A 41,248-nucleotide genomic window follows, 5' to 3' on the forward strand; every position below is an offset into this window, starting at 1 on the left:
CAGCTGGATCGTGCTGGCCATGCCGGTGCCGCAGCTGCGCGCCGCGCTGCTGGCATTGCGCCCGCTGCTGCACGCCGGGCAGACCGTGTTCGACGTGGGCAGCGTCAAGCTGCATCCCTGCGCGCTGATGGACGAGCTGCTCGGCACGGACATCCCGCACCTCGGCACGCATCCCCTGTTCGGTCCGATCAGCCTGGCCCGTGGCGACCACCCGCGCCGCGTGGTGCTGTGCCCCGCCGTGGCGCATCCGCATGCAGCCGCGCGCGCCGGCGACCTGTTCCGGGCGCTGGACTGCGAGGTCATCGTGCAGGAGCCGGCAAGCCACGATCGCGCCATGGCCAGCACGCACGCGCTGGCGTTCTTCATCGCCAAGGGGCTGATCGACCTGGGCGTGGACGAGGGCATGCCGATGGCACCGCCGTCGTTCCAGGGCCTGCAGCGTATGCTGGAGGCGGTGCGCGGCGATGCCGGCCATCTGTTCGGCGCGATCCAGCGCGAAAATCCGTATGCCGCCGAAGCGCGCGAAAGCCTGCTGCGGGAGTTGGAACGTATCCACCGGCAGTTGCTGGTCGATCCGGACGACGGCATGGCGATCGCGGCGCGGCCCGGGTGCGAATGAGGGCGATACGCCCACCTGACGGCAGTAACGGTTAATCTGGGCCATCCGTCGATGGACGCCGCGCGGCAGGTTCGGCCCTGCGGCCACGTGCACCGCCGGGTGAGCCATTGAAGGCAGCGAGGGCGTCGAACGGCATGACATCAGATCTCGATCTTGACGAGCTCAGGCGCAGCTGCGGCTACTGCGCCATCCACGATTTCCGCCTGCCGGCCGGCCTCAGCGCGGACGACCTGCACACGCTCAACGCCACCGCGCGCGACATGCTGCCGCTCGATCGCGGGCAGACGCTGTTCCCGCAGGGCCGCAAGTTCGGCGCGTTGTACGTGGTGCGTGCCGGCGCGCTGAAGACCTTCGTGGAAGGTTCCGAAGGCGACGTGCAGATCCTCGGTTTCCACCTGCCCGGCGACATCATGGGCATCGGCGGCCTCATCAACGAACACTACCCGTGCACCGCCCAGACGCTGGAGCGCTCCAGCGTGTGCGAACTGCGCTACGCGCAGTTGCAGGAGGCCACCGCCAACCTGCCGGCGCTGAACCACCAGCTGATGCGGGTGATCAGCGGCGCGCTGGTCGACGAGCAGAGCCACCTGGTGCTGATGGGCAAGCAGCAGGCGCAGCGGCGGCTGGCATTCTTCATCCGGCGCATGTCCGACCGCTATGCGCGATTGTCACGCGACCCGCTGGCGCTGATCCTGCCGATGTCGCGCGAAGACATCGCCAACTATCTGGGGCTGGCGCTGGAGACGGTCAGCCGGCTGTTCGGCAGGATGGAATCGGCCGGCGTCCTGTCGGTGAATCGCAAATCGGTGCGGATCCTGCGTCGCGACCTGCTCGACGAGCTGTGCGGCGGCGACATCGACATGGCGTAGGCCGTCGGTTCCCGCAGCGTGCCACCGGCCCGGTCACGTCGCTTTCGTGCCGGGGTTTGACCACGGTCAAAACCGCGCGGCGCGATCGGCCAGAGCATGCCAGCGTGCCCGGCCATCGCGGCTGGCGCGGGAGACATCGTGCTGGACATCATCGTCAACGTCGGCGGGACCTCGGACAACCCGTCGTGGCCGGGCGCGGCGCTGGCGCTGGCCAGGCGCCACGGCGCCTTCGTCACCGGGCTGCAGGTGGTCGCGGTGTGTCCTTCGCTGATGGCGATACCCGACGTGATCGACGTGCTGGCCGCCGAGGAACAGGCGGCGCTGGCTCGACGCGACTGGTGGCTGCAGCAGTGCCGAAGCGCGGGCGTCGAGGGCGAATGGGAGGTGATGCGCGGTATCTCCGGGCAGGCGCTGGGCAAGCGCTCGCGACTGGCCGATTTCATGATCGGCGAACTGAAGGTCAGCGATCCGGATGCCGCGCCCGGTGTCGACGATGTCACGCGCGCGCTGTTCGCCCGCGCCTCGCCGATGCTGCTGATGCCCGACATCGGCGGCGACACGCTGCAGGCCCGGCGCATCGTCATCGCATGGAACGGCTCCGGCGAAGCCGCGCAGGCGGTGAAGGCTGCGCTGCCGCTGCTGGCGCAGGCGTCCGTCGTGCGGGTGCTCGATGGCGAGCGTGGCGGCCTGCCCGGCATCAGTCCGCCGCCGCTGCCGCTGCGCGGCTGGTTCGCGCGCCACGGCATCGAGGCGCAATGGCAGCCGTTCCCGGCCGAACACGACGAAGGCCCCGCGCTGCTGGCCGCCGCCCGGGCGTTCGACGCCGACCTGCTGGTGATGGGCGCCTGGGGCCGCTCGCGCCTCAGCGAGCTGACCATGGGAGGCGTCACGCGCTGGATGCTCAGGAACGCGAGCCTGCCGCTGTTTCTCGCGCACTGAGACCTGCCCGGACCACGCGCGGAGAAACCACCATGCAACCGACGCCGATGGTTTGCCCGGACCCGCTTGCGGACCGCACGGGCCTGCCACGCGACTGTTCCGGCCCGGGCGGGGCGGCTGCAGCCGCCATCGGCTCGCCGCTGTCGCGCTGACGGTACCGTCGGCGGGTAGGCAGAGGCGAAATGGGCACGCGCCATTCCGATGCACCCGTCCGCGACGCGACGGCGACTTCCGCACGAACGGCAGCGGCCGGTGCGGCGATGATCCGCGCGGCCACGCTGCCGCTGGACGATCTCTTCCGCTCACTGGGTTCCGCCGACGGCGGGCTGGACGCGGCCACCGCCGCGGCCAGGCTCGCCACCGCCGGACCGAACCGCATCGACACCGCCGCGCCGAGGCGGCTGTGGTCGGCCGTCTCGGCGCGCTTCCGCAACCCGCTCGTCCTGGTCCTGCTCGGCGCGGCCACCGTGTCGGCGTTCACCGGCGACGTCGCCAGTTTCGTCGTGATCACCCTCGTCGTGGCCATGTCGATGGCGCTGGACGTGGCCCAGGAGCATCGCGCGCAGAACGCCGCGGAAAGCCTGCGCAGCCAGGTCTCGCTGTCGGCAAGCGTGCTGCGCGGGGGCAGCCCGGAGCAGGTCGCCGCCGTCGACCTCGTTCCCGGCGACGTGATCCTCCTCGCTGCGGGCGATCTGGTTCCGGCCGACTGCCGGTTGATCGGGGCGCGAGACCTCTACGTCGACGATGCCCTGCTCACCGGCGAACCGTATCCGACCGAGAAACGAGCGGACCTGGCCATGCCCATCCCGGCACAGGAAGACTTCCCGGGAAATCTCGTCTTCACCGGGAGCTCCGTGGTCAGCGGCACGGCCAGGGCGCTGGTGGTGGCCACCGGACGCGACACCCAGTTGGGTTCGATTGCCCGATCATTGCAGAAGACGCCGCCACCCACCGTGTTTGCCAGCGGCATCCGTGATTTCGGCATGATGATCGTGCGCCTGACCGTTCTGCTGGTGCTGTTCGCACTGCTGGTCAACCTGCTGCTCCATCGACCGGCGCTCGAATCGTTCCTGTTCGCGCTGGCGCTCGCCGTCGGTCTCACGCCGGAACTGCTGCCGATGGTGGTGTCGGTGACGCTCGCCCACGGCGCGCTGCGCATGGCGCGCAAGAACGTGATCGTGAAGCGCCTGACCGCCATCCACGACCTCGGCGGCATGGACGTGTTGTGCAGCGACAAGACCGGCACGCTCACCGAAGCTCGTATCCGGCTGGTGCGCGAGGTCGACCTGGGCGGAGGGGCAAGCGCCTCGGTGCTGCGCATGGCGCAGGTCAATGCGGCATTCGAAACCGGCCTCAAGAGTCCGCTGGACGACGCCATCCTCGAAGCCGCCGCATTCGATCCGGCGGCATGGCGGAAGATCGACGAGGTGCCATTCGACTTCCAGCGCCGCCGGGTCTCGATCCTGGTGGAAAACGATGGCCAGCGCCTGCTCGTGGTCAAGGGCGCACCGGAAGACGTGCTGCGCCTGACCACGGCGTACGAGCGGCCCGGGCTGCCGTCGGCACCGCTGGACGACGCTTCGCGTGCCATCGCGGCCGGGACTCTCGATGCCCTCGGCAGCGAAGGCTATCGCGTACTGGGGGTCGCGTGGAAAACCGTCGAACAGGACCGGCAGCATGCCGGGGTCATCGATGAAACCGGCCTGACCCTCGCCGGCTTCCTCGCCTTCCTCGACCCGCCGAAAACCGGCGCGCGGGAAGCGCTGGTGGCGCTGGCCGGACTGGGCGTCGCCGTGAAAGTCGTCACCGGCGACCACGAGCAGGTGACCCGGCACGTCTGCCGCGAGCTCGGCCTCGCGGTGGGCGACACGCTGACCGGCCCGGTGCTCGATTCCCTGGACGATGACGCACTGGCGGCCCGGCTCGACGCCACCACGCTGTTCTGCCGCATGACGCCCGTGCAGAAGTCCCGCGTCATCCGCGCGCTGCGCCGCAAGGGCCACGTGGTCGGCTACCTCGGCGACGGCATCAACGATGCGCCGCCGCTGCATGCCGCCGACGTCGGGTTCTCCGTGGATACCGCCGTCGACGTGGCCAGGGAGGCCGCCTGCATGATCCTGCTGCGCAAGGACCTCGGCGTGCTGGCGGAAGGCGTCCGCGAAGGCCGCCGCACCTTCGCCAATATCCTCAAGTACATCATGATGGGCACCAGCTCGAACTTCGGGAACATGTTCTCGATGGCCGGCGGCGTGCTGCTGTTGCCCTACCTGCCGATGCTGCCGATCCAGATCCTGCTCAACAACCTGCTGTACGACCTGTCCGAAATGGCCATCCCGCTGGACCGCGTCGACGAGGCGATGGTGGCCCGGCCGCGTCATTGGGATCTGGGCGTCGTGCGCCGATTCATGTTCACCTTCGGACCGATCAGCTCCGCGTTCGACTTCATGGTGTTCGGGCTCCTGCTGTGGGTCTTCCAGGCCGACGAAGGGCTTTTCCACACCAGCTGGTTCGTCGAATCGCTCGCCACCCAGGTGCTGGTGATCTTCATCATCCGGAGCAGAAACCCCTTCCGCGACCACCCGCATCCCCTGCTGGTGGCGGGCGCCCTGTTTGCCATCGCGGTGGCGGTGGGCCTGCCTTATTCGCCACTCGCCCACTGGCTGGGGTTCGTGCCGCTGCCCGCTCCGGTGTTGGCCGCACTCGCGCTCGTCGCGACGGCCTATCTGGGTGTGGTCCACCTGGCGAACCGCTGGTTCTTCACGCGCTACCAGCGCGGATCACGCTGAGCATGCGTGAAGCTCGACCGAGCCCGACGCGAACGATGAGCGTTGTTGATCGCCGTCAAATGACCGGCACGGGAAACATTCCAGAATGAAACAAGCGATACGCCGTCGTCACGCCGGGCAGTCGCATGCTCCGGCACTGAACGGGTGTCCCCCACCACCGTAGCCGACGCCGACATCGGGGGATTTGCCCGCCACGGGAGTCACTGCCGATGAAATCCCCCAGCCTCACCCCCGACCTGCTGCGACGCATGGACGCCTACTGGCGCGCCGCCAACTATCTGGCGGTCGGCCAGCTCTACCTGCGCAGCAACCCGTTGCTGAAGCGCCCACTGACGCTCGCCGACGTGAAGCCCATGCTGTTGGGGCACTGGGGTACCACGCCGGGACAGAACTTCATCTACGTGCATCTGAACCGGATCATCAGGCAGCACGACCTCGACATGATCTATGTCTCCGGCCCCGGCCACGGCGGCCCGGCCGTGGTCGGCAACACCTATCTGGAAGGCAGCTACAGCGAGATCTACCCCGAAATCAGCCAGGACGAGGCGGGGTTGCAGAAACTGTTCCTGCAGTTCTCCTTTCCCGGCGGCATTTCCAGCCATGCCTCGCCGGAATGCCCCGGCTCGATCCATGAGGGCGGTGAACTGGGCTATTCGCTGAGCCACGCGTTCGGCGCCGTTTTCGACAACCCCGAACTGGTCGTCGCCTGCGTGGTCGGCGACGGCGAGGCCGAGACCGGGCCGCTGGCCACCGCCTGGCATTCCAACAAGTTTCTCGACCCGGCCACGGACGGCGCGGTACTGCCGATCCTGCACCTCAACGGTTACAAGATCGCGAACCCGACCGTGCTGGCGCGCATCAGCCATGAGGAACTCGAGCAGTTGCTGCGCGGCTACGGCTGGTCGCCATTCTTCGTCGAGGGCAACGAACCGGCCGCGATGCATGAAGCGATGGCCAGCGCGCTGGATCAGGCGGTGGAGCAGATCAAGGCGATTCGGCGCGAGGCACGCGAGCACGGCCGGCGCGAACGACCGCGCTGGCCGATGATCGTGCTGCGCTCGCCCAAGGGCTGGACCGGCCCGCAAGTCGTCGATGGCTTGCCGGTGGAAGGTACCTTTCGCGCGCACCAGATACCGATCGCCGTCTCCGCCTCGACTCCTGTCGAACACCTGCGGCAGCTCGAAGCGTGGCTGAAGAGTTACCGGCCCGAGGAACTGTTCGACGCCGCGGGCCGGCTGCTGCCGGAGCTGGCCGCGCTGGCGCCGGTGGGCCCGCGCCGGATGGGCGCCAATCCCCACGCCAACGGCGGCAGCCTGCTGCGTGAACTGCGCGTGCCGGACTTTCGCGATTACGCCTGTACCGTGGCGGAGCCCGGCGTCCGCGGCATCGGCGATACCCGGGTGCTGGCGCCGTTCCTGCGCGACGTCACCGCGCTCAACCAGAGCCAGCGCAACTTCCGCGTGTTCGGCCCGGACGAGACCATCTCCAACGGACTGGAGGCCGTGTTCGACGTCACCGACCGGCAGTGGAACGCCGGCACCCAGGCGACCGACCAGCACCTTGCCGCCACTGGCCGGGTACTGGAGATGCTCAGCGAACACCAGTGCGAAGGCTGGCTGGAAGGTTATCTGCTGACCGGGCGACACGGTCTGTTCAACTGCTACGAGGCGTTCATCCACATCATCGATTCGATGTTCAACCAGCACGCCAAGTGGCTCAAGGTCACCGCATCCCTGCCGTGGCGACGCAAGATCGCCTCGCTGAACTACCTGCTGGCCTCGCATGTGTGGCGGCAGGACCACAACGGCTTCAGCCACCAGGATCCCGGCTTCATCGATCACGTGGTCAACAAGAAGGCCGGCGTGGTGCGGGTCTACCTGCCACCGGACGCGAACTGCCTGCTGTCGGTGATGGATCACTGCCTGCGCAGCCTGCATTACGTCAACGTGGTGATCGCCGGCAAGCATCCCGCACCGCAGTGGCTGACCATGGAGCAGGCGGTCAGGCACTGCAGCGAAGGCATCGGCATCTGGTCGTGGGCCAGCAACGACCAGGAGGTCGATGCGCCGGATCTGGTGATGGCCTGCTGCGGCGACGTGCCGACGCTGGAGACCCTCGCCGCCGTGTCGATCCTGCGCGAGCATCTGCCCGAGCTGAAGATCCGCGTGGTCAACGTGGTCGACCTGATGCGCCTGCAACCTCGCGCGGAGCACCCGCACGGCCTGGACGACACCGACTTCGACGCCCTGTTCACGCGGGACAGGCCGGTGATCTTCGCCTTCCATGCCTACCCGTACCTGATCCACCGGCTCACCTACCGGCGCACCAATCACGACAACATCCACGTGCGCGGCTACCGGGAGGAAGGCACCGTCACCACGCCGTTCGACATGACCGTGCTGAACGAACTCGACCGCTTCCACCTGGTGATCAGCGCGATCGACCGCCTGCCGCAGACCGGCAATCAGGGCACCTACCTGAAGCAGCAGCTGCGCGACAAGCTGGTCGAACACCGCCAGTACATCAACCGGCACGGCCAGGACCTGCCCGAAGTGCGCAACTGGACGTGGCAGGGCTCGATCCGGGACCGCAAGCCATCGTGATCATGCCGGAAGTCCGGCGGCAGGCCGCCTGATCCGTCGACGACGAGCCCATGCGACACTTGCCGGGCGCGCGCCCGGCGTGCGCACGCAGGAGTGACCCCAGCGGGCGGTCACCGGCACAACGAGGAAAACACCATGAGCCGCAGCCAGCCTGCCAGCACCGTTCGCGCGCCATCGGCGCCACCCGTGCTGCGCGGGGTCGAACGCCTGATCGCGCACGTGCGCTCGATGGAGCCGGTGCGCATGGCGGTGGTCCATCCCTGCGACGCGCTCAGCCTTGCCGGCGCCATCGACGCGCGCGATGCCGGCATCATCCGGCCGGTGCTGGTCGCCCCGCGCGCCCGGCTGCAGGCCGCTGCTGCGGAAGCGGGGATCGACCTGGACGGCATCCCGTGCATCGACGTGCCGCACAGCCACGCCGCCGCCGAGGAAGCCGCGGCGATGGCCAGTCGCGGCGAGGTGGATGCGCTGATGAAAGGCAGCCTGCATTCGGACGAGCTGATGGGCGCGATCGTGCCGACCGCGGCCGGGCTGCGCACCAGGCGGCGCATCACGCACTGCTTCGTGATGGAAACGGCCGCGTATCCGCGCCCGTTCATCATCACCGACGCCGCCATCAACATCGCGCCGACGCTGGAGGACAAGGCCGACATCGTGCGCAACGCGATCGACCTCGCCCACGTCCTCGGCGTGGCCGAGCCGAAGGTGGCGATCCTGGCCGCGGTGGAAACCGTCAACTCGCGCATGCCCTCCACGCTGGACGCGGCGGCGCTATGCAAGATGGCCGACCGCGGCCAGATCACCGGCGGGTTGCTGGACGGGCCGTTGGCGTTCGACAACGCGGTCTCGCCCGAAGCCGCGCGCGTCAAGGGCATCGTCTCGGCCGTGGCCGGGCAGGCCGACATCCTGGTGGTGCCCGATCTCGAAAGCGGCAACATGCTGGCCAAGCAGCTGGAATACATGGGCCATGCCGACAGCGCCGGCATCGTGCTGGGCGCGCGCGTGCCGGTGGTGCTCACCAGCCGCTCCGATTCGCGCCGCTCGCGGCTCGCCTCGTGCGCCATCGCGCTGATGCTGGCGCACCACTACCGCACCAGCCCGCCCTGAGCCGACCGTCGCCATGACGCCCCTGATCCTGGTCCTCAACTGCGGCTCGTCGAGCATCAAGTTCGCGCTGTTCGATGCAGCCGCCGTGCCGCTGCCGCGCAAGCCATTGTGGAACGGCAAGGTGCAGGGCATCGGTGGCCCGACGCCCGACTTCGGTGAGACCGGGGTCGCGCCGTTCACGATCTCGCTCGACCCGGCACAGCCCTACCGCGCGGCGCTGACGCTGATCCTGCAGCGCGTGCGCGCACGGCTCGATGGCCGGCGCCTCGCCGTGGTCGCGCATCGCGTGGTGCACGGCGGCAGCCGCTATTTCCAGCCCACGCGCATCGATGCGGGCGTGCTGGCCGACCTGACGAGCTACGTGCCGCTGGCGCCGCTGCACCAGCCGTTCGCGCTGGAGGCGATCGAGATCCTGCTGCGGGAGTCGCCCGAGCTGCCGCAGGTGGCCTGTTTCGACACCGGCTTTCATCACACCATGCCGACGGTCGAGCAGATCCTGCCGCTGCCGTGGGATGCCTGGCAGCGCGGCCTGCGCCGCTACGGTTTCCACGGCCTGTCGTATGCCTTCATGGCAACCGCGCTGGCCGAACGCCACGGCGAGGCGGCACGCGGACGCAGCATCGTCGCGCACCTGGGCAGCGGCGCCAGCCTGTGCGCGATGAACAAGCTCGAAAGCGTCGCCACCACGATGGGCTTCTCCGCGCTCGACGGCCTGATGATGGGCACGCGCACCGGCGCGCTCGACCCCGGCGCGCTGCTGTACCTGATGGAGATCGAGAAGCTCTCGCTCGAAGAGGTGGGCCACCTGCTCTACCACCGCAGCGGCCTGCTCGGCGTCTCCGGCGTGTCGTCCGAACCGCGCGTGATCGTGCAGCACGAAGCTGACGACGGCGAGCCCGGCGAACGCGCGCGCCTGGCGCTCGCACTCTACGTGCGTCGGATCGTCCGCGAGATCGGCGCATTGGCAGCCGTGCTGGGCGGGCTCGAGCTGCTGGTGTTCACCGCCGGCGTGGGCGAGCACAACGCCTTCGTGCGCGAGCGCGTGTGCCGCGATCTCGCCTTCCTCGGCGTCGCGCTGGACGAGGGCCGCAACGCGGCGCACGCGCCGATCATCTCCGCCGACGGCAGCCGCGTGATCGTCGGCGTCGAGCCGACCAACGAGGAATGGATCGCCGCGCGCGATGCCGCCGCGGTACTGGGCGGCGTCGGCTGATTTGGAGAGGACAACCTGGCGGTCGCTGCGGCGCCATGCCACAACGCCTTCCGCGTCGATGCATGGCAGCATGGACTGGCTGAAGGTTCCTCGCAGGTTGTCGGGAAAACCCTTGCGCCATACGCGTAAAATCCGCGTCCTGTTTGCCTGGCTGGCCCTGTTCGCCCTCGGCCTGACCATCGTTGCGCCGGTGGTTTCGCGCACCCTGGCAAGCGTCGCCGCCAGCTCCGTGCACGACGCACGCCACACCATGGACATGGCGGCGCCGATACCCGCCGGGCATGCCGACTCGCACCCATCCGACCACGCACACGTCGATCATGACGACATGCTGATGGAGCAGTGCGGCTACTGCGGCCTGCTCGGCCACAGTCCACTGCTGCTCGTCATCGCCTGGCTGCCCGGACTGCTGCCGCAAGCCGCACCGCGCCAACCGGTGCCGACCGCGCCGCAACGCGGCCCCGAACGTTCCACGCTGACCGCGGTGCCGCGCGGCCCGCCGGCATTCCCGCCCGGCTGATCTGCATCGACCCGCGGCCGGGGCGCACCTCCCGCGCCCGCCGCCCTGCCAGAACATCGAGGAACGCCATGTCTGCCCGTATTTTTTGCGCGCACGCCCGTGCGGCTGCGCCATCGTCACTGCACGCCACCAGCGTGCCCCGTCCCGCCCGCCGCGCGCTGGCGCGCACGATCGGACTTGCCCTGCTGCTGGGACCACCGCTGGCCGCGACCGCCACCGAGCCGTCCATCACGGTGTTCGCGCCCATCGTGGTCACCGCGGTGATGCAGGACGGCCCGCTCACCGTCACCACCGACCCGAAGGCACCGCGCCAACCCGTGCCGGCCAGCGACGGCGCGGATTTCCTGAAAACCATTCCCGGCTTCGCGGTGATCCGCAAGGGCGGCAGCAATGGCGACCCGGTGCTGCGCGGCATGACCGGCTCGCGCCTGAACATCCTGATCGACGGTGGCCAGATCGGCGGCGGCTGTCCGTCGCGGATGGACCCGCCCACCGCCTACATCTCGCCGCAGCTGTACGACCGCGTCACCGTGATCAAGGGTCCGCAGACCGTGCAGTACGGCCCCGGCAATTCGGCCGGGACGGTGCTGTTCGAGCGCGATTTCAAGCGCTACACGGAACCGGGCCACGCATTCGAGGGCAGCCTGCTCGGCGGCTCGAACGGGCGCAACGACCAGATGGTCGACCTGCGCACCGGCACGCCGGATGTCTACCTTGGCGTCAGCGCCAACCACACCCATGCCCAGGACTACGCGGACGGCGATGGCCGCCGCGTGCATTCCTCCTACGACCGCTGGAACACCGACCTGACCCTGGGCTGGACGCCGGACGACGACACCCGCGTCGAGCTGACCACCGGCAAGGGCGACGGCAAGGCGGCCTACGCCTTCAGCGGCATGGATGGCGTGCAGTTCCTGCGCGAGAGCGTGGGGTTGAAGTTCGAACAGCGCCGCGCCGACGGCCCGCTGGAAAAGCTGGAGGCACAGCTCTACTACAACTACGCCGACCACGTGATGGACAACTACACCCTGCGCCAGCCGGACCCCAGCAGCGTGATGCCGATGGCGATGGCCAGCGACGTGGCGCGCACCACCGTCGGTGGCCGCGCCGCCGCCAGCTTCCGGTGGGGCGAATCGCTGGAACTGGCGGCCGGCGTCGACGGCTCGGCCAACACGCACACCGCACGCATGGGCGGACCGGCCGGCGGGATGCTGCCGGACTATCACGATCAACCGCGCCTGCGCGACGCACGCATCGGCACGCTCGGCGCCTTCGGCGAACTGCGCTGGACGCTGGCCGAGCGCGACCTGCTCATTGGCGGTGCACGCCTCGACCGCGCGCACGCGCGCGGCTACCAGTTGGCCGCATCCGGCATGGGCGGCACGGCAAAGCTCCCCGCGAGCCGCTCGTCCACCCTGCCCGCCGGCTTCGTGCGCTACGAGCATGATCTGGCCGCGGCACCAGCCACGTTCTACGCCGGCATCGGCCACGTCGAGCGCTTCCCCGATTACTGGGAACTGTTCGGCCGGCATGTCGACAAGAGCGTCGCCGCGTTCCGCCGACTGAATCCGGAGCGCACCACCCAGCTCGATGTCGGCCTGCAGTACAACGACGGCAAGCGGCTGAGGGGCTGGGTGTCCGGCTACCTCGGCGTGGTCGACGACTTCATCCTGCTCGACTATGGCAGCGGCATGATGGGCAAGAGCCAGGCGCGCAATGTCCGGGCACGCATCGCCGGTACCGAGGCCGGCCTGGTCTACGCCTTCGACGACCGCTGGAAGGGCGACGCCACACTGGCCTGGGCCTGGGGCGAAAACCGCAGCGACCACCGCCCGCTGCCGCAGATGCCGCCGCTGGAGGCGCGTTTCGGGCTCACCTACGACAGCGGCGTCTGGTCGGCGGGCGCCCTGTGGCGGGTGGCCGCGGCGCAGCACCGGGCCGCGCCGGGCAGCGGCAACATCGTCGGCCAGGATCTCGGGCCGAGTGCCGGCTTCGGCGTGTTCTCGCTCAACAGTGGCTATCGTCTCAGCCGCACGCTCACGCTCAGCGCGGGGATCGACAACCTGCTGGACAAGACCTACGCCGAGCACGTCAACGCGGCGAACGCAGGACTGGTCGGCTACGTCAACACGCTGCGGGTGAACGAGCCGGGCCGCACCGGCTGGCTGAAGCTCGACGTGAAACTCTGAGAGGTTGTGCTTTCTTGCTCTTGCTTCCCCCGCTTGCGGGGGAAGGTACCCGCAGGGCGGAAGGGGGGCTTTTCGCTTTGCAAAAGCCAAGATCAAGATCGCCTCCATCCGCCTTCGGCACCTTCCCCCGCTTCGCGAGGGAAGGAAAAACCGGGTGCGACGCCGCCGTCGAATCTTTCACAGGCTCTGAGAGGTTGTGCTTTCTTGCTCTTGCTTCCCCCGCGCAGCGGGGGAAGGTGCCCGAAGGGCGGAAGGGGGAGCTTTTCGCTTTGCAAAAGCCAAGATCAAGAGCGCCCCCATCCGCCTTCGGCACCCCGGATCAAGTCCGGGGCAGGCTCTTCCCCCGCTTCGCGAGGGAAGGAAAAACCGGGTGCGACGCCGCCGTCGAATTTTTCACAGGCTCTGAGAGGTTGTGCTTTCTTGCTCTTGCTTCCCCCGCTTCGCGAGGGAAGGAAAAACCAGGTGCACCGCGTCGCGCACGCGTTGCGGGCGGCGCTTCACGGGCCACCCGCAACGCGCCGCCTCACGGCTCGTCGTGCATCACGTGTTCGACCGGCACCGGCTTGTCCCAGCCGGGATCGTCGAAATACTGCGGGTAATGCGCGATCGCCGCGCGCATGTCGGCCACCGCGGACACCTTCGCCGGATCGGCCTTCAACGCCTGCGCGGCCGTGAGCAGCGGCACCAGGATGCCGTGCAGCGCGGCATCGGGCTCGGCCGACAGCTTGCAGTTGGCGAACATGTAGGTCACCGCACTTTCCACCTCGGTGGCGCGGTCGACCGCCATCGGCGCGCTCATGTGACCCATCTCGTAGTGGGCCAGCTCGGCCACCGCGGTGTGCGCGCGGCGCATGCCCGCGCGCAGCGGGGCATCCGGCGTCCAGCGCTGTGCCGGCACCTGCGTGGCGGCGCTGGCGGCGTGTGCCGCGTGGCTGTCGTGCTCGGCGTGGGCGTGTTGGGGACCGGCCTGGGCCGCAGTGGCGAGGCCGAGCGCGCAGGCGCTGGCGAGAAGAATGCGTACAGCTTTCATGCGGATCACTCCGGCAGGCGGCGCGGACGCCGCGGATGAAGGCATGCTAGCGCGCGGTGCCGGCGAGCCGGCCTGACCGGGGTCAAGCCGGCGGCGCCTGCGACAATCGGCCATCCGGCCCCGTGCGCCGCTGCAGCCAGGCGTAGTAGAGCAGCGGGATCACCAGCAGGGTCAGCGCGGTGGAGACCAGGATGCCGAAGATCAGCGACACCGCCAGGCCCTGGAAGATCGGGTCGTCGATGATGAAGAAGCCGCCGATCATAGCCGCCAGCCCGGTCAACACGATCGGCTTGGCGCGCACCGCCGCGGCCTCGACCACCGCCTCGCGCAGCGGACTGCCGGCGGCCAGCGCGTGGTTGATGAAGTCGATCAGCAGGATCGAGTTGCGCACGATGATGCCGGCCAGCGCGATCATGCCGATCATCGAGGTGGCGGTGTACTGCGCGCCGACCAGCGCATGCCCGGGCATCACGCCGATCACGGTCAGCGGGATCGGCGCCATGATGATCAGCGGCACCACGTAGCTCTTGAACTGGCCGACCACCAGCAGATAGATCAGCAGCAGGCCCGCCGAGTAGGCCAGGCCCATGTCGCGGAACGTCTCGTAGGTGATCTGCCACTCGCCGTCCCACTTCACCGCGGCGTCGGTGGTGTCGGTCGGCTGCGCGATGAAGTGCTGCTGCAGCAGCTGCCCCGCCACCTTGTCGTGGCCGAGCTTGCCGACCAGCGAGAACATGCCGTACAGCGGGCTGTCGGTGCTGCCGGCGTCGTCGCCGGTGACGGTGGCATAGGGCAGCAGGTCCTTGTGCCAGATCGCCTGCTCGCGCTGCGCCGACTGCACGCGGACCACCTCGGACAACGGCACCAGCGCGCCCCCGGCCGCACGCACGCGCAGCGCCAGCAGCTGCTCCATCGACGCCTGGTCGCCCGCGCCCAGGCGCAGGCGGATCGGCACCGCGTACTTCGCCTGGCCGTCCATCAGCCAGGTGGCATCGTCGCCGGACAAGGCGGTGCGCAGCGCCTGCGCGATGCTCGCCTGATCCAGCCCCAGTCGCGCCGCGCGGGCGCGATCGACCACCAGCACGTCGCGCGGCGCATCCGCTTCCACGCTGGTGTCGACGTCGACGATGTCCGGGTTGGCCCTGAAATCCTGTTCCAGCCCCAGCGCCACCTTGCGCACGGTGGCGTAGTCCGGGCCGTAGACCTCGGCCACGATCGGCGCCAGCACCGGCGGCCCCGGCGGCACCTCGACCACCTTCACCGAGGCGCCGTAGCGCGCGCCGATCTGCGCCAGCGCCGGGCGCACCGCCAGCGCGATGGCGTGGCTCTGCCGCGAGCGCTCGTGCTTGTCGACCAGGTTCACCTGCAGGTCGCCCACGATCGGGCCGCTGCGCAGGTAGTACTGGCGCACCAGTCCGTTGAAGGTGATCGGCGACGCGGTGCCGGCATAGCCCTGCCAGTCCTTCACCTCGGGCAGTTTGGCCACCGCCTGCGCCAGCTCGCCGAGCAGGCGGTTGGTGCGCTCCAGCGTGCTGCCCTCGGGCATGTCCACCACCACCTGGAACTCGGACTTGTTGTCGAACGGCAGCATTTTCAGCACCACCGCCTTGACCACCACCAGGCCCACCGCCCCCAGCACCAGCGCGCCCATCGCGGCGAACAGCAGGTGCCGGTGGCGCGGCGCGCGGGGGCCATCGAGGAAGGGCAGCATCAGGCGACGGAACGTGCGGTGCAGGCGGCTGTCATTCGCACCGTCGGCGTTCCCCGGCGCAGCTTCGGCGTGGCTGTGGTGGCCGAGCAGTTTCAGCGCCAGCCACGGCGTCACCACCAGCGCGACGGCCAGCGACAGCAGCATGCCGGCCGAGGCGTTGATCGGGATCGGCCGCATGTACGGCCCCATCAGGCCGGACACGAAGGCCATCGGCAGCAGCGCGGCGATCACCGTGAAGGTGGCCAGGATGGTCGGCCCGCCGACCTCGCCGACCGCCTCGGGGATCGCCTCGCGCAGCGTGCGACCGCCCAGCGCCATGTGCCGGTGGATGTTCTCCACCACCACGATGGCATCGTCGACCAGGATACCGATGGAGAAGATCAGCGCGAACAGCGAGACGCGGTTGATGGTGAAACCCATTGCCCACGACGCGAACAGGGTCAGCGCCAGGGTGATGATCACCGCGCTGCCGACCACGATCGCCGCGCGCCAGCTCAGCGCCAGCAGCACCAGCAGCACCACCGAGAAGGTGGCGAAGATCAGCTTGTGGATCAGCTTGTTCGCCTTGTCGGTGGCGGTCTGGCCGTAGTCGCGGGTGACCACCACGTGCACGTCGGCGGGAATCGCCACGTTGCGCAGTGCGGCCAGCCGCTCGCGGATCGCGCCGGTGATGTCGGCGGCGTTGGTGCCGGGCTTCTTCGCCACCGCGATGGTCACGGCCGGCGCGTGGCCGGTGGCCGGCCCGGCCTTGCCCGCCGGTGCGCCGAACCAGGCGTAGCTGTCGGGCAGGTCCGCACCCGGGCGGATCGTGGCCACGTCGGAGAGGAATACCGGCTGGCCGTTCTTCAGGCCGATCACCAGTTGCGACACTTCCGCCGCATCGGCGAGGAAACGCCCGGCGGTCACCGGCACGTCGCGGTCGCCGCTCACCCGGTCGCCGGCCTGGGCGACCGTGTTGGCCGCCTTCAGCACGCCGGAGAGGTCACCCGGGGTCATGCCGTAGGCGGCCAGTTTCGCCGCGTCCAGCTGCACCACCACCGCGCGGGTCGGCGCGCCGAGGGTGTAGACGTCGCGCGTGCCGGGCACGCGCTTCAATTCGGTCTCCAGCGTGTGCGCCACCTCGGCCAGTTGCACCGGGCCCTGCGCGGGATCGTCGCTCCACAGCGTCAGCGCCATCACCGGCACGTCGTCGATGCCCATCGGCCGCACCAGCGGCGGACCGACGCCGAGGCCGGGCGGCACGAAGCCCTGGTTCTGGAACACCTGGTTGTACAGCCGCACGATCGCCGTCTGCCGCGGCACGCCGACCTGGAACTCCACCGTCATCACCGCCATGCCGGGCCGGCTCACCGAGTAGACGTGCTTGACGCCCTCGATCTCGGCCAGCTTCTGCTCCAGCGGGAACGCCACCAGGTTTTCCACGTCGCGCACGTCGGCGCCCGGGAACGGCACCATCACGTTGGCCATGGTCACGTCGATCTGCGGCTCTTCCTCGCGCGGCGTGATCATCACCGCGACCAGCCCCAGCAACAGCGCCGCGATCGCCAGGATCGGGGTCAGCGGCGAAGCCTGGAATGCGCGCGCGATGCGGCCGGAAAAGCCGAGCCGTGGCCCGCTCACGGCGCATCCCCGCGCCGCTGCGCGACCAGCCAGCGCGCCGCGGCGGCCGGATCGGTGGCGACGCGCTCGCCGTCGTCCAGCCCGGCCAGCACCTCGACGCGATCGCCGTGGCGATGGCCCAGGCGCAGCTGGCGCAGCGTCACGTCATGCTGACCCAGCACGTAGGCGCCGACCAGCTCGCCGCGCTGCACCAGCGCGCTCGTCGGCAGCAGCAGGCGCTTCGCCTCGCCGCTGGCGAAGGCGACCTTGACCGTCATGCCCGGCACCAGGCCGGCACCGTCGCCGGGCAGTTCCAGCCGCACGCGGAAGCTGTGCGTCTGCGGATCGGCATAGGGGAACACGGTGAGCTTGCCGGCCGCCACGCGGCGGCCGTCGTCGAGCACCACCTCGGCGGCGTGGTAGCGGCGGATCGCAGCGATCGCGCTCTGCGGCACCTGCACGCCGACCCGCAGATCCTGCAGCGACGCCAGCGCGATCAGCGGCTGCGGTGCCGGCGGCCCCGACTGCACCGCCTCGCCCACCTGCACGTAACGGCGGGTGACGATGCCGTCGTACGGCGCGCGCAGCACGGTGTAATCGAGCTGCTGGCCGACCTGGCTGGACTGCGCGCGAGCCGACTGCAGCGCTGCCAGCGCGGCGTCGCGACGGGCGCGCTCGGCGTCGAGCTGCGCCTTGGAGACGAAGCCTTTCCCGAATATCTCGGCGAAGCGCCGGTAGGACGTATCCGCCTCGGTGTACGCCGCCTGCGCCGCGGCGATCTGCGCCTGCGCGGCGTGCCGCGCAGATTTCTGCTCGACGTCGCTGAAACGCACCAGCACGTCGCCCTTGCGCACGGCATCGCCGACGTCATGCGGCAGCTCGACCACCCGCGCGTTGGTCTGCGCCGAGATCACCGCCTCGTGCACCGCCTCGACCACGCCATCCCAGGCCTGCTCGTCGTGCGCCGGTTCGAGGTGCACGGTCAGCGCGGCCAGCGGCGGCGGCGCCGTGGCCGCCGGCGGCGCTGGCGTGCGTCCGCACGCGGCCAGCGCGGCCAGCACGAGTGCGAGCATGGCCGGGCGCAGCGAGCGCGTCATGACGCGCCCGCGCAGCGCCGGGTGTGGCTGCGCGTGGTGCGCCTGGCGGGAGGGTCCGGTTGTACTCATTCGTCACCTGTGCCGGGCCGGATGCGCGCGATGCCCAGCGCCTTCATCACGTACTTTTCGTAGACCGGCGTGGTGTTGCCGGTGCGGATCTTGTGCATGAAGTATTTCTCGAACGCCACCTTGGCCAGATGCACCCACTTGCCCTCCTTCGCCCAGGTCAGGTTGCGCGGCGGGATCTGCGGCAGCGCCACGAACGCCGCGCCGCTGTCGCCCATGTCGGCCAGGCACACCGCGTTCCATGTCGCTTCGGCCGTGGCCGGCCGGTTCTCGATGTCCGCCTTGATGTTCGCGGTCAGGGTGCTGACCATCGACTCGATCATGAAACCGGTCTTGGGCGCGCCGGTGGGCACCGGGGTGGCCTCCACCGGCGGGATCGCCACGCACACGCCGGCGGAGAATACGTTGCGGAAGGTCGGGTTGCGCTGGTGCTTGTCGATCAGCACGAAGCCGCGCGGATTGACCAGGCCCTCGATGCCCCGCACGGCGGCCACGCCGGTGAAGGCGGGGATCACCATCGCATAGCGGAACGCCAGCGCGTGCTGCTCCTGCGGCTGGCCATGCGCGTCGGCTTCGGTGACGTGCATGCTGCCGTCCTCGACCTTGTCGATCCGCGCATTGCAGATCCACTTGATGTGGCGCTGGCGCAACTGGCGCTCCAGCAGCCCGCGCGAATCGCCGATCCCGCCCAGGCCCATGTGGCCGATGTACGGCTCGCTGGTGACGAAGGTCATCGGCACGCGGTCGCGCAGCTTGCGCCGGCGCAGGTCGGTGTCGAGGATCAGCGCGAACTCGTAGGCCGGGCCGAAGCAGCTGGCGCCCTGCGCCGCGCCGACCACCACCGGGCCGGGGTTCTGCAGGAACTGCTGGTACGCCTGCCACGCGGTGGTCGCGTGCGGCGTGGTGCAGACTGATTGCGTGTAGCCGTCGACCGGGCCCAGCCCCGGGATCTCGTCGAACGCCAGCCGCGGGCCGGTGGTGACGACGAGGTAGTCGTATTTCAGTTCGCGGCCGTCGGCCAGCAGCACCAGGTTGTCGGCCGGACGCACCGCGCTGGCCGGCGAATCGATGAAGGCGATGTCGTGCGGGGCCATCGCCGCGGCCGCGTCGAGTTGCACGTCGGCCGGTTGCCGCCAGCCGATGCCGACCCACGGGTTGGATGGGGTGAAGGAGAACAGGCGCCCCTCGCCGACCACGGTGACGCGATGGGCATTGCCCAGCGCGGCCTTGATTTCATAGGCGGCACTGGTGCCGCCCAGGCCCGAACCCAGGATGACGACGTCGCTCATGATGACTAACTCCTGCACTGAGGGTACCGACAGCGTGCGCCGGCGGCACCGCAAGGGATTTGAGCCTGGTCAATTCAAGGGCCGCTTCGCCGGCGCTACGCCGCCTCGGCGATGACGTTCACCAGGGTCTGCTCCACTTCGCGCGCGATTGCCGCCAGGGCGGGATCGCTGGAGAGCATGCCGAGCATCGGTGTCGGCCGGATCATGCCGATCCAGGTCTTGCCCTCCTCGGTATAGACCGACACCCGGCACGGCAACGCCATGTTCAGCCGCAAGTCGTTGGCCAGCACGCGGCCGGCCTGGCGCGGGTTGCACACCTCGAACACCTTGCACTCGTGGCCGAACTCCACGCCCTTGCCGCGCAAGGTGCCGCCCAGGTCGTGCACGTGCAGCACGCCGAAGCCGTGCGCGGCGACGGCGGTGGCAAGGTCGGCCGCGGCCTGCTCGAAGCTCTTGGATGTCTCCACGATGTGATACATGGCGTGGTCTCGCTCGGGTCAGGAAGGAAACGCGCAGCCGGGCTTCAGCCCCAGCTTGCGCAGGATCATCGCCAGCGGGCAGAAGCCGGTGAACGAGGATTGCAGCAGGTTGGCGCCGACGAACACCGACAGCCAGATCCAGCCCGGCGCCACGAAATGCGCCAGCGCGATACCGACCAGCACCACCGTGCCGGCAAAACCCAGAACCATGCGATCGACGTTCATGACGAACTCCTGACGTGGGTGGAACCTTGTGCGCGACCGGCCGGCACAGGCCGGACGGCAGAGTTGAAATTCATATAATCTAAATTAGCTGTAGCTTAATTAGTACTTCGTGGTAAAGTCAAGCCGTGAAGCAGACCGTCGCACCCTCCCCGAGGAATCCGAAGTTGAACATCCCTGCCGATGCGGACCTGGACCTCATGCAATCGCGCGCCGAAGAGGCGTCGCAGCTGCTCAAGACCCTGGGCAACGCGCAACGGCTGCGCATGCTGTGCCTGCTGCTGGACGGCGAGATGTCGGTGGGCCAGATCAACGAGCAGCTGCCCGAGCTCAGCCAGTCGGCGCTGTCCCAGCATCTGGCCCGACTGCGCGACGAGGGCCTGGTCAGTACCCGGCGCGAGGCACAGACGGTGTGGTACGCCCTGCCACCGGGCCCCGCGCACGCCATCATCGCCACGCTGTACGGGATCTACTGCGCAGTCGACGCCGACTCGCGCGGCGCCAGGCGCCGACGTACGCAGCCGGCGCCCGCTCGCACGCGCCGCACCAGCTGACCACCGCCGGTGCCGGCGCGATCCACGCAGGCTTCCGCGACCAGGCCGACGCCCACGCCTTTCCCGGGTTGAACTCCGGCAATGACGAACTGCGCGAGGCGACGCACGCCGAACAGCGCGGGACGCGAGTGAGAGGTGATCACGTTCGGCCGGTTGCTGCTGCCTGGCCCGCGCGTGGCTTCAGCGAACACCCTGGGCGCGACCATAGACCAGCGCGACGCATCGTTGGCCGCTACGACACCTGATACGGCGAGCGGAGCATGCACGTATCGCAAATCGCGTGATTCGCCGGCACTAGCCGCGCACGTCCGGCGGGTCGAACCAGTCCCTGTCGTGCGACAGGAACGTATCGAGGATCTGCGGATCGTGCTTGGTGCCCCGCTCGCTGGCCAGGACGGCCACCGTGGATTCGTGCGACTGTGCGGCATGGTAGGCACGACGATTGCGTATCGCATCGTAGCTGTCCACCGCGGACAGCACTCGCGACGGCAGCGGAATGACTCCTCCGCGCAAGCCATCCGGATAGCCGGCGCCATCGTAGTGCTCGTGATGGTGGCGCACGGCCAGCGCGATCTCGTCACCAAAGAGCAACTCCGGATCCATCCGCATGATGTGCTCACCGTGAAGGCTATGGCCCTTCATGATTTCCCACTCGGCGTCGTTCAGCGCCCCACGCTTGTGCAGGATCGCATCGGGGATGCCGATCTTCCCCACATCGTGAAACCGGGCCGCCACATCCAGAATCAGCCGTTCTTCGTCGGCCAGGCGGATATCCCTCGCGAGCGCCAGGGCCAGCCAACCGACACGCCCGCAGTGGGTCGACGTGTGAATGTCGCGCCGCTCCAGCACAGCGTCCAGCACGGGCTCCACGCGCGAGAACCACGCTTCCATGTATTCGTCGCTCACGATGGCCTCCGCTGCTGTCTCGGTACCACCCCGCCAACGTCACCGCTCGGCGGCACGCGTCCGTCGAAATCTTATCGCGCCACGAATCGACGGGATACACGGCCACCGGGGGGCGGGCATGCGGCCGGAGCGCGCGGCTCCGGTCGAAGTGAGCCCGATCGATACGCTCCGACCAACCGACTTTGATCAACCTGCCCAGATCGCCCCGCCCCGATCGCCCGGAGCCGGCAGCAGGCTGTCGAGCACCAGTGCGGTCATCCGCGACAAGCCCTGCTCGCGCTGCACGGCCGGCATGTGCGTGCCGCGCTGCACATGGTCGCTCACGGTCAGTACCGACACGGCCCGGAAGCCTTCGCGCATGGCCACGCCGTAGAGCCCGGCCGATTCCATCTCGATGCCGTGGATGTGGTGTTGCAGCAGCCGCGCGGCCAGCTCCGGGTCGCCGCCGTGGAAGCAGTCGGTGCTGAACACTCCGCCGATGCGCAGGCCGATCCCTTGCGTCGAAGCGGTGTCGGCGATCGCGCGCATCAGGCCGAAATCGGCGCACGCGGCCAGGTCGTGGCCGCCGAACTGCAGCCGGTTGAAGTTCGAGTCGGTCGATGCCGCCTGCGCCAGCAGCAGGTCGCCCAGCGCGACATCGCCGACGCCGCCGCAGGTGCCCACGCGCACGATCCGGCGCACGCCGAACACGCGCGCCAGCTCGGTGGCATAGATCGCGCAGGACGGAATGCCCATGCCGCTGCCGATCACCGACACGCGCATGCCGCGGTAATGGCCGCTGTAGCCGAGCATGTTGCGGCGGGTGTTGACCTCGACCACGCCATCGAGGAACTCGTGCGCGATGTGCCTTGCGCGCAGCGGGTCGCCCGGCAGCAAGACGGTGTCGGCGATGTCGCCGGGCCGGGCGTCGAGGTGGGGCGTGCTCATGCGGGACTCGTCAGGCGGGAGAAAGGAAACTGCGGCCGGCCGCCAGCGACGGCAGGCCGAGGTGGCTGGCCATGCTCTGGCCGATGTCGGCAAAACTGTCGCGCCGGCCCAGCGCGCGCGGCGCCAACCCCGGCGCGAACGCCAGCACCGGGATGCATTCGCGGGTGTGGTCGCTGCCCGGCCAGGTCGGGTCGCAGCCGTGGTCGGCGCTGATCGCCAGCAGGTCGCCCGGGCGCAGCGCCTGCAGCAGTTCCGGCAGCCGCGCATCCAGCGCCTCGAGCGCGGCGGCGTAGCCGAACACGTCGCGCCGGTGGCCGTACACCATGTCGAAATCGACGAAGTTGGTCGCGATCAGGCTGTTCTCGCCCGCCTGCGTCATGGCGGCCAGCGTGGCATCGAACAGTTCGTCGTGACCGTGGGCCTCGACGCAGCGCGACACGCCGCGATGGGCGAAGATGTCGCCGATCTTGCCGATCGCGACCACTTCGCCTCCGGCGGCCAGCAGCGCGTCGAACAACGTCGGCGCCGGTGGCGGCAGGGCGTAGTCGCGTCGATGCGGGCTGCGACTGAAACCGGATTCGGCCGTGCCGGTGAACGGCCGCGCGATCACCCGGCCGATGTTGTAGTCGGCAAGCAGCCGGCGCGCCAGCTCGCACAGGCGGTACAGGCAGTCGAGACCGAACGCCTGTTCGTGTGCGGCGATCTGGAACACCGAGTCGGCCGAGGTGTAGACGATCGGACTACCGCTGCGCAGATGCTCCGCGCCGAGCCGCTGGATGATCTCGGTGCCGGAGGCATGGCAGTCGCCGAGCACGCCGGGCAGCCCGCCCTGAACCACCAGTTCCTGCAGCAAGGCGGGCGGAAACGCATGCTCCGCCGGCGCAAACACGCCGAACGGTTCGCGCAGCACCACGCCCGTGGTTTCCCAGTGGCCGGATGGCGTGTCCTTGCCGCGGGCCCGTTCCACCGCGTAGCCCCACAGACCCGCGGCTGCGGGCAGCTTCCCGAAGCCTGGCGCGGGCTGCCCATGCGCTGCGGCATGCGCCTGCGGCAGACCCAGCGTGGTGAAGTTCGGCAGGCGCAACGGCCCCCGCGCCGCGGCGGCGCAGGCGGCGGCGACATGACCGAAAGTGTCGGCACCCGCGTCGCCGTAATCCGCGGCATCAGGCGCCGCGCCCACGCCCAGCGAATCGAGTACCAGCCAGATCGCGCGGCTCATGCGATCTGCTCCATCGGCGCGTGCCATTGCCACAGCGGTGCACAAGGCGGGGCTTCCGGCGCGATGCGGAAGGCCTCGCGCACCCGCGCCTCGGCCATGTCCGCCGCCTGCGTCGTGCGCGCATGCACGAACGCCAGCGGCTGGCCCGCATCGACGGGGTCACCCCGCCCGATCACCTCGGCCAGGCCCACGGCATGATCGATGGCCTGGCCCGGATACGTGCGCCCGCCACCCAGATCCACCACCACCTGCCCCAGCGCACGCACGTCGACCGCGGCGACATGACCCGATGCGGGTGCCGTCACCATGCGTCGGATCGGCGCGGTCTCCAGATACGCATCCGGCCGTTCCAGCAGATCGGCCGGACCGCCCAGCGCATGCACCATCCGTGCAAAGCGTTCGGCGGCCGCACCCGAGGACAGCGCCGCCCGCGCGCGGCGCTCGGCATCGAGGCGGTCACGGCCCAAGCCTCCGACCCACAGCAATTCGGCAGCCAGTTCGAGGGTCAGTGCACGCAACCGCGGGTTGTCGCCACGATCGCGCAGCAGGTCGAGCACGGCGCGCAGCTCCAGTGCATTGCCTGCCTCGCGGCCCAGCAGCTGGTCCATGTCGCTGAACACCACGCGCACGTCGATGCCGGTACCGCGCGCCGTCGCCAGCATGCGCGCGGCCAGGTCGCGCGCCGCCGTCATGCCCGGCAACTGCGCGCCGTTGCCGGTCTTGATGTCGAGCACCAGCGCCCGCGCGCCGCCGGCCAGTTTCTTGGACAGGATCGAGGCCACCATCAACTCGGCCACATCCACCGTCGCGGTGACATCGCGCACCGCATACAGCCGGCGATCGGCCGGCACCAGCTCGGCACCCTGGCCGACGATGGCGCAGCCCACCTCCTCGACGACCTCGCGCAAGCGCGCCAAGCCCGGATGGACATCGTAGCCGGCCACGCTTTCCAGCTTGTCCAGGGTGCCGCCGGTATGCCCCAGGCCACGACCGGAAATCATCGGCACGTAGCCGCCGCACGCGGCCAGCAGCGGCGCCAGCAGCAGGCTCACGCCGTCGCCCACGCCGCCGGTGGAATGCTTGTCCAGTACCGGTCCCGGCAAGTGTTCCCAATGCAGCCGCTGGCCGGAGTCGCGCAAGGCCAGGGTGAAACGGCGACACTCTTCCACGCCCATGCCACGCCACGCGACCGCCATCGCGAACGCGCCGATCTGCCCTTCGCTCCACGAGCCGTCACCGATGCCCTGCGCCACCGCATGCAGCTGGTCGCCATCGAGCGGTGTGTCGTCGCGCTTGCAGCGAATCAGGGCGGCGGCAGACAGGCGGTTCATGCGGCGGGCGCGGCCGTGGCGCACAACTCGCCGAACAGCGCGCTGGCACCGATGCGGAAATGCGCCGGGTCGGCCCAGCCGGCGCCCAGCCGCGCCTCGGCCAGATCGAGATAGGTCACCGCGGCCGCCAGCGTGCGAATGCCGCCGGCCGCCTTGAAACCGCAGCGACCGCCGGCCGCAGCGATCGCATCGAGCATCACGGCGGCGGCCTCCGGGGTGGCGTTGACCGGCACCTTGCCGGTCGAGGTCTTGAGGAAGTCCACGCCTTCCTCGATGCCGATCGCGCACGCCGCGTGGATCAGTTCGGGCGTGCCCAGTTCGCCGGTTTCGAGGATCAGTTTCAGCAGCACGCCGTCGGCACAGACGGTGCGGCAGCGCCTGACGACGGCACGCGCGCCCGCGGCATCCCCACCCCGCAGCGCCCGATACGGCAACACCAGGTCGATCTCGTCCGCCCCCGCGGCCAGCGCGCGCCGCGTCTCGCGTTCCACCCGCTGCGGGTCGCTGCCGCCCTCGGGAAAATTCACCACGGTCGCTACCTTGACGGCAGTTCCCTGCAGGCTGCGGCGCACGCTGCCGACGTGTTCCGGATAAATGCACAGCGCGGCCGGCAGGACCGGCGCGGCACGCGCTGACGCGCACAGTGCCTCGATCCGCGCCGGCGTGTCGTCCTCGCCGAGGCTGGTCAGGTCGAGCAGGGACAACAGGCGCGCCGCGAGGGCACGCGGGCTACGGGCGTCGATGGACACGGGCCGCTCCACAAGTCGATTGCCGCGCAGCGTAGGGCGTCCGGGCAACCGCCTTCTTGATCTGTGGCAAGCCGATCCGCGTGTGCAAGGCAGGACGGCAATAGGCCGCAGGTGGCGCCGGTCGGCGCAAGCAAATGCCGGGCGGCGAAGCCGCTGGTGCGGCATGGGCAACCCCACGCCTGAAGGATTCCCTGCGGTCGCCAGCCTCCCCCCGCTGAGCAGGGGGAGCAGCAGAGCGGCCTAAACCCTGGCGAACACCAGCGTGCCGTTGGTGCCGCCGAAGCCGAAGCTGTTGGACATCACCGTGTTCAAGCTTGCCGGTCGGCTTTCGCGCAGGATCGGGAAGCCTTCGGCGCGCGGGTCGAGGTCGCTGATGTGGGCCGAGCCGGCGGCGAAACCTTCCTTGAGCATCAACAGGCTGTAGATCGCCTCGTGCACGCTGGCGGCGCCGAGCGAGTGGCCGGTCAGTGCCTTGGTCGAGGACAGCGGCGGCATCGCGTCGCCGAACACCTGGCGCACGGCATCCAGCTCGACGATGTCGCCCAGCGGCGTGGCGGTGCCGTGGGTGTTGAGGTAATCGACCGGTGCGCTGACGTTGGCCAGCGCCATCTGCATGCAGCGCACCGCGCCTTCGCCCGACGGCGCGACCATCTCGGCGCCGTCGGAGGTGACGCCGTAGCCGACCAGCTCGGCGTGGATGCGCGCACCGCGCGCCCTGGCGTGCTCGTACTCCTCCAGCACCAGCATGCCGCCGCCGCCGGCGATGACGAAGCCGTCGCGGCTGGTGTCGTAGGGGCGCGAGGCGCTGGCCGGGGTGTCGTTGTGGTGGCTGGACAGCGCGCCCATCGCATCGAACTGCGAGGTCATGCCCCAGTGTTCCTCTTCACCGCCGCCGGCGAACACCACGTCCTGTGCGCCGTGACGGATCAGGTCGGCGGCCGCGCCGATGCAGTGCGCCGAGGTGGCGCAGGCGGCGGAGATGGAATAGCTCAGGCCCAGGATGCCGAAGGTGGTGGCCAGCGTGGCCGACACCGTCGAGCACATCGTGCGCGGCACCATGTACGGGCCGATCTTGCGCACGCCCTTGTTGCGCAGCAGGTCGCCGGTCTCGATCTGCCAGCGCGGCGAACCGCCGCCGGAACCGGCGATCGCGCCGATGCGCGGGTTGCGCACCTGCTCCGCGTCCAGCCCGGCATCGGCGATCGCCGAGCGCATCGACACGTACGCATACGCCGCCGCGTCACCCATGAAGCGCTTCAGCTTGCGGTCGATCACGGCCTCCAGGTCGATGGTCGGCACGCCGGCGACATGGCTGCGCAAGCCCAGCTCGGCATACTCGGGCATCGCGCGGATGCCGCTGCGGCCATCGCGCAGAGCACCGGTTACGGTGTCCAGATCATTGCCAAGGCAGGACACGATGCCCATGCCCGTCACGACGACGCGACGCATCTCAAAAACCCTCGGTGGACTGGAACAGGCCTACGCGCATGTCGCTGGCCTCGTAGATCAGGCGGTCGTCGACGAAGGTCTTGCCGTCGGCGATCACCAGCCGCAGCTTGCCGCGCATCACGCGGCGGATGTCGATCTCGTAGCGCACCAGTTTGGCCGTCGGCATCACCTGGCCGGAGAACTTCACGTTGCCCACGCCGAGCGCGCGGCCGCGGCCGGGCTCGCCCAGCCACGGCAGGAAGAAACCGCTGAGCTGCCACATCGCGTCCAGGCCCAGGCAACCGGGCATCACCGGGTCGCCGATGAAGTGGCAACCGAAAAACCAAAGGTCCGGATGGATGTCCATTTCGGCGCGGATGCAGCCCTTGCCGTGGCTGCCGCCCTCCTCGGAAATGTGCGTGATGCGATCGAACATCAGCATCGGCGGCGACGGCAGCCGCGCGTTGTCGTCGCCGAACAGTTCGCCGCGCCCGCAGGCGCGCAATTGCTCGTAGTCGAAAGAGGAAGGACGTGTCATGAAATGCTCGCGGGTGGGGGGATGCCAAGTGTGCCAGTTGGGCGCCGTCCTGTCTTGACGTGCGACACCTGCGACGGCCGTACGCCGGCGCATCGTGGGCCTTCGCGACGGCGGCCGGACGCATCAGGAGGGACAGCCGCGATCTTCGCGCCAGTGGGCGCCGAGCGAGCGTCGACGCAAGCGCATCGCGCGCAGCAGCGCCTTGGCCAGGCGTGCCTGCCAACCGGAGTCGGCCCGCGCCGCGCAGACCCGCCAGGCATCGCGCAGCGCGCCCGCTTCGCGCCGCGGACCGGCCGCGTGCCACAGCAGCGCACGCAAGCCGGCAAGTTCGGCCAGCGGCAGGCTGGCGCCGCGTTCGATCACGCGCAGCGGGCCGACGCCGACGTCAGCGGCGACCGCGGTGCGCAAGCCGTGACCCAGCCGCTGTCCGCACAGCACGCCTTCGAGCAGCGAATTGCTGGCCAGCCGGTTGGCGCCGTGCACGCCATTGCAAGCCACCTCGCCCACCGCGTAAAGGCCCGGCACGCTGGTGCGTCCGTCCGCATCGGTGGCCAGGCCGCCCATGTGGAAGTGCGCCGCCGGGGTCACCGGCAACGCCTGCCGGCGCGGATCGAAACCATGCGCCAGGCACGCGGCCAGCACGGTGGGAAAACGCTGTTCCCAATCGCCCTGCACCGCCGTCGCATCGAGCCAGGCGCGGCCGCCGGCGGCCTGCACCGCGGCCACGCGCCGCGACACCACGTCGCGCGGCGCCAGGTCGCCGAGCGGATGCACGCCGGCCATCAACGCGTTGCCCGCGTCGTCGTGCAATCGCGCGCCAGCGCCACGCAGCGCCTCGGTGAGCAGCGGCAGGCAGTGGCCGGGCACGTCGAGCGCGGTGGGATGGAATTGCACGAACTCCAGGTCGCGCGCTGCCGCACCGGCAGCCAGGCCGAGCGCGAGGCCCGCACCATCGGCACCCGGCGGATTGCTGGTGCGCGCGTACAAGGCGCCGATGCCGCCGGTGGCCAGCACCACCGCCGCCGCCTCGACCTGTTCATGCCGGCCGCGCTCATCGCGCGTGCGCACGCCGACCACGCGACCGCCGCGCCACAGCAGGCCATCGACATCGACGCCGCCGCGCCACTGCACGTGGCTGGCCGCCTGCGCCTGCTCGCGCAAGGCGCAGAACACCGCCGCGCCAGTGGCATCGCCGCCGGCGTGCACGATGCGGGCGGTGGCATGACCGCCTTCGCGACCCAGTTGCAGCGCGCCATCCGCAGCCCGATCGAACGCCACGCCGTGCGCCTGCAGCCAGTCGATCGCCGCCGGTGCCGCGGCGGTCAGCCACGCCACCATCGCCGCCTCGTTGTGCTGCGCGCCGGCGACGAGCGTGTCGGCGGCGTGGGCGGCGACGCTGTCATGCGGATCGAGCGCCGCGGCGATGCCGCCCTGGGCCAGCGCCGTGGCGCTGCCGCAACCGTCGCGGGCGCGGCACAGCAGGCGCACCGGGGCGGGCGCCGCGGCCAGCGCCGTCGCCAGCCCGGCCACGCCGCCACCCACCACCACGATCGGCAGGTGCGCGCGCCTCACACGCGTTCGCGCCGCCCGACGGCGAGCATGCGTTCCAGTGCCGCGCGGGCACGCGCACCGACGTCCGCGGGGATCTCGATCGCGTGGCGCAGGTCGCGCAGGCTGGCGTAGATGTTCTGCAAGGTGATCCGCTGCATGTGCGGACACAGGTTGCACGGCTTGATGAACTCGGTCTGCGGGAACTGCGACTTGAGGTTGTCGGCCATCGAGCACTCGGTGACCATCGCCACCCGGGCCGGCTTCTCGCGCGCCAGCCACTTGCCCATGGCGGTGGTGGAGCCGACGAAGTCGGCCTCGGCCAGCACTTCGGGCGAGCACTCCGGATGCGCCACCACCTTGGTGCCGAACTGCTCGCGCACGTGCCGCACTTCCTGCGCGGTGAAGCGCTCGTGCACTTCGCAGCGGCCGTGCCACAGGACGATTTCCACCTGCGTCTGCTTGGCGATGTGGCGACCGAGGAACTCGTCGGGCAGGAAGATCACCTTCGGCGCGCCCATCGCCTCCACCACCTGCACCGCGTTCGCCGAGGTGCAGATCGCGTCGGATTCCGCCTTCACCGCGGCCGAGGTGTTGGCGTAGCTGACCACCGGCACGCCGGGGTGCTGCGCGCGCAATGCACGCACGTCGGCGGCGGTGATCGAGGAGGCCAGCGAGCAGCCGGCCTCGAGGTCGGGCAGCAGCACGGTCTTGTGCGGCGCCAGGATCTTCGCGGTCTCGGCCATGAAGTGCACGCCGCACAGCACGATCAGCTCGGCATCGCACTCCGCCGCGGCCTGCGCCAGGCCCAGCGAGTCGCCGGTGATGTCGGCCACGCCGTGGAAGATCTCCGGCGACTGGTAGCTGTGCGCCATGATCACCGCGCCGCGCTGCTTCTTCAGCTTGTTGATCGCGTCGATCCACGGCAGGTGCAGCGGAATCTCCAGGCACGGCACCAGCGGTTCGAGCCGCTCGGCGAGCGCGGCATATTCGTGTTCGAGTTCGTCGCGCCAGACAGGCACGGGGACGGCAGCGAGGTCGTGCATGGCGATCCGCAGTGGATGATGGTCGAGGTATCCGGGGTGCAGCGTGCCGGTTCAGTCCACCCGGCAATCCGCGTCGAGGCGCGACATGCACCGCGATGGCGGCGGCCGCAGGCGCGGGAGAACGGAGCGATGCAATGAAAGGCCTGGCATGATGGCGCGCATCATCGCCGGCAAGCGCGCGGGCGCGCCTTGATCGAGGTCAACCGCAACCGATGCGCCACGCCGATGGCGCCGGAGCCGCCCTGCTCACGGGCGCTGCGGCAGCGTTGCCACGAAGGCCTCGGCGCGCCGGCGCACGCCGCGCAACGCCGACCATGTGCCCAGCCACGCGCACGCCAGCGCCACGCCTGCCGCACGCGCCAGCCACGGCGACGGCCACAGCACCGCGGCCGGCAACAGCAGCAGCGGCCATTGCGCCAGCAGCACGCCGAGCTTGTCGCCGTCGGGCAGCAGCCGCTGCACGCCGGGCAACTGCAGGCCGCGACCGCAGCGTCGGTGCAGCTCGATCCAGCCGATGAACGGAACGATCTCCAGCGCCATGCCGGTGAGCAGCAAGGGCAACGCGATGCCCAGCCCCAGCGCCGCCGCCAGCACCGCGCCACGCGCGCCGCCGGCCAGCAGCACCGCCGCCAGCACCAGCACGATCTGGCCGCCGCGCCAACTCCACAGCAACGGTCCGCGACGCACGCGTGGCGAGCGCCACTGCAGCCACAGGGCGGCACCGGCAAACAGCGTGACGTGCACCACCACGGTGGCCAGCAGCCAGCGGCCATCGTCGCCGGCCCAGCGCCACCATGCCGCGGCCGGCAGCATCAGCAGCACGCTGGCCAGCCACAGGGTCTGCGCCCGTGCCGGCATGGCTGCCGTGCCCTGGAACATCGGCATCACGATCCGCGCCACGCTGGCCAGCAGCAGCACGATCCAGCCCAGCACGCCCCAACTGGCGTGCACGTCCACCAGCGCCATCATCGACGGCGTGGCGCCGTCGACCAGCGCCAGCGCCAGCAGCGCGCCGAGCAGCGCGGTCAGCACGCCGAAGCCGATCGCCGCACCGATGCCCGCGCGCAGCAGCCGCTGGCCCGCGGCGGCGCACAGGCCGGGCACGGTCATCGCGGCCAGCACCACGAACGCCAGCGGCAACAGCACGGCGCCGCCGCGCAGCGCGCCACGCCAGCCCTCATGCAGGCCGGCCACCAGCAGCAGCACGCCGAGGTTGAACACGGCGTGCAGTGGCCGCCCCAGCCGCGCGCCGCCGCGTACCCGCACGCCGGCGGCAGCGGGCAGGAATTGCAGCACGCTGCCGAACATCACGTTGCCGAACACGCCCAGGGTGAATACGTGCACCAGCGCCAGCGTGGCCGGCTGCCAGCGCGTGCGCAGCGCCAGGTCGCCGTCGAGGATCAGCAGCACGCCGGCGAGCACGCCCCACAACGGCGCAGTCAGCAGGAAACGCCGCGGCAACGACGCCGGCGGCGCCTGCTCAAGCGCCAGTCGGGCCATCGTCGTCCGGGCGATGGACCCGCACGCGCGCGCTGCCGGCGGGCAGCATTTCCGCGCGGACGTGCAGCCGGCGACCGGCCAGCAGGTCGAGCAGCGGCGTCGGCAGCAGCGGCGTAAGCAGCTCGACCGTCTGCCCCGGCTGCAGCGCATCGGCCGCCTCCAGCGCACGCATCATCGGCTCCGGCGCCGGCAGCGCGCGCAGGTCCATCGAGACGATGGCGTCGTCGTCGGTGACGTGGTCGTCGTGGGGTGGCAGTGGGGAGGCAGGCATGCGGCCATCTCAACGCAGCGGCGGCGCGGGCGCGCTGACCTGGGTCAACGCAGCCGCGCCGCCGGCACTCAACGCGCGCCCGCCAGCGCCTGCTGGCCGCGCCATTCCAGCTGCAGCCACACCCGCGCGTTGTCGCGGCCGAAGCCGTCGGCGCGGTAGTCGGCCAGCTTGAGCATGGCGTCGAGGCCGGCGAGCAGCGGAAGGCTCAGCGATGCGTTCCACTCGCTGCCGTAGCGGCCACCGCGATCGGCGCGGTAGTCGTGGTACGCCACCGCCCAGGCCAGCTTGCCGGCCAGACCGCTGCGACCGAACTTGCCGGCCGCGCCCACGTAGCGATCTTCCAGTCCGCCGGCGGGCGTCACGTTGAACTGGTCGTCCCAGCCGTTGAACGCGTGCAGCGTCGCCAGCGGCGTCTGCAAGGCATGCTGGCCGTTGCCGCCCAGGTGTTCCCAACCCAGCTTTGCGGTGACGCCGTCCTGCGTCCAGGTCGGCTCCAGCAACCAGTAGTGGTGGGCGAAGCGCTGCGGATTGTTGGCGTAGTCGCGCTGACGCGCCGCTTCCAGCGTCCAGCCCGGGCCGTTGCCGTCGCGCAGCGCCTTGCCGCTCCAGCGCGCGCCCCAGGTGGCACTGGAGGCCGTGGCCACGTCGCGGTCCTCGTGCAGGTAGGCGTAGCCCACCCATTGCTGCGCACCGCGGACCCACGCGGCGTTGAGCAGGTGCGTGTCCAGCTTGCGCTCGCGCGCCAGCGGATTGAGCGCGTCGCGACCGGCCACGCGATGCACGCGATCGAGCCAGTCATAGCGCACGGTCACGCTGTCCAGCGGCATCCATTGCAGCGCCACCGCGTCGTAGGTCTGCTCATGCTGGCGCCAGCCGCTGTTGCCGACCCAGCGATGGTTGTCCAGCAGCAGCCGCTGGCGGCCCAGCGTGGCGCCGAACACGTCGCCCTGCCACGCCAGCCAGGCCTGGTTGAGTTCGCTGCCATGCGGATCGGTGATCGCCGGATACTGCGTGCGGCCGTTCGCGCCGCTGTTGTAATGCTCGTTGGCCGCAGCCACGCCGGCGCCTTCCAGCAGCGCGCTCCAGCCCTCGCCGAAGCTGGCGCGCAGGCCCAGCCGCAGGCGCAAGGTGGTGGCGGCCGCGTCGCGGCTGAAGGCGTCATCGTCGACCTGCTCGTGGCGCAATCGTGCATCCCATTCCAGCTGCAGCGGCGCCGCCTCCGGCAGGCTCGGGGTGGTGGCGGTCGCGGCCGCGGGCGCGGCCATCGCGGCCGCCAGCAGACCGCTGGCGCAAAGCATTCGGCTAGTCGTTCTCATCGTGTCTTCCCGTGGTGGATGCGCGCAGTCTGCAGAGCGCGAAGCGGCGATCAGTTGACCGCGGTCATGTCCGCATCGGGAAAGCGGCGGCTGTGACAACACGCCGCGGAACCATGCGAAAACGCCGCCATGACGGCGGCGCTTCGCGAAACGATGGACGTCTGGACGTCCATTCGAAAACATCATCTCATGGCTTGTTCACCGTCTCGCCGATGGCCTTCACGAAGGCCGGATCGAGCCGGCCGATCAGCGTGGTGCGCGCAGCGATGCGGCCCTCGGCGTCGAGCAGGATCAGTTCGCTGGAGTGGTTGAACTCGCCGTCGGGAAGCTGCCGGTACTGCAGGCCGAGCACGCCGGAGAGCTGCCGCACCTGCGACGGCTCGGCGCGGGCCAGGGTCCAGATGCGCGGGTCCAGCTTGCGCTTCTCCGCATAGCTCTTCAGCGTGGGCACGTCGTCCTTGGCCGGGTCGAAGCTCACCGCGAGCAGGTCGATCTTCGCGCGCGTGGCCGGATCGAGCGCATTGCGGGTCAGGCGCAGGCTGTCGATGATCATCGGGCAGACCATCTGGCACGAGGTGTAGAACATCGTGACCAGCTGCGGCCGCCCGCGACGTGCGGCCAGCATCTGGCGCTGGCCATCCTGCGTGGTCAGTTGCACCGGCAGGTTGTAGACCGAATCGCCGGGCAGCGGCGTGGCGGCGGCAGTGCCGCCGAACAGCGCGGCCAGCAGGGCCAGTACGGGCAGAAGATGTTTCATCGCCGCTCCTTCAGTTCGACTTCGCGCAGCGGAAGCCCAGGTTGTTGGTGGTGTCGGCGGCTTTCAGCGCGGAGAGCATGGCGATGCGCATCAGCACCGCGTAGTTCTCCTTTTCCTGCAGGCTGATCGCACCGGCACCGCAGAACTTCAGCAGGTCGGGGTCGCCCTGCTCGCGGCTGTCGCTGGCCACCATCAGCGCGTTGAAATCGTCGACCCACTCCCACACCAGGCCGTTCATGTCGCGCACGCCGTAGACGTTGGCGACGCCGCCGACCTCGGGCAACGCCGAGCTGGACGGGCGCGAATACCAGCCCAGGATGCTTTCGCGCCAGGCCGGATCGGCCCGCGCATCGCGTCGGGTGGCGTCCGCCGCCGCGGCAAACTCCCATTCGTACCAGCTCGGCAGCCGCGCACCTTCGCTTTCGCAATAGGCCTGCGCGGCGAACCAGCTCACCCGCGTCACCGGCTGGCGCGGCAGCGCCTGCCCGCCCGGCACCAAGGGCGCCTCCCACTGGGTCAGGTAGCGTGCGTCGGCGAGGATGCCGGCCACCTTGTCGCGCTGCCATTGCGGGTGCTTCTGCACGAAGGCCAGGAACTCGCCGTTGGTGACCAGTTCGGTGCGCAGGCGGAACGGCGCGACCTGCGCCGCGGCCGCCTTGCCGTCGGCGGGCAGCACGCTGGTGAACGTGCCTCCCGGCAGCGCGACGTATTCCGCCGCCGCTGCCGGGAGTGCCAGCATCAGGCCGAACCATGCCAGCGCCAGCCGCACGCGCATGCTCAGTGCTCCGGTTCCGCATGCGGGCCGGCTTCGGCACGCGCCTTGGCCACGTCTTCCTTGCTGAACTGGCCGCCCGGGTTGTCCCAGCTGTTGATCACGTAGGTGAGGATGTTGGCCACCTCGTCGTCGTTGAGCTGGCTCATCGGCGGCATCACCGAGTCGTACTCGTGGCCGTTGACGGTGATCTTGCCGGTCAGGCCGTGCGTCACGATCGACATGGCGCGTTTCGGATCGGCGGCCAGGAAGTCCGATTTCGCCAGCGGCGGGAACACGTTGGCCAGGCCCTCGCCGTTGGCCTGATGGCAGACCGAGCAGGTGCCGGTGAACAGCTGCTTGCCCGCGGCGATCTGCTCCTCCTTGGTCAGCGTGCCGGCCGCATGCGCCTGGGCCGCGACGGTCACCGCCTTGAGGTTCGGTTCCGAGCGGTCGCCCAGGTAGACCGAGTCCACTTCCTTGCCCGAGTAGATCGACTTGTCTTCCGGACCGTCCACCTTGAGGATGCCCAACGCGCCCTTGTTGAATGCGCGGAAGATCGAGTGGTCGACCAGCACGTAGCTGCCCGGTACGTCGGTGTGGAATTCCACCGTCGCCGCGCCGCCGGACGGGATCAGCGTGGTCTGCACGTTGTGCTGTGCGATGGTGCCGCCCTCGGGTTGCACCTTGTCGAAGATCTCGCCGATCACGTGGAAGCTCGACACCAGGTTCGGACCGCCGTTGCCCACGAACAGACGCACTGTCTCGTTGGTCTTGGCGGTCAGCGCGTTGTCGCCGGTGAGCGCGCCTTCGCGACCGTTGAACAGCACATAGGTCGGGTGCTCGTCGATCGCCTTTTCCATGTCGAACGGCTGCAGGCCCTTCTGCCGGTACTTGCCGGTGGTGTAGAAGTCGCCCTGCATCACGTAGTACTCGTGGTCGACCGGCGCCAGACCTTCCGGCGGCTCGACCAGGATCAGGCCGTACATGCCGTTGGCGATGTGCATGCCCACCGGCGCGGTGGCGCAGTGGTAGACGAAGATGCCCTGGTTCAGCGCCTTGAAGGTGAACTGCGACTCATGCCCCGGCGCGGTGAAGCTGGAGGCCGCGCCGCCGCCCGGGCCGGTCACCCCGTGCAGGTCGATGTTGTGCGGCATCTTGCTGTCCGGCGCGTTCTTCAGGTGGAACTCCACCGTGTCGCCCTGGCGCACGCGGATGAAGCTGCCCGGCACGGTGCCGCCGAAGGTCCAGAAGGTGTAGCTGACGCCTTCGGAGATCGGCATCTCCTTCTCGACCACCTCCAGCTCGACGATGACCTTCGCCGGGTAGTTGCGATGGATCGGTGGCGGCACGTGCGGCGGGCTGGTCAGCACCGCGTGGATCGGCTCGCCCTGCGGCGGACCGAAGTCGCCACGCTGGGAAGCCACCGAGGTGCTGGCCGGTGGGGTGGCCGCGGCAGGCGACGCCGGGGGCTTGTCGGAGCAGGCCGCCAGCGCGAACACGGCGAGGGCGGCGAGGACGGTGGACAGCGGACGCGACATGGGGATCTTCCCGTTGGTTATGCCTGCGCGAAGCATGCCCGGCAAAACCCGGCGCCATTTGACCGGAGTCAAAAGTCCCCCCGAAACCCGCCCGCTGCGTCACCGCGCCACAGCGAATCCGCCCATCGCCTTCAGCCCGGGAAGACAGCCGCCGCCGCCCGCGACGACGTCATGCCCGCGTTCACCGGAATGGCGTCAGTCTGCCACCCGCCATCAACCCGTCTTGCCGTCCGCACGCGGGGTCAGGTAGATCCACGCCGAGCGCAGCACCCACGGCAGGAAGGCCAGCAACCAGCCGTAGGCGGCGATCACCAGCCACAGGTACATGTCGCCGCCCAGTTCCGCACGAATGCGCAACAAGGCCACGATCTGCAGCAGCACGAAGCACAGCCACGGCACCGCGCCCATCTGCATCGGCCGGCCGGAGTGGCCCTGGGTCACCCGGGTGACCATCGCCACCAGCATCGAGCCGAAGAAGCCGATGCCCAGCGCATGCAGCGGCGCGCGGCCCAGGATGAACTGGCCGCTGGTGGCGTAGACCACGTCCTGGATCGCAAACAGCACGAACGCCACCGGCAGCCACGCGAACGCCAGGTGCAGCACCGCCAGGATGCCGGGATGCATCGCCCGCCACGGCCGCCAGGTCAGCGAATGCCAGGCAAACACCAGCGCCAGCGGCACGTCGACCATGTACAGCCAGCCCAGCTCCCCGCGCCACGACAGCACCAGGTGCGCCAGCAGCAGCAACCACACCACCGGCATGCTCCAGTCCGGCCGCACCACCGGATAGCCCTTGATCATGTTGCCGGTGAAGAACGGCAGCATGCGGTGCATCACCGTGAAATAGATCGGCAGCAGCAAGCCGAAGGTGCCGATCCTGACCGCCAGCAGCGCGCACTCCGCCGGCGCGCCGAACAGGTAGGCGAGGAAGATCGCCAGCCCCAGCGTGCCCAGCGACAGCGCCGCCAGGCACGAGCGCGCGTGCCCCTTGCGCTCGGCCACCGAGGCACGCAGCACGCCGGCCAGCGTCCACACGCCGATCGCATAACCGAGCAGCATCAGCGCCACGCCCAGCTCCAGCACCCGCGGCAGCGCCAACAGGCCCACGTGGGCCAGCACGTAGCCGCCGAACAGGCAGCCGGCCACCGGCAGGAAGCGCGTGCGCGGCAGGTCCGGGCGACCCAGCCAGCGCGGGAAGGTGGTCATCAGGAAGCCGAACATGAACAGCGGGAACAGGCCGTACTGGATCAGCACGCCGTGCGCGTACAGCGGCGGGATCGACGGCTGCGGCCAACCGGCCAGGCCGAACCGTATCGAGGTCAGCTCCACCGCCCACCACGCCATGCTCAACATCACCGCGAAGGTGCCGGCCAGGAACAGCGGCCGGTGCGGCGCCGCCGCCAGCAGCCGGGGAATGTCGGCGAGCGGCGACGAGGTGGGGGGCTGGTCGGACATGGCGTGATCCCGCGAATGCGAATGACTCCCCATCGTGCCACAGCCAGCCGTGCAAGCCCCATGACCTGCATCAGGCACGAATCCGCACCGTCAATCGAGCTGGAACAGCGCCAGCTCCGGCCGGTGCAGGCCGAAGCCCTGCACGCGGTTCACGCCCAGCGCGGTCAGCGCCTGCACGGTGGGCGTGTCGGTGACCCACTCGGCGACCACCTCCAGCCCCAGCCGGTGGCCGATGTCGGTGACCGCCTTGACCATCAGGTGGCTGACCGGATCGGTCAGCATGTCGCGCACGAAACTGCCATCGATCTTGATGATGTCCAGCGGCAGGTTCTTCAAATAGGTGAACGAGGACATGCCGGCGCCGAAATCGTCCAGCGCGATGCGGCAGCCGGCCGCGCGCAGCTGCGCCATGCAGCGCGCCACCGCCGAGAGGCTGCGCGCGGCCACCGTCTCGGTGATCTCGAAGCACACCCGCGAGGGCTCCACGCGATAGCGGCGCAGCCAGTCGATGATGTGCTCGACCAGGGCGGCGTCCTCGATGCTGGCGCCGGAAAGGTTGATCGCGACCAGCTCCATCGCGCTGCCGGCCGGATGCAGCCGGTCGAAATTCGCCAGCGTGGTCTCGATCACCCAGCGGTCGACCAGCGGCATCAGGCCGTAGCGCTCGGCCGCCGGCACGAACACGCCCGGCAACACCAGCTCGCCGGACTCCTCGCGGAAACGCAGCAGCACCTCGATGCCCGGCGAACCGCTGCCCGGCGGCAGCGGCCACACTTCCTGGTAGGCCAGTTGCAGACGCCGTTCGTCGATCGCCCAGCGCAGGCGGTTGGCCCAGTCCATCTCGCTGCGCCGACGCACGGTCTGGTCGTCGCGCCCGGAATAGAAATGCGCGCGGTTGCGGCCCATCTCCTTGGCCATGTAGCAGGCGGTGTCGGCCTGCGCCAGCAGGTCGCGCGCCGACACGCCGGAATGGTCGATCACCACCCCGCCGATGCTGGCGCTGACCATGTAGCTGGTCTGCTCCCAGATGAACACGTAGCCGTCGATGCAGCGGCGAATGCGCTCGGCGCTGCGTTCGGCCTCGTCGCGGTCGGCCAGGCCGGTCAGCAGCACGCCGAATTCGTCGCCGCCGAGCCGGGCCAGCACGTCGCCCGCACCCAGTTGCCGACGCATCACGATCGCCAGCTGCGCCAGCAACTGGTCGCCGGCGGGGTGGCCGGAGGTGTCGTTGACCAGCTTGAACTGATCCAGGTCCACGTACAGCAGCGCGGCGATCGGCGAGGCGCGCGGCCCGGCCGCCAGCAGCGCCTGCAGCTGGCGCTCGAACTCGCGGCGGTTGTACAGATCGGTGAGCACGTCGTGGCTGGCCTGGTAGCTCAGCAACTGGTTGAGCTGACGCTCCTCGCTGATGTCGCTGGCCACCAGCAGCAGCTTGGCGTGGCCGCCCAGTTCCACCCGCGAGATCGCCACGCTGGCCCAGAAGCGTTCGCCGCCGGCATCCTGCAGCTGCGCTTCCATGCGACCGCAGCCGCTGGTGTCGTGCGCGCGCAGTTGCCGGTGCAGGTCGTCGTCATGGAACAGTTCGGGCAGGCGCCGATCGGTGATGCGGTCGCCGAGGCGATTGCGCGAGGCCTGGTTGGCGTAGGTGATGCGCCCGCCGTCGGCATCGGCCAGCACCACCAGCGCCGGCAGCAACTCGTTCAGCGCGCGGAAGCGTTCCTCGCTCTCGCGGAAGCGCCGGCTCATCCGCCAGCCCAATTCCAGCGCGCGCTGGCGCGTGCCGACGATGGAATACACCAGCAGCGCCAGCAGCACGCTGGCCAGCACGCCCACCGGCAGCGCCGACTGGCCCCAGTCGAAGCCCGCCGCGTAGGTCGGGCGCGAGCGCATCACCACGTCGAGCACGCGCCCGCCGTAGGCAAGCCGACGCTCGAAGCGGAAATCGTCGTCGGCCACCGCCGCGGGTGCGGAATCGAACATCGGCAGCGCGCGCGTCGGGTCGGTGATGTCGTACAGGGTCAGCCGCAGCTGCCGCCCCGCATCCGGCTGCAGCACGTTGTCGAGCAGCTTGCTGATGCGGAACGACACCGCGATCGAGCCGCGCATGCGCTCGCGCCGCTGCGCCATGGTGCGCGGCGGATCGCCCGGGCTGAACACCGGCAGGCGCATGGTGAACCCGTCCGGCGCGCCGGCGCCGGTCTGCTGCACCGGCCGGAACGGCGCGGACAACGCCACTTCGCCACTGTCGCGCGACGCCAGCAGGCCGGCCAGGTTGCTCGGTTGCGCCGCCACGTCGAGGTCGACCACAGCCTCGTTGCCCTTGCGCGGCCGCACCCAGCGGGTGATGAAATGCTCGCCCTGCGGGCCGCTCTCGCGCTGTGCGTAGGCCAGCGCCAGCAGGCCGGGGAACTGGGCGCGCGGACGCATGTTGTCGTAGAAATCGGTGAACTCGGTCTCGGTGACTTCGTCCGAGGCGAGGAACAGCGTCTGCACCGCACGCAGCAGCGATTCGGACTCATGCAGACGGTTCAGCAAGGCCTCATAGGTCTTGCTGGCCATCTCGCCACGCACCAGCGACTGTTCGGACAGCCGTCGCTGACGCTGCTGCTGGTGTGCGGCAAACGCCAGCATGAGGCCGGCCAGCAATGCCACCACGCCCCACCACGTGGCGCTGCGACGCCAGCCCGCCGGCACCGCCACGACGGGCTCCGCCGCCCCGCCCGCCCGGCGTTCCGTCCGCGTCGAATGGAGCTCGTGGAGTTCCATGGATTGTGGCAATTCCGCCGCCATGAGGTCCGGTGCGTCGATGGTACAGGAGCAAGATGCGTACGCCCGATGAAGGGCGCACGGCCGCGGGGGACCCGCCTGCCGACGGCGACGGATTTCCCCCTTTCCCGGCTATCGGCCGCTGGGCCGGATGATTGAGAGGAAGGCGTGGCGCGGACGGCCTGGCCATGGGTTCTACCCCGATTCTGCGGACACTTTCACTAAGCCCCATACTGGGCCAGAGGAGTGTCCATGTCCAAGCGCAAGCGTTACAGCCCTGAATACAAACGGGAGATCGTCGAACGGG

Annotated in this window: 33 protein-coding genes (1 of these 33 cut by a window edge); 10 read left to right on the forward strand and 23 right to left on the reverse strand. The window is 69.8% G+C overall.

What is annotated here, in order from left to right; all coding sequences use genetic code 11:
- The 9 genes from B1991_RS05180 to B1991_RS05220 all read left to right on the forward strand — a co-directional run.
- On the forward strand, nt 1-619 hold the 3' portion of the coding sequence (locus B1991_RS05180) for a prephenate dehydrogenase/arogenate dehydrogenase family protein (protein WP_136257639.1). The gene continues 167 nt to the left of window position 1, outside the view; only the last 619 of its 786 coding nucleotides appear in the window; its start codon lies off the left edge, out of view; its stop codon occupies nt 617-619.
- Nucleotides 620-753: 134 nt separating this feature from the next.
- On the forward strand, nt 754-1,488 hold the full coding sequence (locus tag B1991_RS05185) for a cyclic nucleotide-binding domain-containing protein (protein ID WP_136257640.1): 735 nt from the start codon (nt 754-756) through the stop codon (nt 1,486-1,488).
- Nucleotides 1,489-1,626: 138 nt separating this feature from the next.
- Nucleotides 1,627-2,427, forward strand: coding sequence for a universal stress protein (locus B1991_RS05190; RefSeq protein WP_168709581.1), 801 nt, complete (start codon nt 1,627-1,629; stop codon nt 2,425-2,427).
- 182 nt (nt 2,428-2,609) lie between these two features.
- Nucleotides 2,610-5,213: a magnesium-translocating P-type ATPase gene (gene mgtA, locus B1991_RS05195; protein WP_210772091.1), complete on the forward strand. Its 2,604-nt coding sequence runs from the start codon at nt 2,610-2,612 to the stop codon at nt 5,211-5,213.
- A 209-nt stretch (nt 5,214-5,422) separates the two neighbouring features.
- Nucleotides 5,423-7,816, forward strand: coding sequence for a phosphoketolase family protein (locus B1991_RS05200; RefSeq protein WP_136257642.1), 2,394 nt, complete (start codon nt 5,423-5,425; stop codon nt 7,814-7,816).
- Nucleotides 7,817-7,951: 135 nt separating this feature from the next.
- Nucleotides 7,952-8,923 carry a bifunctional enoyl-CoA hydratase/phosphate acetyltransferase gene (locus B1991_RS05205; RefSeq protein WP_136257643.1) on the forward strand — a complete coding sequence of 324 codons (972 nt, stop codon included), beginning with the start codon at nt 7,952-7,954 and terminating at the stop codon, nt 8,921-8,923.
- A gap of 13 nt (nt 8,924-8,936) precedes the next feature.
- Nucleotides 8,937-10,136, forward strand: coding sequence for an acetate/propionate family kinase (locus B1991_RS05210; RefSeq protein WP_136257644.1), 1,200 nt, complete (start codon nt 8,937-8,939; stop codon nt 10,134-10,136).
- Between the two features lie 112 nt (nt 10,137-10,248).
- Nucleotides 10,249-10,656: a DUF2946 domain-containing protein gene (locus tag B1991_RS05215; protein ID WP_168709582.1), complete on the forward strand. Its 408-nt coding sequence runs from the start codon at nt 10,249-10,251 to the stop codon at nt 10,654-10,656.
- Nucleotides 10,657-10,790: 134 nt separating this feature from the next.
- The gene (locus B1991_RS05220) at nt 10,791-12,845 is read left to right on the forward strand and encodes a TonB-dependent copper receptor (RefSeq protein ID WP_136257646.1); all 2,055 of its coding nucleotides are present in this window, start codon (nt 10,791-10,793) and stop codon (nt 12,843-12,845) included.
- 523 nt (nt 12,846-13,368) lie between these two features.
- On the opposite strand, the gene B1991_RS05225 is transcribed toward B1991_RS05220, so the two are convergent.
- The 6 genes from B1991_RS05225 to B1991_RS05250 form a co-directional block, all read right to left on the reverse strand.
- The gene (locus B1991_RS05225) at nt 13,369-13,875 is read right to left on the reverse strand and encodes a DnrO protein (RefSeq protein WP_136257647.1); all 507 of its coding nucleotides are present in this window, start codon (nt 13,873-13,875) and stop codon (nt 13,369-13,371) included.
- Nucleotides 13,876-13,957: 82 nt separating this feature from the next.
- The gene (locus B1991_RS05230; RefSeq protein ID WP_136257648.1) at nt 13,958-17,206 is read right to left on the reverse strand and encodes an efflux RND transporter permease subunit; all 3,249 of its coding nucleotides are present in this window, start codon (nt 17,204-17,206) and stop codon (nt 13,958-13,960) included.
- Complete coding sequence (locus B1991_RS05235) at nt 17,203-18,351, reverse strand: efflux RND transporter periplasmic adaptor subunit (RefSeq protein WP_342773762.1); 1,149 nt, start codon at nt 18,349-18,351, stop codon at nt 17,203-17,205. Before B1991_RS05235 ends, B1991_RS05230 begins: the two co-directional genes overlap by 4 nt.
- The gene (locus B1991_RS05240; RefSeq protein ID WP_136257649.1) at nt 18,348-19,637 is read right to left on the reverse strand and encodes an NAD(P)/FAD-dependent oxidoreductase; all 1,290 of its coding nucleotides are present in this window, start codon (nt 19,635-19,637) and stop codon (nt 18,348-18,350) included. The genes B1991_RS05235 and B1991_RS05240 overlap by 4 nt, the downstream gene beginning before the upstream one ends.
- Before the next feature lie 95 nt (nt 19,638-19,732).
- Nucleotides 19,733-20,116 (reverse strand): DUF302 domain-containing protein, encoded by a 384-nt coding sequence (locus B1991_RS05245; protein ID WP_136257650.1) that lies wholly within the window; start codon nt 20,114-20,116, stop codon nt 19,733-19,735.
- Between the two features lie 18 nt (nt 20,117-20,134).
- Complete coding sequence (locus B1991_RS05250) at nt 20,135-20,341, reverse strand: YgaP family membrane protein (protein WP_136257651.1); 207 nt, start codon at nt 20,339-20,341, stop codon at nt 20,135-20,137.
- Between the two features lie 197 nt (nt 20,342-20,538).
- Here B1991_RS05250 and B1991_RS05255 point away from each other — a divergent pair, with 197 nt between their 5' ends.
- Nucleotides 20,539-20,892: an ArsR/SmtB family transcription factor gene (locus tag B1991_RS05255; RefSeq protein WP_210772092.1), complete on the forward strand. Its 354-nt coding sequence runs from the start codon at nt 20,539-20,541 to the stop codon at nt 20,890-20,892.
- Nucleotides 20,893-21,186: 294 nt separating this feature from the next.
- Here B1991_RS05255 and B1991_RS05260 read toward each other — a convergent pair whose 3' ends face one another.
- The 17 genes from B1991_RS05260 to B1991_RS05340 all read right to left on the reverse strand — a co-directional run bounded on the left by B1991_RS05260 (nt 21,187) and on the right by B1991_RS05340 (nt 40,875).
- On the reverse strand, nt 21,187-21,798 hold the full coding sequence (locus tag B1991_RS05260; protein ID WP_136257653.1) for an HD-GYP domain-containing protein: 612 nt from the start codon (nt 21,796-21,798) through the stop codon (nt 21,187-21,189).
- A gap of 186 nt (nt 21,799-21,984) precedes the next feature.
- The gene (gene deoD / locus B1991_RS05265; protein WP_136257654.1) at nt 21,985-22,725 is read right to left on the reverse strand and encodes a purine-nucleoside phosphorylase; all 741 of its coding nucleotides are present in this window, start codon (nt 22,723-22,725) and stop codon (nt 21,985-21,987) included.
- Nucleotides 22,726-22,735: 10 nt separating this feature from the next.
- The gene (locus B1991_RS05270) at nt 22,736-23,944 is read right to left on the reverse strand and encodes a phosphopentomutase (RefSeq protein ID WP_136257655.1); all 1,209 of its coding nucleotides are present in this window, start codon (nt 23,942-23,944) and stop codon (nt 22,736-22,738) included.
- On the reverse strand, nt 23,941-25,275 hold the full coding sequence (locus B1991_RS05275; protein ID WP_136257656.1) for a thymidine phosphorylase: 1,335 nt from the start codon (nt 25,273-25,275) through the stop codon (nt 23,941-23,943). The genes B1991_RS05270 and B1991_RS05275 overlap by 4 nt, the downstream gene beginning before the upstream one ends.
- Complete coding sequence (gene deoC, locus B1991_RS05280; RefSeq protein WP_136257657.1) at nt 25,272-26,024, reverse strand: deoxyribose-phosphate aldolase; 753 nt, start codon at nt 26,022-26,024, stop codon at nt 25,272-25,274. Before deoC ends, B1991_RS05275 begins: the two co-directional genes overlap by 4 nt.
- 240 nt (nt 26,025-26,264) lie before the next feature.
- Nucleotides 26,265-27,473, reverse strand: a complete 1,209-nt coding sequence (gene fabB, locus B1991_RS05285; protein ID WP_136257658.1) for a beta-ketoacyl-ACP synthase I — start codon at nt 27,471-27,473, stop codon at nt 26,265-26,267.
- 1 nt (nt 27,474) lies between these two features.
- Entirely contained in the window at nt 27,475-27,990 is a 516-nt protein-coding gene (gene fabA, locus B1991_RS05290; protein ID WP_136257659.1) for a 3-hydroxyacyl-[acyl-carrier-protein] dehydratase FabA, read from the reverse strand.
- Nucleotides 27,991-28,113: 123 nt separating this feature from the next.
- Nucleotides 28,114-29,562, reverse strand: coding sequence for an L-aspartate oxidase (locus B1991_RS05295; protein ID WP_136257660.1), 1,449 nt, complete (start codon nt 29,560-29,562; stop codon nt 28,114-28,116).
- Nucleotides 29,559-30,584, reverse strand: coding sequence for a quinolinate synthase NadA (gene nadA, locus B1991_RS05300; protein WP_136257661.1), 1,026 nt, complete (start codon nt 30,582-30,584; stop codon nt 29,559-29,561). The genes B1991_RS05295 and nadA overlap by 4 nt, the downstream gene beginning before the upstream one ends.
- A gap of 246 nt (nt 30,585-30,830) precedes the next feature.
- Entirely contained in the window at nt 30,831-32,084 is a 1,254-nt protein-coding gene (locus B1991_RS05305) for a hypothetical protein (RefSeq protein WP_136257662.1), read from the reverse strand.
- Complete coding sequence (locus B1991_RS05310; RefSeq protein ID WP_136257663.1) at nt 32,065-32,355, reverse strand: DUF2249 domain-containing protein; 291 nt, start codon at nt 32,353-32,355, stop codon at nt 32,065-32,067. The genes B1991_RS05305 and B1991_RS05310 overlap by 20 nt, the downstream gene beginning before the upstream one ends.
- Before the next feature lie 68 nt (nt 32,356-32,423).
- A complete protein-coding gene (locus tag B1991_RS05315) occupies nt 32,424-33,671 on the reverse strand; it encodes an alginate export family protein (protein ID WP_136257664.1) in 1,248 nt (415 codons plus the stop codon).
- 187 nt (nt 33,672-33,858) lie between these two features.
- Entirely contained in the window at nt 33,859-34,428 is a 570-nt protein-coding gene (locus tag B1991_RS05320) for an SCO family protein (RefSeq protein WP_136257665.1), read from the reverse strand.
- Between the two features lie 10 nt (nt 34,429-34,438).
- Nucleotides 34,439-35,203, reverse strand: a complete 765-nt coding sequence (locus B1991_RS05325) for a formylglycine-generating enzyme family protein (RefSeq protein ID WP_136257666.1) — start codon at nt 35,201-35,203, stop codon at nt 34,439-34,441.
- A gap of 2 nt (nt 35,204-35,205) precedes the next feature.
- Entirely contained in the window at nt 35,206-36,720 is a 1,515-nt protein-coding gene (gene nirK / locus B1991_RS05330) for a copper-containing nitrite reductase (protein ID WP_136257667.1), read from the reverse strand.
- 213 nt (nt 36,721-36,933) lie between these two features.
- Nucleotides 36,934-38,175: an NnrS family protein gene (locus B1991_RS05335; RefSeq protein ID WP_136257668.1), complete on the reverse strand. Its 1,242-nt coding sequence runs from the start codon at nt 38,173-38,175 to the stop codon at nt 36,934-36,936.
- A gap of 90 nt (nt 38,176-38,265) precedes the next feature.
- A complete protein-coding gene (locus B1991_RS05340; RefSeq protein WP_342773763.1) occupies nt 38,266-40,875 on the reverse strand; it encodes a bifunctional diguanylate cyclase/phosphodiesterase in 2,610 nt (869 codons plus the stop codon).
- Between the last annotated feature and the right edge of the window lie 373 nt (nt 40,876-41,248).

It is taken from the genome of Rhodanobacter lindaniclasticus (assembly GCF_004799035.1).
Taxonomy (GTDB): domain Bacteria; phylum Pseudomonadota; class Gammaproteobacteria; order Xanthomonadales; family Rhodanobacteraceae; genus Rhodanobacter; species Rhodanobacter lindaniclasticus.

What these genes read in the sequence shown, in the direction of transcription:
- deoD (WP_136257654.1), bottom strand. Translation starts at nt 22,725, where the DNA reads ATGAGCACGCCCCACCTCGACGCCCGGCCCGGCGACATCGCCGACACC.
- B1991_RS05245 (WP_136257650.1), bottom strand. Translation starts at nt 20,116, where the DNA reads ATGTATCACATCGTGGAGACATCCAAGAGCTTCGAGCAGGCCGCGGCC.
- B1991_RS05335 (WP_136257668.1), bottom strand. Translation starts at nt 38,175, where the DNA reads ATGTCCGACCAGCCCCCCACCTCGTCGCCGCTCGCCGACATTCCCCGG.
- B1991_RS05185 (WP_136257640.1), top strand. Translation starts at nt 754, where the DNA reads ATGACATCAGATCTCGATCTTGACGAGCTCAGGCGCAGCTGCGGCTAC.
- B1991_RS05225 (WP_136257647.1), bottom strand. Translation starts at nt 13,875, where the DNA reads ATGAAAGCTGTACGCATTCTTCTCGCCAGCGCCTGCGCGCTCGGCCTC.
- B1991_RS05235 (WP_342773762.1), bottom strand. Translation starts at nt 18,351, where the DNA reads ATGAGTACAACCGGACCCTCCCGCCAGGCGCACCACGCGCAGCCACAC.
- mgtA (WP_210772091.1), top strand. Translation starts at nt 2,610, where the DNA reads ATGGGCACGCGCCATTCCGATGCACCCGTCCGCGACGCGACGGCGACT.
- B1991_RS05210 (WP_136257644.1), top strand. Translation starts at nt 8,937, where the DNA reads ATGACGCCCCTGATCCTGGTCCTCAACTGCGGCTCGTCGAGCATCAAG.
- B1991_RS05240 (WP_136257649.1), bottom strand. Translation starts at nt 19,637, where the DNA reads ATGAGCGACGTCGTCATCCTGGGTTCGGGCCTGGGCGGCACCAGTGCC.
- fabB (WP_136257658.1), bottom strand. Translation starts at nt 27,473, where the DNA reads ATGCGTCGCGTCGTCGTGACGGGCATGGGCATCGTGTCCTGCCTTGGC.
- B1991_RS05320 (WP_136257665.1), bottom strand. Translation starts at nt 34,428, where the DNA reads ATGAAACATCTTCTGCCCGTACTGGCCCTGCTGGCCGCGCTGTTCGGC.
- nadA (WP_136257661.1), bottom strand. Translation starts at nt 30,584, where the DNA reads ATGCACGACCTCGCTGCCGTCCCCGTGCCTGTCTGGCGCGACGAACTC.
- B1991_RS05255 (WP_210772092.1), top strand. Translation starts at nt 20,539, where the DNA reads ATGCAATCGCGCGCCGAAGAGGCGTCGCAGCTGCTCAAGACCCTGGGC.
- nirK (WP_136257667.1), bottom strand. Translation starts at nt 36,720, where the DNA reads ATGTCGCGTCCGCTGTCCACCGTCCTCGCCGCCCTCGCCGTGTTCGCG.
- B1991_RS05200 (WP_136257642.1), top strand. Translation starts at nt 5,423, where the DNA reads ATGAAATCCCCCAGCCTCACCCCCGACCTGCTGCGACGCATGGACGCC.
- fabA (WP_136257659.1), bottom strand. Translation starts at nt 27,990, where the DNA reads ATGACACGTCCTTCCTCTTTCGACTACGAGCAATTGCGCGCCTGCGGG.
- B1991_RS05305 (WP_136257662.1), bottom strand. Translation starts at nt 32,084, where the DNA reads ATGGCCCGACTGGCGCTTGAGCAGGCGCCGCCGGCGTCGTTGCCGCGG.
- B1991_RS05275 (WP_136257656.1), bottom strand. Translation starts at nt 25,275, where the DNA reads ATGAACCGCCTGTCTGCCGCCGCCCTGATTCGCTGCAAGCGCGACGAC.
- B1991_RS05315 (WP_136257664.1), bottom strand. Translation starts at nt 33,671, where the DNA reads ATGAGAACGACTAGCCGAATGCTTTGCGCCAGCGGTCTGCTGGCGGCC.
- B1991_RS05250 (WP_136257651.1), bottom strand. Translation starts at nt 20,341, where the DNA reads ATGAACGTCGATCGCATGGTTCTGGGTTTTGCCGGCACGGTGGTGCTG.
- B1991_RS05310 (WP_136257663.1), bottom strand. Translation starts at nt 32,355, where the DNA reads ATGCCTGCCTCCCCACTGCCACCCCACGACGACCACGTCACCGACGAC.
- B1991_RS05270 (WP_136257655.1), bottom strand. Translation starts at nt 23,944, where the DNA reads ATGAGCCGCGCGATCTGGCTGGTACTCGATTCGCTGGGCGTGGGCGCG.
- B1991_RS05325 (WP_136257666.1), bottom strand. Translation starts at nt 35,203, where the DNA reads ATGCGCGTGCGGCTGGCGCTGGCATGGTTCGGCCTGATGCTGGCACTC.
- B1991_RS05205 (WP_136257643.1), top strand. Translation starts at nt 7,952, where the DNA reads ATGAGCCGCAGCCAGCCTGCCAGCACCGTTCGCGCGCCATCGGCGCCA.